This is a genomic window from Flavimaribacter sediminis (assembly GCF_019492055.1).
In the GTDB taxonomy this organism is placed as follows: Bacteria; Pseudomonadota; Alphaproteobacteria; order Rhizobiales; family Rhizobiaceae; genus Flavimaribacter; species Flavimaribacter sediminis.
Genome location: NZ_JAICBX010000002.1, coordinates 681,986 through 739,656, shown reverse-complemented (window position 1 = coordinate 739,656; position 57,671 = coordinate 681,986). Strand labels below are relative to the sequence as shown.

Annotated in this window: 51 protein-coding genes (2 of these 51 running past the window's edge); 32 read left to right on the top strand and 19 right to left on the bottom strand. The window is 59.5% G+C overall.

Going from position 1 to position 57,671, the window contains the following annotated elements; genetic code table 11:
• The 11 genes from K1W69_RS11650 to K1W69_RS11600 all read right to left on the bottom strand — a co-directional run.
• On the bottom strand, positions 1–574 hold the 5' portion of the coding sequence (locus tag K1W69_RS11650) for a Crp/Fnr family transcriptional regulator (protein ID WP_220228518.1). Its footprint begins 101 nt before the window's first position; 574 of the gene's 675 nt are visible here — the first part of the coding sequence; its start codon is at positions 572–574; its stop codon lies beyond the left edge, outside the window.
• Positions 575–707: 133 nt separating this feature from the next.
• Entirely contained in the window at positions 708–1,556 is an 849-nt protein-coding gene (locus K1W69_RS11645; protein WP_220228517.1) for a sugar phosphate isomerase/epimerase family protein, read from the bottom strand.
• A gap of 14 nt (positions 1,557–1,570) precedes the next feature.
• The gene (locus tag K1W69_RS11640) at positions 1,571–3,196 is read right to left on the bottom strand and encodes an FGGY-family carbohydrate kinase (protein ID WP_220228516.1); all 1,626 of its coding nucleotides are present in this window, start codon (positions 3,194–3,196) and stop codon (positions 1,571–1,573) included.
• Positions 3,197–3,198: 2 nt separating this feature from the next.
• Positions 3,199–3,927 carry an SDR family oxidoreductase gene (locus tag K1W69_RS11635; RefSeq protein WP_220228515.1) on the bottom strand — a complete coding sequence of 243 codons (729 nt, stop codon included), beginning with the start codon at positions 3,925–3,927 and terminating at the stop codon, positions 3,199–3,201.
• A gap of 10 nt (positions 3,928–3,937) precedes the next feature.
• Complete coding sequence (locus K1W69_RS11630) at positions 3,938–4,711, bottom strand: SDR family NAD(P)-dependent oxidoreductase (protein WP_220228514.1); 774 nt, start codon at positions 4,709–4,711, stop codon at positions 3,938–3,940.
• 3 nt (positions 4,712–4,714) lie between these two features.
• Positions 4,715–5,281 carry an SIS domain-containing protein gene (locus tag K1W69_RS11625; RefSeq protein WP_220228513.1) on the bottom strand — a complete coding sequence of 189 codons (567 nt, stop codon included), beginning with the start codon at positions 5,279–5,281 and terminating at the stop codon, positions 4,715–4,717.
• A 3-nt stretch (positions 5,282–5,284) separates the two neighbouring features.
• On the bottom strand, positions 5,285–6,328 hold the full coding sequence (locus tag K1W69_RS11620; RefSeq protein WP_220228512.1) for an NAD(P)-dependent alcohol dehydrogenase: 1,044 nt from the start codon (positions 6,326–6,328) through the stop codon (positions 5,285–5,287).
• A gap of 19 nt (positions 6,329–6,347) precedes the next feature.
• Positions 6,348–7,337 carry a sugar-binding transcriptional regulator gene (locus K1W69_RS11615; RefSeq protein WP_220228511.1) on the bottom strand — a complete coding sequence of 330 codons (990 nt, stop codon included), beginning with the start codon at positions 7,335–7,337 and terminating at the stop codon, positions 6,348–6,350.
• 56 nt (positions 7,338–7,393) lie between these two features.
• On the bottom strand, positions 7,394–8,212 hold the full coding sequence (locus K1W69_RS11610; RefSeq protein WP_220228510.1) for a carbohydrate ABC transporter permease: 819 nt from the start codon (positions 8,210–8,212) through the stop codon (positions 7,394–7,396).
• Positions 8,213–8,215: 3 nt separating this feature from the next.
• Positions 8,216–9,082: a carbohydrate ABC transporter permease gene (locus K1W69_RS11605; protein ID WP_258571005.1), complete on the bottom strand. Its 867-nt coding sequence runs from the start codon at positions 9,080–9,082 to the stop codon at positions 8,216–8,218.
• Between the two features lie 74 nt (positions 9,083–9,156).
• Complete coding sequence (locus K1W69_RS11600) at positions 9,157–10,497, bottom strand: ABC transporter substrate-binding protein (protein ID WP_220228509.1); 1,341 nt, start codon at positions 10,495–10,497, stop codon at positions 9,157–9,159.
• A gap of 158 nt (positions 10,498–10,655) precedes the next feature.
• Here K1W69_RS11600 and K1W69_RS11595 point away from each other — a divergent pair, with 158 nt between their 5' ends.
• Both K1W69_RS11595 and K1W69_RS11590 read left to right on the top strand, forming a co-directional pair.
• Positions 10,656–11,672 (top strand): ABC transporter ATP-binding protein, encoded by a 1,017-nt coding sequence (locus tag K1W69_RS11595; protein ID WP_220228508.1) that lies wholly within the window; start codon positions 10,656–10,658, stop codon positions 11,670–11,672.
• 13 nt (positions 11,673–11,685) lie between these two features.
• Positions 11,686–12,420 (top strand): HAD family hydrolase, encoded by a 735-nt coding sequence (locus K1W69_RS11590; RefSeq protein ID WP_220228507.1) that lies wholly within the window; start codon positions 11,686–11,688, stop codon positions 12,418–12,420.
• A 63-nt stretch (positions 12,421–12,483) separates the two neighbouring features.
• On the opposite strand, the gene K1W69_RS11585 is transcribed toward K1W69_RS11590, so the two are convergent.
• Positions 12,484–13,407, bottom strand: coding sequence for a LysR family transcriptional regulator (locus K1W69_RS11585; protein ID WP_220228506.1), 924 nt, complete (start codon positions 13,405–13,407; stop codon positions 12,484–12,486).
• A gap of 89 nt (positions 13,408–13,496) precedes the next feature.
• Between K1W69_RS11585 and K1W69_RS11580 the strand changes: the two genes are divergently transcribed.
• The 8 genes from K1W69_RS11580 (at position 13,497) to K1W69_RS11545 (ending at position 22,879) form a co-directional block, all read left to right on the top strand.
• Positions 13,497–14,417, top strand: a complete 921-nt coding sequence (locus K1W69_RS11580; protein WP_220228505.1) for an SMP-30/gluconolactonase/LRE family protein — start codon at positions 13,497–13,499, stop codon at positions 14,415–14,417.
• A 76-nt stretch (positions 14,418–14,493) separates the two neighbouring features.
• Positions 14,494–15,534, top strand: coding sequence for a TRAP transporter substrate-binding protein (locus K1W69_RS11575; protein ID WP_220228504.1), 1,041 nt, complete (start codon positions 14,494–14,496; stop codon positions 15,532–15,534).
• A gap of 132 nt (positions 15,535–15,666) precedes the next feature.
• Entirely contained in the window at positions 15,667–16,182 is a 516-nt protein-coding gene (locus K1W69_RS11570) for a TRAP transporter small permease (protein ID WP_220228503.1), read from the top strand.
• Entirely contained in the window at positions 16,179–17,444 is a 1,266-nt protein-coding gene (locus K1W69_RS11565) for a TRAP transporter large permease (protein ID WP_220228502.1), read from the top strand. Before K1W69_RS11570 ends, K1W69_RS11565 begins: the two co-directional genes overlap by 4 nt.
• A 76-nt stretch (positions 17,445–17,520) precedes the next feature.
• The gene (locus K1W69_RS11560) at positions 17,521–19,212 is read left to right on the top strand and encodes a thiamine pyrophosphate-binding protein (protein WP_220228501.1); all 1,692 of its coding nucleotides are present in this window, start codon (positions 17,521–17,523) and stop codon (positions 19,210–19,212) included.
• A gap of 21 nt (positions 19,213–19,233) precedes the next feature.
• Complete coding sequence (locus tag K1W69_RS11555; RefSeq protein ID WP_220228500.1) at positions 19,234–19,998, top strand: SDR family NAD(P)-dependent oxidoreductase; 765 nt, start codon at positions 19,234–19,236, stop codon at positions 19,996–19,998.
• A complete protein-coding gene (locus K1W69_RS11550; protein WP_220228499.1) occupies positions 19,995–20,885 on the top strand; it encodes an NAD-dependent epimerase/dehydratase family protein in 891 nt (296 codons plus the stop codon). Before K1W69_RS11555 ends, K1W69_RS11550 begins: the two co-directional genes overlap by 4 nt.
• Positions 20,886–20,983: 98 nt before the next feature.
• Positions 20,984–22,879, top strand: coding sequence for a hypothetical protein (locus K1W69_RS11545; protein ID WP_220228498.1), 1,896 nt, complete (start codon positions 20,984–20,986; stop codon positions 22,877–22,879).
• Positions 22,880–23,202: 323 nt separating this feature from the next.
• Here K1W69_RS11545 and K1W69_RS11540 read toward each other — a convergent pair whose 3' ends face one another.
• Positions 23,203–24,468 carry an HlyD family type I secretion periplasmic adaptor subunit gene (locus K1W69_RS11540; RefSeq protein ID WP_258571004.1) on the bottom strand — a complete coding sequence of 422 codons (1,266 nt, stop codon included), beginning with the start codon at positions 24,466–24,468 and terminating at the stop codon, positions 23,203–23,205.
• Between the two features lie 70 nt (positions 24,469–24,538).
• Positions 24,539–26,287, bottom strand: coding sequence for a type I secretion system permease/ATPase (locus tag K1W69_RS11535; RefSeq protein WP_258571003.1), 1,749 nt, complete (start codon positions 26,285–26,287; stop codon positions 24,539–24,541).
• Between the two features lie 564 nt (positions 26,288–26,851).
• On the opposite strand from K1W69_RS11535, the gene K1W69_RS11530 reads away from it, so the two are divergent.
• From K1W69_RS11530 to K1W69_RS11515, 4 genes are read left to right on the top strand one after another with little or no spacing between them, the layout of a single operon-like run.
• Complete coding sequence (locus K1W69_RS11530; RefSeq protein WP_258571002.1) at positions 26,852–29,149, top strand: heavy metal translocating P-type ATPase; 2,298 nt, start codon at positions 26,852–26,854, stop codon at positions 29,147–29,149.
• Positions 29,150–29,202: 53 nt separating this feature from the next.
• A complete protein-coding gene (cueR, locus tag K1W69_RS11525) occupies positions 29,203–29,598 on the top strand; it encodes a Cu(I)-responsive transcriptional regulator (protein WP_220228495.1) in 396 nt (131 codons plus the stop codon).
• Complete coding sequence (locus K1W69_RS11520) at positions 29,595–30,011, top strand: c-type cytochrome (RefSeq protein WP_220228494.1); 417 nt, start codon at positions 29,595–29,597, stop codon at positions 30,009–30,011. Before cueR ends, K1W69_RS11520 begins: the two co-directional genes overlap by 4 nt.
• A gap of 22 nt (positions 30,012–30,033) precedes the next feature.
• Complete coding sequence (locus K1W69_RS11515) at positions 30,034–30,489, top strand: c-type cytochrome (protein ID WP_220228493.1); 456 nt, start codon at positions 30,034–30,036, stop codon at positions 30,487–30,489.
• A 72-nt stretch (positions 30,490–30,561) separates the two neighbouring features.
• Here K1W69_RS11515 and K1W69_RS11510 read toward each other — a convergent pair whose 3' ends face one another.
• Entirely contained in the window at positions 30,562–31,455 is an 894-nt protein-coding gene (locus tag K1W69_RS11510) for a polyphosphate kinase 2 family protein (RefSeq protein ID WP_220228492.1), read from the bottom strand.
• A 52-nt stretch (positions 31,456–31,507) separates the two neighbouring features.
• On the bottom strand, positions 31,508–32,470 hold the full coding sequence (locus tag K1W69_RS11505) for a LysR family transcriptional regulator (RefSeq protein ID WP_220228491.1): 963 nt from the start codon (positions 32,468–32,470) through the stop codon (positions 31,508–31,510).
• A 90-nt stretch (positions 32,471–32,560) separates the two neighbouring features.
• Between K1W69_RS11505 and K1W69_RS11500 the strand changes: the two genes are divergently transcribed.
• The 10 genes from K1W69_RS11500 (at position 32,561) to K1W69_RS11455 (ending at position 41,920) form a co-directional block, all read left to right on the top strand.
• Complete coding sequence (locus K1W69_RS11500) at positions 32,561–33,427, top strand: ABC transporter permease (RefSeq protein WP_220228490.1); 867 nt, start codon at positions 32,561–32,563, stop codon at positions 33,425–33,427.
• A complete protein-coding gene (locus K1W69_RS11495) occupies positions 33,427–34,212 on the top strand; it encodes an ABC transporter permease (protein WP_220228489.1) in 786 nt (261 codons plus the stop codon). The genes K1W69_RS11500 and K1W69_RS11495 overlap by 1 nt, the downstream gene beginning before the upstream one ends.
• A 39-nt stretch (positions 34,213–34,251) precedes the next feature.
• Positions 34,252–35,391 carry an extracellular solute-binding protein gene (locus K1W69_RS11490; protein WP_258571001.1) on the top strand — a complete coding sequence of 380 codons (1,140 nt, stop codon included), beginning with the start codon at positions 34,252–34,254 and terminating at the stop codon, positions 35,389–35,391.
• A gap of 75 nt (positions 35,392–35,466) precedes the next feature.
• Positions 35,467–36,549 carry an ABC transporter ATP-binding protein gene (locus K1W69_RS11485; protein WP_220228488.1) on the top strand — a complete coding sequence of 361 codons (1,083 nt, stop codon included), beginning with the start codon at positions 35,467–35,469 and terminating at the stop codon, positions 36,547–36,549.
• Positions 36,546–37,898 (top strand): aminotransferase family protein, encoded by a 1,353-nt coding sequence (locus K1W69_RS11480; RefSeq protein ID WP_220228487.1) that lies wholly within the window; start codon positions 36,546–36,548, stop codon positions 37,896–37,898. The genes K1W69_RS11485 and K1W69_RS11480 overlap by 4 nt, the downstream gene beginning before the upstream one ends.
• Before the next feature lie 15 nt (positions 37,899–37,913).
• Positions 37,914–38,840 (top strand): 3,5-dioxohexanoate:acetyl-CoA acetone transferase, encoded by a 927-nt coding sequence (gene kce / locus K1W69_RS11475; RefSeq protein ID WP_220228486.1) that lies wholly within the window; start codon positions 37,914–37,916, stop codon positions 38,838–38,840.
• Positions 38,841–38,842: 2 nt separating this feature from the next.
• Entirely contained in the window at positions 38,843–39,340 is a 498-nt protein-coding gene (locus tag K1W69_RS11470; protein ID WP_220228485.1) for a GNAT family N-acetyltransferase, read from the top strand.
• On the top strand, positions 39,324–40,346 hold the full coding sequence (locus K1W69_RS11465; protein ID WP_220228484.1) for a histone deacetylase family protein: 1,023 nt from the start codon (positions 39,324–39,326) through the stop codon (positions 40,344–40,346). Before K1W69_RS11470 ends, K1W69_RS11465 begins: the two co-directional genes overlap by 17 nt.
• 142 nt (positions 40,347–40,488) lie before the next feature.
• Positions 40,489–41,394 carry an SMP-30/gluconolactonase/LRE family protein gene (locus K1W69_RS11460; RefSeq protein WP_258571000.1) on the top strand — a complete coding sequence of 302 codons (906 nt, stop codon included), beginning with the start codon at positions 40,489–40,491 and terminating at the stop codon, positions 41,392–41,394.
• 109 nt (positions 41,395–41,503) lie between these two features.
• Positions 41,504–41,920 carry an acyl-CoA thioesterase gene (locus K1W69_RS11455; protein WP_220228482.1) on the top strand — a complete coding sequence of 139 codons (417 nt, stop codon included), beginning with the start codon at positions 41,504–41,506 and terminating at the stop codon, positions 41,918–41,920.
• 3 nt (positions 41,921–41,923) lie between these two features.
• Here the strand turns inward: K1W69_RS11455 and K1W69_RS11450 are convergent, their stop codons facing one another.
• Both K1W69_RS11450 and K1W69_RS11445 read right to left on the bottom strand, forming a co-directional pair.
• Positions 41,924–42,460 (bottom strand): OmpA family protein, encoded by a 537-nt coding sequence (locus tag K1W69_RS11450; protein WP_220228481.1) that lies wholly within the window; start codon positions 42,458–42,460, stop codon positions 41,924–41,926.
• Between the two features lie 40 nt (positions 42,461–42,500).
• Entirely contained in the window at positions 42,501–43,136 is a 636-nt protein-coding gene (locus tag K1W69_RS11445) for a L,D-transpeptidase (RefSeq protein ID WP_220228480.1), read from the bottom strand.
• Between the two features lie 1,632 nt (positions 43,137–44,768).
• Here K1W69_RS11445 and K1W69_RS11440 point away from each other — a divergent pair.
• The 8 genes from K1W69_RS11440 (at position 44,769) to K1W69_RS11405 (ending at position 56,453) form a co-directional block, all read left to right on the top strand.
• Entirely contained in the window at positions 44,769–49,136 is a 4,368-nt protein-coding gene (locus K1W69_RS11440; RefSeq protein WP_220228479.1) for an autotransporter domain-containing protein, read from the top strand.
• A 157-nt stretch (positions 49,137–49,293) separates the two neighbouring features.
• Positions 49,294–49,884 carry a cysteine hydrolase family protein gene (locus K1W69_RS11435; protein WP_220228478.1) on the top strand — a complete coding sequence of 197 codons (591 nt, stop codon included), beginning with the start codon at positions 49,294–49,296 and terminating at the stop codon, positions 49,882–49,884.
• 71 nt (positions 49,885–49,955) lie between these two features.
• Entirely contained in the window at positions 49,956–50,681 is a 726-nt protein-coding gene (locus K1W69_RS11430) for an SDR family NAD(P)-dependent oxidoreductase (protein WP_258570999.1), read from the top strand.
• Between the two features lie 16 nt (positions 50,682–50,697).
• Positions 50,698–52,113, top strand: coding sequence for a cryptochrome/photolyase family protein (locus K1W69_RS11425; protein ID WP_220228477.1), 1,416 nt, complete (start codon positions 50,698–50,700; stop codon positions 52,111–52,113).
• Between the two features lie 114 nt (positions 52,114–52,227).
• Positions 52,228–53,274, top strand: a complete 1,047-nt coding sequence (gene pyrC / locus K1W69_RS11420) for a dihydroorotase (protein WP_220228476.1) — start codon at positions 52,228–52,230, stop codon at positions 53,272–53,274.
• Between the two features lie 27 nt (positions 53,275–53,301).
• Positions 53,302–54,006, top strand: coding sequence for an orotate phosphoribosyltransferase (locus K1W69_RS11415; RefSeq protein ID WP_220228475.1), 705 nt, complete (start codon positions 53,302–53,304; stop codon positions 54,004–54,006).
• A 14-nt stretch (positions 54,007–54,020) separates the two neighbouring features.
• A complete protein-coding gene (locus K1W69_RS11410; RefSeq protein WP_220228474.1) occupies positions 54,021–55,277 on the top strand; it encodes a saccharopine dehydrogenase family protein in 1,257 nt (418 codons plus the stop codon).
• 3 nt (positions 55,278–55,280) lie between these two features.
• A complete protein-coding gene (locus K1W69_RS11405; protein WP_220228473.1) occupies positions 55,281–56,453 on the top strand; it encodes a carboxynorspermidine decarboxylase in 1,173 nt (390 codons plus the stop codon).
• A gap of 343 nt (positions 56,454–56,796) precedes the next feature.
• Here the strand turns inward: K1W69_RS11405 and K1W69_RS11400 are convergent, their stop codons facing one another.
• On the bottom strand, positions 56,797–57,671 hold the 3' portion of the coding sequence (locus tag K1W69_RS11400) for a LysR family transcriptional regulator (RefSeq protein ID WP_220228472.1). It continues 7 nt past the right edge of the window; the window shows 875 of its 882 coding nt (coding positions 8–882); the start codon falls outside the window, past its right edge — the gene reads right to left on this strand; its stop codon occupies positions 56,797–56,799.

Sequence of the window (57,671 nt, the reverse complement as noted above, 5' to 3'; positions counted from 1 at the left end):
ACTCCGACAATGTTCTGGAAACCACTTCCCGCGCCGTTCCGAGTTCTGTGGCGAGCACGGCGTGCGTGGCGTTGACAACATCATCAGGGTTCGCCAGTTCCAGCAGGCGGGAAGCCAGGCGCACATCCACGCGCTGGAATACGATGTCGTCGATGAGAGTGAAGAGATCGGTTATCCGTCTGGAGTACGCCGCGAAGACGAACTCTCGAAACGTCTTCGATTTCGCGACGAGTTCATCGAACGTCGCTCGCGGGATGGCGACGGCGGAAACGTCGGTTTCTGCTATTCCGTCTGCGGAATAATCTTCATGAGCCAGCATGCAGGCGGTGGTCAGCACGCAGCTTTCTCCCGCATGCACCCGGTAAAGGAAAACTTCGCGCCCGGTTTCAGATTTCTGCTGTACCCTGACGGTGCCTTCAAGCAACAGCAGCAGATTGTCGGATGACTGGCCCGGCGCGAATATCTGGGTTCCAGCCGGAACCGAGATGATCTGGCCACCCGATTCGAGCTCCGCGCGTATGTCGGCCGGCAACCGGCTCAGCCCCTCGAAACTGTCGATCCAAGTGTATTTCATCTTCTCTCTTGCCTCCCGCTGTCATGTGAATGCGGAGGGACCTGATAAGGTTGAAACGAATCGGTTCTACCGTCATCCGGCTCCCGGCGCCAACAGAACTCAGCTGGTGTCGCGCCTCGAACGCTTACGGATTTCAGATGAGCCGATATTGACGGGCCTTGTTGCGGAGGAAGGGCAGGCCACGATCCATCACTTCCTCGAAGCTGTTGGCCACCGGACGCCAGACGGACAGACCGTATGCCAGTTGCGGGGGCATGTTGATAAAGCTTTCCATCGCCATGCCACCCTTGTAACCGATCGCCGCCAGCGCGCCGAACACCGCGTCCCAGTCACAACATCCTTCTCCGGGCGTTCCACGGTCGCTTTCAGACAAGTGGATGTAACGAAGGTGGTCGCGGGCGTCGAGTATGCCGTTGGCGATCCCCTTTTCCTCGATATTCATATGGTAGGTGTCGAGGTGTATGAAGATGTTGTCGGCGCCGATCCTCTCGATCATGTCGCGCGCCTGCCATGCAGTGTTTATCAGGTGATTCTCGTACCTGTTGACCGGTTCAATTCCGAAGCCGATGCCGAGACGTCTGGCGTGTCCGGCGGCCGCCTCAAGCGCGCGCGCGACATTGTCATATTCTGGCTGTGTCGGAGGAAGACCGGTGCGTTCGCCGATACCGCCGAAGGTCACGCCGGACAGCGCTTCGGCTCCCATTGCCTTGGCGGTGTCCATTGCGTCTTTAAGATGCGCGATTGCGCCTTCGGGATTGACCGAACACCAGTTCTCCTTTGGCAAACCAAGCGAGCACACGGCTCGCAGATCGTGCTTTTCCAGCAGAGAACGTGTGTGTGCCGTGTCGACGACCGAAGTATCCAGAAGCGCGATCTCGATGAAATCCATCCCGTAGCGCGCAGCCGCCGGAATGGTGACTTCGGCCCCGTCTCGGTCCCAGTGCATTGTCCACATGCTTGTGTGAACGCCGAAACCCTGCATTTTCGCCTCCCGTACTAAATGGATGATAGACCCGCGCGCAAAGCGCGCTCTGCGTCCTGAAATGCGTCATAGGCTTTCAGACGCTCGGCATGGATTGCCGCAATTCGCCCGTCGGCTGGCTCGAACCGCGCTCCGACATGCGACATTGTGCGCATGCAGTCCTGCAGGGTCGGCTGATGACCGGAAGCAATTGCGCCAAGCATGGCGGCTCCGAGAAGCACGGGAGCAGGGGATGTCGTCGAAAGCACCGGCCGTCCGCAGGCGTCGGCCAGAAGCTGCTTGACCGTATCGCTTTCCGCAGCGCCTCCGCTGAGAACCACCGCGCCGGGCGTAACGCCATGCGCGCTCTGGGTATCAAGGATTTTGCGAAGCCCGTAACCGACGCCGAGAACAGCGGCCACATAAGACGCGATGAGATCGTCGAGCCCGTTTTCCAGCGTAAGTCCCGATATGACAGCTGTGGCGTGCGGATCGGCGTAAGGCGCGCGATTGCCCAGGAAATCGGGCACGACAATGCGGCTTCCTGCAAGTGTTACGGCTCCGCTTGCCTCAGGATGCCTGCGTTCGACCTCCGCCAGAAGATAGCCTTGCACGGTTTCGCCCGCCGCCTCGGCCAGGGCTTCGGCTTCGGCCCGCGCCGGGTGCGTCGCAATGAGATGAGCGATCGCTTCGCCCGCCGCCGACTGACCGCCTTCGCTCAGCCACAAGCCCGGAACCATGGCGGAGAAGTATGGTCCCCATACTCCGGGTACGAAATGCGCCTCACTTGAAGAGGACATCGTGCAGGCGGACGTGCCGAAAACATACGCCATCGTCCGTTCCGGGCCGGCGGCGTGATCCGCCCCGACAGTACCTACGCCTCCGGCGTGGGCGTCGATCAGGCCGGCTCCGACCGCTGTGCCGGCGAGCAGTCCAAGCGCGTCGGCTGCTTCTTGTGCCAGGCCGTTGCCGAGTGGCGCGCCGGGCGAGAGGATTGCCCGCCCGATTCGGGCGTAGTTTTCTGCGGGCAACTCGCCCAGGCCGATCTCTCTGAAATAGCTTGAATCCCATGCGCCTTCATGGGCGAGGTAGGTCCATTTGCAGGTGACCGTGCATGCCGAACGCGCCAGCGAGCCGGTCGCGGCCCAGGTCAGGAAATCCGGCAGATCGAAAAACTGACCGGCGCGATGGTATGTCTCCGGCATGTTTTCCTTGAGCCAAAGCAGCTTCGGCGTCTGCATTTCCGGCGAAATCCGCCCTCCGACATAATCGAGAACCCGGTGGCCTAGGACGTTGATCCGGTCCGCCTGTTCAACGGCGCGATGGTCCATCCACACGATGACGTTGCGAGCATCATCGCCGGACCGGCTGACGCTCAACGGCTTCATGTCCGCATCAAGCACGACCAGCGAGCAGGCGGCGTCGAATCCTATGCCCGCAACCCTGTCAGGGGCTATATCGGCTTCCTCCAGGACGGCGCGAACCGAGACGCAGACGGCCGACCAGATATCGTCCGAGGACTGCTCGGCGATGTCTCCGGTTTCACGCCAGATGCGGATGTCGTGCTTGTGGCTGGCGAGCAGCACGCCATCGGCGTCGAACATGCCCGCGCGCGCGCTTCCGGTTCCGACATCCACACCAATGAAAACCGGATCGGACATCGTCAGAGATCCACCGCATTCGGCAGAAGCACGAGATCGCGGATCGTCACGTTCTTCGGCCGTGTGAGCATGAACACGACGCAATCGGCGACTTCCTGCGGCTGCATCAGGCTTCCCTCCGCGAGCGCCTGATCCATTTTCGCCTTCGGCCAGTCGTCCAGCAGCGCTGTCACCACCGGACCGGGCAGGATTGCGCCGACACGCACGCCGTGCTTCGACATCTGACGGCGCACCGTATGCGTAAAAGCCTGCACGGCATGTTTGGAGGCGGTGTAGATCGGCTCCCAAACGACAGGAATGACGCCTGCGACGGAACTCGTCATGATGACGTCGCCGGCATTTTGCTGAACCATATGCGGCAGCACGGCGCGAACCGATCTGAAGGCGGCGTTGATATTGAGATTGAGGACCTGATCCCACTGATCCGGGTCGCCTTCGAGGATGTCGCCACCGACATAGGCGCCCGCATTGGCGTGGAAGATGTGGAGGCCGCCCGCTTCGTCGAGGATTTGCGGCAACATTTCCGAGATGCTGTCCGGGTTCATCAGATCGGTGACAACCGGAAAGGCGTTCTCGCCGAGGTCGGCGCAAACCTTGCGAAGCGCAATCTCGTCGCGGTCGACAAGCGCGACTTTCGCGCCTTCTGCCAGCAATTGGCGCGCGCATGCCAGACCGATGCCGGACGCTGCGCCGGTTATGGCGGCTGTCTTGCCCTTCAGACTGTTCGACACGATGTCCTCCTCATTTGCTTGAATAGCCGCCCTCGATCATCATGATCGCTCCGTTCACCAGATCCGAGGCGGATGACGCGAGATACAGCGCCATATCGGCGATCTCTACCGGTTCACCGAAGCGGCCGAGCGGAGTGCCGGCGATGAACGGGTCTTTCTTTTCCGGAGATGACCAGAGCTCCTTTCCCATCTCGGTCAGCACCACGGTCGGACAGATCGCATTGACCTGAATATTATGTGGGGCAGCCTCCGTCATCAGCGACTTCGTCAGCGCATTCAATCCTCCCTTCGAGGAGGCGTAAGCGGCATGATCTTCAAGCGCGATAACGCCTGTCTGGGACGAGATGTTGATAATCTTTCCGTGCTTGCGGGCCATCATCCCCGGCAGCAGCGACTTTGCGAGAATAAACGGCGCGGTCAGATTAACCGCGAGCGTTCGGTTCCAGTCTTCGAGCTGAAACTCGACGACCGGTCCGGTGATTGCAACACCGGCGGAATTGACCAGGATATCGATCCGGTCGCCGCTGGCCGCCAGCGCCCTGGCGGCGATGTCGGCGGTCTCTTCCGGGCTGGCGAGATCGCCGGTGATGGCGGTGAAACGTCGTCCCTTCGCCTCGACAATGCGCGAAAGATCGTCAAGTCGCTGCCTGGAACGCCCATGTCCGATGATATCGGCTCCCGCGTCGGCAAAGACCTCGGCGATCGCCCAGCCGATGCCAGAGGAGGCGCCGGTTACGAGCGCGGTGCGCCCGGCAAGACTGAATCGCTTGACCCACTCAGGCACGGTTTACTCCAGATTTGTGTGATTGGCGCGCATGGCGTCCGGCGAAATTTCCATCCGGTCGCGCAGATCGAGCACCAGTATTTCAAAGAACAGGAACATCAGCGCCTCGTAGAGCGACCCCATCGGCAGGATGGAGGTGGCGGCGTCGCCACGATCCGCGGCCATCGTTTGCGCCGGCAGGTGTATGACGAGGTCGGCCTTCTTCGGGACCACGCCATCTGGTTCGGCGGTCACACAGATCACTTTGGCGCCGGCCTCTTTTGCAACATCCATCAGGGCTTCCACGGTCGAGAAATGTCCGGGGCCAGCGCTTGCGACGAGAAGGTCTTGTGTGGTCATCGGCGGCGTCGTCATGTCGCCGACGACATGCGCGTCGAGGCCGAGATGGAAAAGCCGCATTGCGAGCGCCTTCATCATCAGTCCCTCTCGACCGACGCCATAACAGGCAATGCGTCTTGCTGCGGTCAGAGCTCTCGCCAGATCGTCGACCTGCTCCAGCACTTCTGCGCTCAAGCCCGGTCGCAGCTCGGCGAGCACGCGATCCACAAGGGTGTCTCTTTGCGGCGTCATAGCCTATCCTTCCCCGATCTTGATCTGAATCTTGACGTCTGTCGGACGGGCCTCGACGGCGCGATCGAATGCAGCAATGCTGTCCTTGAATGCATAGGTTTCCGATATCAGGGGTTTGAGATCCACCTTGCCTGACGCCAGCAGCTCGATCGCCCGGTCATACATGTTGGCGTATCGGAAAACAGTCTGCATTCGGATTTCCTTGGACTGGGCGAGCACGATATCCATGGGCACGGGATCGACCGGCATGCCCACCCAGACCACGCATCCAGCCGGCGCCACAGCCTCGAGCGCGGCCTGTACCGATTGCGCGGCGCCGGCGCATTCGAACACGACATCTGCGCCCCATCCGTTCGTCGCCGCCGCGATCACGTCCGAGGCGGAATCGCGCGCCGCATTGACGGGATGGATGTTGTCGTATTGCGCTGCGACCGCAAGCTTCTCGTCCACCAGGTCGGAAATATAGACCTTGGAGCAGCCGCCCGCCAGCGCTGCAAGCGCTGCCATGATCCCGATCGGGCCGGCGCCTGTCACGAGCGCAACGTCGCCCGGTTTGATGCGGGCGCGAGTGGCCGCCTGCATGCCAATAGCGAAAGGCTCCACCATTGCGCCCTCGGCGAAACTGATGTGGTCCGGCAGGCGATAGGTAAACGCAGCAGGATGGACGACGGAGTGCGTCAGGCAGCCATGCACCGGCGGGGTCGCCCAGAAGCGAACGCCGGGATCGACGTTGTAGACGCCCATCTTTGCTGCTTTCGAGGCCATGTTGGGAACGCCGGGCTCCATGCAGACCCGGTCTCCGACGGAAAGATGTCTGACCTGCCTGCCGACCTCGCTGACAACGCCGGCGGCTTCATGACCGAGCACCATGGGTTCGCGAACCACAAACGGGCCGATCTTGCCGTGGGTATAGTAATGCACATCGCTGCCGCAGATGCCGACTGTGTCGATTGCGATGCGGACATCGTCCGGACCCAACTCGTCGGGCAACGCGATCTCTCTGAGCGTCAGCTTGTCTTTTTCTTCCAGAACCAGGGCAATGGACATTGTTATCCCCTTTTACTCATCAATTTTCAGGTCGGCCGGGCGGTGTTGGCGCAGACAGCAATGCGTCCGCCGTGTCAGCGTCGGTAACAAGCGTATCGACGAAACCGCGCAGAAGGGCTGCGCGAATGATCGGAACCTTATGCATGCCGCCCGCCGCGAGAACGACGTTCGGGATTGCATGCAAGTCAGCCAAGGATACCCCGATAACCCGGCGGTTCAGTTCATGGTCGATCACCTGGCCTTCGGCGTCGAGCACATGACCGATGATATCTCCGACGCCGCCAAGGGCAATCAACTCTCGACTGTCGATGTCCCGGGGCAGCGCGTCGCGAACGAGTAGAGAGCTGGACAGATCTCCGGTGGCCAGGGCGATCGCGCCACACGAACGGATTTTCTCCAGCATTTCCACGATCACGTCCTGTTTCATGAACAGTTTCTGGCTCTCGGCGCTTCCGGCAAAGAGCGGCGCGGTAAAAAAACTGTGCTCCGCATTGCACAGGTCTGCCAGGCGGGTGGTGATCTCGTAGCCGTTGACGTCGGAGCCGCGGGTCACGCCTCCCATCACCGAGACGATCTCGAGATCCGGGCGGTCGACAGGCCGGATGAACCGGGTCGCCAGGTTCAGCGTGTTGCCCCAGGACATGCCGAACGCGGTTATGCTCCGATCGGAAAGGACCGTGCCCAGGTAACTGCCGAGTCCGGCGCTTACCAGGGTGGTTACAGCGTCGGGATCCTCGGGCGTCGGAACGACAACAGCGCGCGTCAAACCGAAAGCGCGCTCGAGTTGCCATTCCTGTTTGACCGCTGCGGTGAAGATCGAATCAATGCTGACGCGTAATATTCCGCGTTGCCGCACTTCGCTCAGGGCCCTGTTGACCCGCAAACGGGTTACGCCAAACCGCTCGGCGGCTTCGGCCTGGGTCAGGCCCTCGAACTCGCAGGCCCAGGCGAGACGAACCAGAAGCTGCTCTTCTTCATCGATCTGGTCAATCTTTATGCGTCGCGACATGGCGCCTCACCGGACGATTGGGTGGAAGCCGCCGAAACGGCGGACATCGTTACCTATCACTTCACCGCGCCCATGGTCAGGCCCCTGACAAGTTGTTTGGAGGCGATCAGCGCGAAGATCAACACCGGGATGACGATCAGCGTGGAGGTCGCCATGATCTTGCCGTAGGGGAGGTTGTATCCTTCCATGAAAGACACCGCCATTGCAGGCGCGGTTTTCGCCTCCGTTCGCGTCAGGATCAGGCCGAACATCAGTTCGTTCCAGGAAAAGATGAAGGAGAAGATCGCCGAGACCGCCACGCCGGGCATGGCGAGAGGCAGACAGATCTTGCGCATGATCGTGAACTGCGACGCCCCCTCCAGCCGCGCGGCCTCGTCGAGATCGTAGGGAATGCCGCGAAACTGATCGGTGACGATCCAGATGACGATCGGCAGATTGAACGTCAGATAAATCAGTATCAGCGTAATGTGCTTGTCGAGAAGGTTGAGGCTGCGGGCGATCAGAAAGAACGGTAGCGCCAGCACGATCGGCGAAACCATGCGGTTGGTGATGAACCAGAACCACAGATCCTTCTTGCCGCGAAACTCGAAACGCGCCAGAGCGAAGGCGGCGGGCACGCCGAGGAGAAGCGCCAGCGCCGTCGTGCAGACTGCGATGATCAGAGAATTGATCAGCGTTCTCAACACAGCGTCTTCGAACAGCGCTTCCCGGTAATTCTGCAGCGTCGGCTCGAACAGCCATACGGGCGGCGCCTCGAGCGCCACGATCTGCGTCTTCAGGGATGTCGTCACCATCCAGTAGAACGGGAAGACGCAGACGGCGATAATGACGAGGATCAGGACAATCTGCCAGAGAAGGGAGCGGGACGTGTTCATCGCTCAGACCTCCTTGTAGAAGACGCGGATGTAAATCTGCGCCAGAACGATGGTGATGATCAGCAGAATGATCGCCTGCGCCGACGCCAGTCCCTGATCGAAGCCGCGAAAGCCGACGCGCTGTATCATCAGCGATATGAATTCCGTGGACGATCCCGGACCGCCTCGGGTGAGAGTGAAGACCATGTCGAACAATTTCAAGGTGTCGGCTGTGCGCAGGATCAGCACCGCGACGAGTCCCGGCAGCAGAAATGGCAGTTGAACGTGACGCAACACGACCCACCAGCTCTTGGTCTCAAGACGCGCGGCTTCCTCCACCTCGCCCGGAACCATGGTCAGTCCGGCCAGAAGCACAAGCGCGACGAATGGCGTCCACTGCCAGACATCCCAGAAGATGATCATGGCGAATGCGTTGGTCGGGTCGCCGATCCAGTTGACATTGGCGCCGCCCATAAGCTGATTCACGACGCCGAATTTCTGATTGAACATGACCTGGCCCAGAAGGCCGACGACGGCGTAGGTCGTCGCCATGGGCAGGACGAGACTCAGACGCGCCAGCGTCTTGAGCAGGCCAAGTCCTGGTTTGTGCAAAATCAGCGCGATTCCCAGACCGAGCGCGATCTGCAACGGGAGCGCGGTGCAGAGAAGAAAGAACGTTCTGCCCATGGCCTGCCAGAAAACTTCGTCGGTCAGGACGCTCCAATAGTTTTCGAGGCCAATGAACTTAATTCTCTTGAGTTTTGTCAGATTAAAAAAATGAAGCGAAGTCCAGCCCGCATAGAGTAGCGGCGCGATTCCGACAATGGCGAGGCCGAACACGGCCGGACCGATAAAGGCGAAAATCGTGCGTCTGGAAACCTGTGCGCGCATGGTGCTCCTCCGGAAAAGTCGGTTGCGGAGACGACGCGATACGCCGTCTCCGCATTGCTTGGGAAGATGGCTTCCTACTGCGCCAGCGGCTTTTCGCCGGAGTAGTAGCCGGCGTCTTCAAGCACGGTCTCCATGCGGGAGCCGATTTCCTGAGCACCTTCCTCGGTTGTCACTTCGCCGAGCATCATCTTCGTGCCCCACTCCTGGACGATTTCGGTGATTTCCGGCCATTCGGCGAAACGCGGGCGGAACTCCGGCACGCCGTCCTGCCAGCTCTCTACCAGCGCCGGTACGAACTTGTACTTGTCGGCCAGCGCCGGATCTTCGTAGGCTGACTGGCGCGCCGGTACGCCGCCGCGCTCCAGGTACTCAAGGGCATTGGCCTTTGAAGTCGCCCACTGAATGAACAACCAGGCCGCAGCCTGTTCGGCTTCGTCCGCCTGGCTGGCGACAGCCAGAGAGAATCCGCCAAGCGCCGGTTTGCGGCCAGCCGGACCTTTAGGCTCGGGAGCGATTTCCACGCAATCAGCGACGCTGGACGTATCTGGCGACACCACGGTCGAGTAGAATGCGGACCATTCGGTGATCATCGCCACATCTCCCTGGGCGAAACCGTTGACCGCTTCGGCGTGGTCATAGGCGACGATGCCGTCAGGCATGTACTGCATCAGATCCTGACGGAATTTCAGACCCGTCTGGGACTCCTCTGAGTTGAGGTTAGACTTGAATTCCTCGTCGAGGAAGGAGCCGCCGAAGGGCCAGAGCACACGCGCGAAGCTGTCTGCGGACTGTGTTTCATTGCGCTTGGACTGCAGTGCGAAAGCATATTTGCCGTCTTTCGTCAGCGCCGGTCCATAGGTGTCCTTGAGTTCGGTCCAGGTTTCGGGCGGGCCGTCGAAACCAGCCTCTTCCAGCATGCAGCGGTTGTAGAACAGAAGGCCCGAATAGTTGTCGAAAGGAAGACCGTAGACGGTTCCATTCCAGCTTCCAAATGCGTCGAGCACCAGCGGGAAGAAGTCATCGAGGTCGAGGTCGGGGTCCGTGATGGCAGCGTTCGACGTGAAGTTTTCGATCGGAAGAATCCAGTCGTTTTCGGCGAAGTTGCCGATCCAGACGAGGTCGATCAACGCGATATCGAGATCGCCACCGGCCACGAAATCGCGCACTTGTTCTCCAAGCGCGTTCTCATAGGGATGCTTGATGACGTTGACCTTTATGCCGGTCTCGTTCTCGAATTCCGGAATCATCGCCTCGATCGCCTCGTAGCCCGGACGCAGCAGAAACACCACATCGATGGTGGTGCCGGCATACGGCTCGGCGGCTTTCTTGTAGCTCCAATCGGAATCGTCAGCGAACGCGCCGGTGGCCATAACGCTGGCCAGCGCGACAGAGCAGAGGAGTCTGTTCAGTTTCATGAGATAACCTCCCTAATATCAGCAAACCGATTGACAATCATTTGTCTCGGTGCGCATACAAATGTATCTTTTATACGAAAGTGTCAACGAAGTTTTTGCTCACAGGCCACGCTCCTGTCGCTGAAAACTTCACGGGCCGGAGATCGGAGGAGAACGCCATGGCGTCGATCGAGATCAAGAAAATCAACAAGTTTTACGGCAAGGTTCAGGCGCTCTTCGACGTCGATCTCGACATCGCCGATGGTGAATTCGTTGTGTTTGTTGGTCCGTCTGGATGCGGCAAGTCCACGCTGTTGCGCACGCTTGCCGGGCTTGAGGCAATCGATTCAGGTACGATCATCATCGGAGGCAAAGATGTTTCCAAAGCCGAGCCGGTCGATCGCGATGTCTCCATGGTATTCCAGTCCTATGCGCTTTATCCGCACATGTCGGTGCGCCAGAACATGGAATTCGGCATGAAGGTCAATGGAGTTGATCCCTCCAGACGCGCTGAACGCATAGCGGAAGCAGCCCGTATCCTGCAGCTGGAAGAGTATCTGGACCGAAAGCCGTCTCAGCTTTCAGGCGGCCAGCGGCAGCGCGTCGCGATAGGTCGGGCCATCGTGAAGCACCCCAAGGCGTTTCTTTTTGACGAGCCGCTGTCCAATCTTGACGCCAAGCTACGCGTCCAGATGCGTGTCGAGTTGGGCGCGCTCCACAGGCAGCTCGGCGCCACCATGATCTACGTCACCCACGACCAGGTCGAGGCTATGACCATGGCCGACAAGATTGTGGTGCTCAACGCGGGCCGCGTTGAACAGGTTGGAACGCCGATGGAGTTGTACCACAAGCCTGTCAGCAAGTTCGTCGCCGAATTCATCGGATCTCCGGCGATGAATGTCTTCGAACCGGATGGATTGAAGGGTCTGACGCTTGCGCCGGAAGCCCGTTTCATTGGCTGTCGACCCGAACATTTCGAGGTCGTCAATCGCGGACAGGGTAATCTCGACGCCAAGGTGAACGTCAAGGAGCAGCTTGGCGGAGAAAGCCTGCTCTATCTTTCCGCTTCGGACAATCTGACCTTCGTCGCGCGGGTCGACGGCGACGACGGGGTCCAGGTGGGCGATGAGGTGGGGCTGCAAATTCCCGAGCATCGGTTGCACCAGTTTGATGTAGACGGCCGGGCCTTGAGATAGGAACACATCGCCGATGGTGGATCCGACGGGGCTTTCCCGAAAGCTTGCACAGTCCGATGCAGAGACAGGCGTCGATCTCGTCATCTTCGATTTCGACGGCGTGGTTGCGAACAGCGAAGTCATTTCGTTGTCGTCGTTGCAGACGACCCTGCGAGAATTCGGCGTGCCGCTGGACATTGACCAGGTGAGGGGCCGTTACCTCGGCGCCGCGATCGACAAGATCGAGAGGGATGTCGCTGTGCAAAGTCCGCGCGGCACATCGGAAGGCTTCAGCCAGACCTGGCATGACATATTGTTCGAGCGTTTCCGCAGGGAACTGACGCCGGTTCCCGGTCTAGGCGATCTGCTTGACCGCATCGAAGGGCGTGGCCTTCCGTTCTGTATTGCGTCCAGCAGCACCTTTGAGCGTCTGGGCATTGCGCTCGAAGCCATGGGCCTGGCCAGTCGCTTCACGCATGTATTCAGCGCGCAGCAGGTTAAAAACGGTAAGCCGGCGCCAGATTTGTTTCTGCACGCCGCAGCGCAATTCGGCGTCTCACCGGACAGATGCCTTGTCGTCGAGGATTCCCCCCTGGGCATCAGAGCTGCGAAAGCAGCTGGAATGCATGCCATCGGGTTTCTCGGCGGCATGCACCTGAATGACATTCGCGACGATCATCGCCGGGTGCTCATGGAAGCGGCCGCTGACCGCATTGTCGAGAGTCTCGGTGAGATCATGTCCGAAGAAAACTCCACAGCGAATTCTTAGACTGCATTTTTCAAAGCGGATGAATGATATCGGGAAGAAAAATCAGGTAACGCCTGACATCCGTTACTTCACGAAAAGCCGATCTACATTTTCCGGTACGAAGAATTTTCGGCAATAACTCGAAAACGCCTGGGCTCTTCGGCTGAGACGTCCGCCGCGCCGCATGGCGAGTACGATATTCGGACTCAATTCCGATTCCACCAATGGACGGCAGACGACTTTCAGACCGCCATAGGTATTGTCGGTGAAGGGGCGCACATTCAGGATGCCGATACCGAGTCCCGCCGCCGCGGAACTGCGGATCATCTCGAAAGATTCCAGGCGCTGGATACGTCCGGGACTGACCCCGGCCCGCTCGAACAGCGAATTGATGTAGGTCCTTGATTGCGGAAGGTTCAGCAGGAGCAGAGTTTTCTCGGCGAGATCCTTGAGTGAAATCCTGTCGTTCGCGGCCAGCGGATCATCTTCGGCGATGACGACATGCGGCGGGGCATTCGCCAACACCTCGTAGTCGAATTCCTCCCAGATGCCGGCGTCGTATGTCAGCAATATTTCCACGACGCCGTCACGAAGACTTTGCTGGATGGCGATGATATCGCCCTCGGAAAGATGAACGATCAGTTTCGGATAGGCTTCATTCAGGTCGCGGATGACCTGTGGCGCGATGCTCGGCGATATCGAGGTGAACGATCCGACGCGCAATTCGCCCGACAATTCCTGGTCACTGCCGCTGACATCGCGGAAATAGGACTCCGCCTCGTCAAGCATCCGGATGGTTCGAGCGATCGCCCTTTCACCTGCCGTCGTCGTCGCCAATCCCTTGGATCGCTGGCGTACGAAGACCTGGATGCCGAACTCTCTTTCAAATTTTTCGATAGCCATGAGGATGGATGACGTCGAGATGTTCAGGGCGTTCGCCGCGCCGAGAATCGATCCTTCCTGCGAGGCGACGACCACATATTGGAGCTGTCGGAGTGTGATATTCATTATTTAGATTTAGCTGTGTTATAAAATACATTATCCAAAGTTAATTGATCTTGCTAGCCTGTTTTCCGGGAAGAGGAAGAAACCGGCTCATGAAGCAAGACCTGACGGCTGCTGCTGAAGAACATTCTCTGGAGATAGAGTGCATATGGCCCGGCCAGGCCACGCTTGGCGAGTGTCCGATTTGGGATGAACGCAGACAGTGCCTGTTCTGGATCGACAGTCTGGAGAAGAAAATCTGGCGATCTGACGTCGCCGGCGCCGGTGCGCAAGCTTACAAATTACCAGACCTGATCGGTTCGATCGGACTTTGCAGCGACGGAAGGTTTGTTTCGGGTCTTGCAAGTGGCTTCGCTTTCATCGACATCTCTTCCGATCCCGTCGGCGTCGAATGGATCGGAAATCCGGAACCCGAAAAGGCTGATACGCGGCTGAATGATGGCAAGGTTGACCGTCAGGGGCGTTTCTGGTGCGGAACGATGAACCAGGATTTTGCGACGCCCAACGCGTCGCTCTATCGGCTCGATCCGGATCTTGCCTGGCATCGCCTGGAAACTGGTTTTACCGTTTCCAACGGTATCGCCTTCAGCCTCGACGGCAAGACGCTTTATTTTTCGGACAGCCGTGTGGATCGTTCTTTTCAGTATTCGCTTGATCCCGTTACCGGCGAATTGTCGGACTGCCGGGGCTTTGTCGACACGACGGCCTATGAGGGCAGGATCGACGGGGCGACAGTCGACGCTGACGGAAACTACTGGGGCGCTCTTTTCGACGGTTCTGCGGTTGGCTGTTTTACAGCGGACGGAAAAATGATGCGCCACATCAAGCTGCCCGTAACCTGTCCGACAATGTGCGCCTTTGGCGGCCCGCAGATGGACGTGCTTTTCGTGACGTCCGCACGGTTCTCAATGAATGAGGCGCAGATTGCCGCCGAGACTTTGGCGGGAGGTCTGTTCGCCATTCGGGGACTTGGCGTCCGTGGAATTCCGGAACCGCGTTTCGACGCGACTTAGTAACGAAGGAATGGAGGCGGCGCCGTCCAAGCGCCGACACATGCGGCCGGGAGGCCGGAAACAGAAGGAGGAGATTATGAGTTTCAGATATTTGGGCGTCCTTGGGATAGCCTTGTCCGTGGTCGCATCGGCGTTCGTCGCCGCGACGTCGGTCAACGCAGCGCCGCGGGTTACAATCAAATATGCGCATTGTTGCCCGCCGGATCATACATACGGCGTATACGCCCATCAGTTCGCCGACAAGGTGAAGGAAAAGTCGAATGGCGAGATCGTCGTCGAGGTGCTCGATGGCGGCGTCATGGGAACGGAACAGGCGATCGCCCAAAAAGTGCAACTCGGCACGGTGCAGATGGGCGGCATCACCTCGAACAACGTCGCCCAGCTGGCGCCCTCGCTTAACGTCCTGGTGCTGCCGTACATGAACGACAGTCCTGACGACCTGACGGGCGATGGCGGATTGTTGCGCTCCGGAGCGTTCCGGGACGAACTCAACAAGCGGGTCCTGGGCGAGAGCGGCAGCCTGCGCGTCATTGGCGGTTTCACGAATTCGTTCCGTAGCCTGTTTGCGAAAGACAAGTGCATTTCGACGATCGACGATCTTCAGGGACTGAAGATCCGGGCTCCCAAGAACCCGGTCATGACCGCCATGTGGGAATCGTGGGACGTGTCCACCTACCCGATCGCCTGGGGCGAGACCTTCGGCGCAGTCGCCACCGGCGTTGTCGACTCCTTCGACAGCCCCACGGACGTGATCCTGAACATGGGTTTCCACGAGCACATCAAATATATTACCGAAGCGACCTATCTGCCGCTGGCGGCTGTCGTTGTCATCAATAACGACTTCTTCAACGGCCTCTCGGCGGATGACCAGAAGGTGATCCTGGAAGCGGCTGAAGAAGTCGACATTGCGCACGCCGAATATGTCAAGGAAAACGTCGCGCGTGTTCGGAAGGCTCTTACGGAAGATCACGGCGTGACTTTCTGCGAACTCGAAGATCCTGAAGTGTGGGCGGAGAAGGCCCGCGGCGCCTGGCCGCAGCTCTATGAGCTTGTCGGTGGAGGCAAGGACTGGGTCGACACGACGGTCCGCTATAAGGAAACCGGCAGCCTGGAATAGACTGTCGAACGACAAAGTCGGGCTCCGCCGCCGTAATTTGTTCGACGGCGGAGCCGGCAACACGCGCCTGCCTGCAGGCGATCCACACCAGATAACATCCGCAAACCAGGCGAGCAGGGGAGCAGATCATAGATGAACCGTATTCTGTCTGCCGCCGGACGATTCGAGCTCGTCGTATCAAATTTGAGCCTTGCGCTCCTTGTTGTCGTTCTCGCCGCCCAGATATTCTTCCGCTACGTGCTCCATGTCGGGTTGTCATGGAGTGAGGAGGTATCCAGATTCGCATTTGTCTGGTTCGTCTACATTTCGGCGAGCGTGGCCGCGCAACGCGGCGCTCATATCCGCGTCACCCTGTTCGCGCGCCTGTTGCCGGTTAATGAACGGCTGACGTTTCTGCTCGCCGACATCATCTGGATCATCTTCAACACCTTTGTCGTATGGGCCGGAATACTGCTCATACAGCGAACGCTGACCTATCCGGTTTACTCGACATCGCTGTTTCTGCCGCTGGCCTACATCTACACGGTCATTCCGCTCGCACATGCATTGATGATTGTGCGGATTGTCGAGCGCCAGTGGCGGTCATGGAAGCATGGCGTGCCGTTGATCGCGGGCGAAGATGCTGCGAACCGGGAGGCCGGGACATGATTTTTGTCATCGTCTTCGTCGTCTGCCTGGTTCTGGGCGTGCCGATTTTTGTCGTGCTCGGCGTTCCTTCACTTATCGAACTGTTGAATTCGCCGATACCGCTCGCCTCGCTCGCCCATAGCCTGTTTGACGGCGTCGACAAGTTTCCACTGCTGGCAATACCGAATTTCGTGCTTGCAGGCGCAATCATGTCCAGGGCTGGCATCACGCGCGACATCATTGACGTTATGCGCTCGGTGGTTGGAGAGGCCTATGGCGGCCTCGCCATCGTGACCATTCTGTCCTGTATGTTCTTCGCCGCCATCTCCGGATCCGGACCGGGCACCGTCGCTGCGATTGGAACCTTGCTCATCCCCGCCATGAAGGATGACGGCTATCCGAAAGACTTTGCCGCTGCGGTCGCCTCGTCAGGCGGCACCCTCGGAATCCTGTTGCCGCCCAGCAATCCGATGATCGTCTACGGGGTCCTCGCCTCGGTCTCCATCGGCGACCTGTTCCTGGCGGGATTGCTTCCCGGCATCCTGATGGGCGCGCTGCTGATCGGCGCGACCTGGTTTCTGTCTCGCAGGAATGGCTACAGGGGAGAAAGCCGGCCGTTCAAGGCGAAGGAATTCGCATCGAATTTGTACAAGGCCAAATTCTCGCTCGCCACGCCTTTCATCGTTCTTGGCGGCATCTATGGCGGCGTCTTCACGCCGGTGGAGGCTTCGGTGATCGCGGTCGTCTACGCGCTTCTGGTCGGCATGGTCATCAAGCGGACCATTCGGCTGGCCGATGTCTGGGAGACGCTGAGCGAAGCGACGACCATTTGTGGCGGGCTTATCCTGATCATGGGGACCGCCATCTTCTTCGGCGAGTTCCTGACGCTCAACCTGATCCCCCAGAAGATCGCCGCTTCGCTTCTGACCGTGACCAGCGATCCGATAATCATGCTGCTGATCATCTGCGCAATCCTGATCGTGCTCGGCACGTTCATGGAGACGCTTTCGACCGTCATCATCCTGACGCCGATCCTGCTGCCGCTGATCAAGCAACTCGGCATTGACCCGATCCATTTCGGTATTCTGCTGGTGGTCACAAGCGAGATCGGTTTTCTGACCCCGCCGCTCGGCGTCAATCTCTTCGTTGCCTGCGGCATATCCGGTCTGTCGATCGAGGCTGTTTCGCGACGCGTCATACCGTTCATAGCAACCATTATCGTAGGGCTGCTTATCCTGCTGTTCTTCCCGCAGATCAGCCTGTTCCTGCCCTCATTGAATTAGATGCCCGGCGAAATCCCAGACGCGCGGCGCCACCCGCGTGTAGACGCACGCCAAAAACAGGACTGAAAGGAAAAAGATGCTCACCAACGAAGGTATCATCAACACGTTTCTCGAAAGCGGCGTCAATCGCGGTTTTACCCTGCCCGGGCTCGGGATAACATGGTCGTTGCCGGCTTTCCATGAAAAGCAGGATGAGTTTGACGTAGTGCTCGCCCGTTCGGAACAGAGTGCCTCCGTCATGGCTCAGGTTGCAGGCAAAATGACAGGAAAACCGGGACTTTTGATGGCTCAGGGACCATTCGCCACGACCACCGGCGCCTTCGGGATTCTGGAAGCCTATTTCTCGTCGTCGCCCATGGTGATCCTCACCGACACGTCCTGCTACGACGGCTTCGGTCAGTATGGCGTCTACCAGACCATGACCGGCGACTACGGGGCGGCCGATGCCTTTGCCGTGCTCAAAACCATGACGAAATATGCGACCTATGCAACGACGCCGGCCGAGGCGGTCTATGGGGCGCAGCTGGCGGTCAAACACGCCTCGACGCCGCGTCAGGGGCCGGCCGCCATCGTCATGCGCTCAAACATCATCAAGCAGGAGATCCCGCATGAAACACGGGCCCGGCTCTACCCGACGCAAGGTTATCTCGGATATACGCCGCCGCGCGTCGATCGCGATGCGGTGAGCGAGATCGCGGCGCTGATTGAAAAAGCAGAACAGCCGGTGATGATCATCGGCAACGGCGTCTATGGCTCCAAATGCGGACCAGCCCTGCAGGCCTACGCCGAACAGAACGGAATCGCCATCGCCTCCAGCTATCACGGCAAGGGAACAATCGACGAGGCGAGCGAAATCGCCGTCGGCATGATGGGAACCTGGGGGTCGGCGGCGGCCAACCGTATGGTGCAGGCGGCGGATCTTGTCCTCGTGATGGGCTGCAGTCTCGGACCGGAATATACGCGGTTTCGCGACGAGAAGATGATCAGGCCCGGCGAACAGACGATCGTTCAGGTCGACCAGGATCCGTTGCACGCCGGCTGGGTGGTGCCGGTCGATCATGCGATAACCGGCGATGTAGCCGAGGTCGCCGGTCTGTTGGCTGCGGCCGCGCCGCATGACGCCACTCTCGTGTCACGACGCAAGGCGTCGATCTCCCGTATCAAACAGGACAACGACTACGGCGTGTTGCCGGAGTTTCCGACTCGTCCGGGAACCCTGCACTACGCCGATATCATGCGCGGCCTGCAGTCTTTTCTGACGGATGACGATCTGTTGACGCTCGACGCGGGAACCAACCGGATCTGGGCGACATGCCGGCTTCCGCTTCGCTCGCCGTATCAGCTCGTGGCGCCCGGCGGCGTCGGCGGAATGGGCTGGAGCACGCCTGCAGCTACAGCCGCGAAGATCGTCGCCCCGGAGAAGCGCGTCACAGGCCTGATCGGCGATGGCGGTTTCGTAATGACCATGGATGCGATCGCAACGGCGGCGGAACGCGGGCTGGATGTGGTTTATGTGGTGGCCAACAACGCCGGCCTGGGAATGGTCCGTGACAATCTCGGAAACCAGCGTATCGGCGTGGATTTTGCCGATCACGACTTTACGAAGGTGGCCGAGGGGCTGGGCGGCAGCGGTTTGACGGTCACGGAGGCGGACCAGATGGCGGACGCGCTCGCGGAAGCACACCGGTTGGGAGGGCCGGTCGTTATCGACGTGAAGGTCGATCCGGCGGCGAGCCACCGGGATTGTTCCGACTACGAGTCTCTGTAAGGCAAAGGGAGGCATGGCGACATGAAACGGTTTGAAGGCAGAACAATACTGGTGTCGGCGGGCGCCGACGGGCTTGGTCTGGGAATTTGCGAACGATTTGCCGCCGAAGGCGGCACTGTGGTCGCGCTTGACAAGAGCAAAGAGGCCATAGAAGCGGCGCAGGAACGCAATGAGGCCGAATTCATCCGGTTCGAGCAGGTGGACCTGCTGGACCAAAAATCCGTCGTCGAATGCTTTACCCGGCTCGAAGCCGATCTGAAATTCGATACGCTGGTCAACAATGCAGGCGGCTCGCTGCATACGCCGCGCGCGTTTCTGGAAGAGAGCGACGAGGACTGGGACAGACTTCTGGCGCTCAATGTCACTGCGGCTGTACGCCTGACGCGTCTGGTTTTGCCTCACATGCTCGAGGCGGGGTTCGGCAGAATCGTAAATCTTGGCTCGAAGGCGGGGCGCTACGGCAGCCTGTTTACCGGCGCCAATTACGTCGCGGCCAAAGGAGCGGTTCAGTCTATGACCCTGCAACTCGCGCAGGAGTTCGGTCCGATGGGCGTCACCTGCAATGCGGTTTGTCCCGGAGCGATCCTCACACCGCGGGTGGAGCGGCTCCTGTCAGAACGCATGACGCCCGAGGAGAGAGAAGCCGCCGTCCTCGGCATTCCCGTGGGCCGGAATGGCCGCGTCGAGGATGTTACGGCCGCCGTCGCCTTTCTGGCGTCAGAGGAAGCAAGCTTCATCACGGGGCAATTGCTTGACGTCAACGGCGGGCAGGGAATGGCGTCATGAAGACGCCAGGCATTGGCCCTGTTCTGGTGACCGGAGGGAACGGATTTCTCGGAAGGGCAATCTCTGGTCGGATGGTCGACGCAGGGGAAACGGTGGTCTCGCTTGATCTTGCCCCGACTATTGATCCGGTCTCGGGCGTGATTTCGGAAACCGGAAACATCTTGGATATCGAGGCCATCCACGCGATGGCGAAACGCCATGGAGTGCGCGCCATTGTTCATCTTGCCGCGATGGTGATCCCGGCGTGCCGCGCCGATCCTGCAAAGGGCGCGGAAGTCAATGTGATCGGCCATATCAACATGCTGGAGGTCGCGCGCCGGCTCGGCGTGCGGCGTTTCGTTTATACGAGTTCCGTCGCCGCGAAGCCGCGCGAACCTTTCAATACGCCCGTAAATCTTTACGGCGCCTACAAGCGATGCTGCGAAGATATATCCAGGATCTGGTATCTCGACCACCAGACGCCGTCGATAGGCATCAGGCCCAATGTTGTTTACGGTCCGGGCCGGGAAATTGGCGAGACAGCGGCGATTACGCTAGCGGTCAAAGCCGCGGCGCAGGGCGCGAGCTTTCAGATGCCCTTTGCCGGCGCGATGTGTTTCCAGTACGTCGACGAGGTCGTCGACGTGATGGGGCGGTGCCTGGCGCTGGAGCCGGACAGCGCCTATGTATCGGATCTGACGACCGGAACGCAGACGATTGACGACGTCATCGCCGCCATCAAGAAGGTCTCGCCGGAGGCAAAGATCACTCCATCGGAGCAAATCAGACCGGCACCCCCGCAACTCGATAACGCGGTGTTGAGAACGCTGATCGGCGAGTGGCCTAGCGTCTCGCTGGAAGAAGGCGTCCGCCGGACCCACGCGCACTACGTCCGGAGCCGGGATTGAGCGAATAATTCGGGTGATACGGCGTCTGAACTACAAATCGCCATTATTGCATGTTTTGTGACGGGCTTCGGGGGCGACATTTAACCCCGAGGACGATTATGAACGGAACATTTGAGGATTTTCTGGACGCCCTTCTCGCATTTGAATCTGGCTGGGACAGGGAAAGATATAACGAAGGAATTATTCAGGACGGGCAGCTCGATCAGTGGGCTGGCGGCAGCGTAGAGGATTTTTATCCGCAGTATTCGAGCTGGTCGGATCTGACCGACGAGGAATGGGAAACCATGGCCTACCGGTCGATGAATGTATTCGGGTTCGTCGGATATCAGTTCGGAGAGGCCCTGCTGATCGACCTCGGCTATTACGACGACGACGTTTATTACCTCAACGGCGCCGACACCAATACTTGGGACGGCGAATGGACGGGCAAGAACGGCGCCTACTCGCTTGAAGACTTCATGACGCAGGAAGTTCAGGATCAGGCGATCCTGGATGCGTTCGGCCACAATCTCGAAATCATCGAGGAAGGGCTCGAAGCTGCGGGCAAGAGCCTGGACGAGTTCCTCGGCACAACGAGAACCTATACCGTGGACGGCGAGGAAGTGACCGTTGAGCTGACGTTGACCGGCATTCTGGCCGGCGCGCACCTGAACGGCGCGCCCGCCATGATCGAACTGCTGCTGAACGAAACCGTCGCCAATGACGAATTCGGGACATCGACCCTGCAATATATTGCGCAGTTTGGCGGCTATAATTCGCCGGAATACGAAGAGCTTATCAATCAGTGGATCGAAAACCTTACCGGCGACGAAGGGCTCGGCTCTAACAGGGGCTCTGCGAACGTCGACGCCGACACGGCTGACGTCGTCATCACCTGGACCTGGGGTCAGGATGAAGTTGTCACCGATTTCGATCCCGATACGAGCACGATATGGGTCGATTGGCTGACTGCAGACGATCTCGAAATCTATGAAGAGAACGGTAGCGCCGTTATCGCCGTGCCGTCAAACAACCAGACGACGACGCTGCAAGGCGTTTCTCTCGACGATCTCACACTGGCGAATTTCACCATCATGGACGAATCGGCGGCTGAGGAAATTCTTTCTCTCATCGGCTCGGAAGAAGCAAATGATGATGACGATGACGGCGCTTCTGACGATACCGGAGATGACGGCGCGTCAGATGATGGTGACGGCGCATCTGACGATGACGGAGCGACGGACGACGATGGCGGCGGCTCCAACGATTCATCCGATGAGTACACCGGACCGACCAGCGAACACGGCACGGCCGACGTCACCAAGGAGACAGCCACTGTGGTCGTAACCTGGGCGTGGGGTAATGACACTGTCGTGACCGACTTCGATCCGGCGACCGACACCATATTCGTCGACTGGTTCAGCAAGGACGCTATCGAAGTCAGCGAAGTGGATGGCAGCGTGGTCTTTTCCATGCCAGGCAACAACCAGACAATCACGCTGGAAGGCGTTTCGCTGTCTGATCTGTCCGAAGACAACTTCACGATCAAGGATACCGCTACGGCGGCCGAAATCCTGAATCTCGTCGGAGCAGCGTCAAGCGATGACGACGATGACGAAGATACAGGTACGGGAGATGACACCGGCGCAGGAGACGATTCAGGCGACCAGGACGACGGCGCGTCCGATGACGGTTCGGCCGATATCCCGGATGACGGCGTGGATGTGCACCAGGTCACCTGGAACTGGGCGGCGACCGAGGTGATTTCGAATTTCGATATTTCGGAAGACGTGCTGGATTTCGGTTCCCTGCCGGCCGCGCTTGTCTCGATAACCGAGTCCGATGAGGACCTTGTCATCGAAGTGCTCGGCAATGGCGGCCACACCTACGTTCTGGAAAACATCCAGGCGGAAGATCTGTCACTCGCCAATCTTGAATCGCCTGACTGGAACGAGTCTGTTCTCGACCAGGTCGTTGATCAGCTCGAAGCGCTGGGCAACGACAACCTGGCGTAATGAACAATGGCGCGACGCGGAGTTCCCCTCCGCGTCGCGCCCTATGATATCGACTGCATTTTCTTGTTTTGAAACCGCGCGGTCTCGGGTTTCGCGTTATTCTCGGGTCACCTGAGCGGCGTTGGGCTTGGCCACACAGGCGATAATCGTATGAGACCCGGTCGCCATATGCCTCCATCGGCGCCCCGGGTTTTCTCTTCCCGCCCCTTCACCCTTTCCAGTTCCGCCTCGCCGATTGTCAGAGGCGCCTTGTAACGGCGTCCTCAAGCCATCGTTCCGGAGCTGGCCTGCGGCTGTCGTCTTCCCGAATACACGGCGCGGTCTCAGGTTTCGCGCCACGCATGGGTGATCTGATCGACGATGGGTTTGGTCAGATAGGCGAGAACTGTGCGGGAGCCGGTCGCCATGAACGCCTCCACTGGCATGCCGGGTATCAGTTCCTGCCCGTTCAACTTTTCAAGTTCTTCCTCGCCGATGGTCAGACGCACCTTGTAATAGCTCGTCTTCAGCACATCGTCCCAGGTCTGGTCGGCGGCGATACGCGCGACCTGCGCGGCAAGTTGCGGCGTCGTGCGGTGGTCGAGACCCGGAAAACGGATCCAGGCTTCCTGTGCGCGATGCAGCTGGTCGACATCGGCGGGATCGACGCGCGCTTCGACGACCAGGAGATCCTCACGGGGAACGATCTGCATGATGGTTTCGCCCTGTCGGATGACGCCGCCGATCGTGTGCGCAGCCAGTTCATGGATATAACCAGCCCGGGGCGCGCGGATCTCCAGCCGGTCGAGCTGATCTTCCAGCGCGACTTTTTCTTCCTTCAGTTCGGCCATTCTGGCGCGCACGTCCTGTAGTTCGCGCAGAACTTCTGTCTGATTGTCAGCGTCAAGCTGCAGCATCTGCATGCGCCGTTCACTGATCGCTTCCCGCAGGCCGGCGATCTGCTGAAGCAATTCGCCATGCTCTCCGGTCAGCCGCGTCTTCTCGCGCTCCAGGGTCGTTACCCTTGTTTTCGTCACAAGCTGCTTCTCGAGCAATGTGTTCAACCCGGCGAGTTCTTCGTCCAGGAGGGCGATCTCATCCTGCTTGGCTTGCTGTTGCGCATCCAGTCCGCCGATCTGTTTCTCAAGCTGTGTGATCTGGTCTTCGAGTTGCAGCTTGCGCTGTTTCATGCTGCCGTTGCGGGCATGCAGCAAAAGCTTCTGGCTTGTCAGGATGTCGCTGGCCGACGCTTCCAGGGAGGCGTTGTCTTCAGCGTCCGAGGGAAACCGGATGGACGCATCGCCGTCGCGTTCGGCGACCAGGCGGGCAGCGCGGGCATTCAGATCCTGCAATTCGTTCGCGATTATCGCATGCTTAGATCGCGCCGCCGTATCGTCGAGTACGATCAGCGGGTCTCCGGCTTCGACAGCGTCGCCGTCATTGACCAGAATCTTGTGAACGATCCCGCCTTCGCGATGCTGAACGGACTTGATTGCGCTTTCCACGACGATTGACCCGGGCGCGACAACCGCCCCGGATATTTTTGTAAATACGGCCCAGCCGCCAATGCCAACGGTCAGGAGCGCGATCGCAAAGGACGCAATCGCCATGTGCCACCGTATACTGCGGAGAATTCCGCCATTTGTCTTTTCGGAAGAATGATTTTGATTGTTCATTGTCTCAGGCCGCCGCTGTTTTCTTTGAATCGACTGGCGTCAATGTCTGGCGCATGATCTCGTCGCGCGGGCCGAAGGCGACCGCGCGGCCGTCCTTCAGGCAGAGCGCCTTGTTGACAGCGCCTATGGCGCGGGGCCTATGCGCGACGAGCAAGACGATCTTGCCGCGGGCGCGCATGGTCATGATCGCTTTTGCAAGCGCCGCCTCGCCCTCCGCGTCAAGGTTGGAGTTCGGTTCGTCCAGAATGATGATGAACGGTTTTCCGTAAAGGGCTCTCGCCAGGGCGATACGTTGCCGTTGCCCTCCCGACAATGCAACGCCTTCCGAGCCGATAGGGGTGTTGTATCCCTTTGGCAAGGCGGTGATGAGGTCGTGCACATTGGCCAGCAGCGCGGCCTCTATAATGTCTTTCGAGGTGGCTTGCGGGTCGAAACGGGCAATGTTCTGGGCGACCGTGCCTTCGAACAGTTGCAAATCCTGAGGCAGGTAACCGATGAATTCGCTTCTGGCGGCCGGGCTCCACTGGTCAAGGTCTGCGCCGTCGAAGCGGATCGAACCCTTGATCATCGTCGCGGCGCCGATAATGGCGCGGATAAGCGTCGACTTTCCCGATCCCGACGCGCCGAGGATTGCGATGCCGTCGCCAGCCTGCACGTCGAATGAGACATTGCGAATCACCGGATTGGCGGCTCCGGCGGGGCTGCAGTAAACGCTCTCGACAACAAGCGTCTTGTGGGGCGCGGGCAGCTCATGTTCGGTGTCTCCGAAGAGCGGCAGGGCCATCATGCCGCGCAGGCGTTCGAGGCTCTGTCTGGCGGCGACGAAGCCACGCCAGTGAACCATTGACTGCTCGACAGGCGACAGCGCGCGCATGGTGATGATTGAACAGGCGATCATCACGCCGGGTGAAATCTCCTGCTGAATTGCAAGCAGGGCGCCAACCGCGAGCATGCCTGACTGGAGGATAAGCCGCACTGTCTTGATGGAGTGGGTGAAAAGGCCGTTGCGATCGGCGGCGTGGCGTTGGTCGGTCAGGAAGCGGCTGTTCTCGGCGTCCCACCGTTTCGACAGGGCTTCGGACATGCCCATCGCGAACACGGCCTCGGCGTTCCTGCGGCCCTCCTCTACCCGGGAGGTCCGCCGGGCGCGCAGATGCGCGGCCGCTTTCGATGGATTGCGGCAGGCCAGCTCGTTGAGTCCGACGAGGATTGCGATGATCAGCACGCCGGCAAGCGCAACAAAACCCAGCAGGCTGTGAAACAGAAACACGAGCGCCAGATAAAAGGGCAACCATGGAAGATCGTAGATCGCCGCCGGCCCGTTGCCGGACATGAACTGCGTGATGGTTTCGAGATCCTGGACCGGCCTCAGATTTCGTCCCTTGGCGCCCAGTCTGGCGGGGAGAGCTGTCGAAATGGCCAAGGCGCGCGCGGACAGGGTTTCGTCCACATGCTGGCCGACCCGGTAGAGCACCCTGCTGCGCAGAGCGTCGAGAACGCCGAAGAACAGATAGAGGGTGAGCGCGAGCAGGCCTATGCCGACGAGGGTCGGAACGGAATTGCTGACAAGAACCCGGTCATAGACCTGCAGCATGAACAACGGACCGGTGAGCATGAGCAGGTTTATCACCAGACTGACGCCGCCAAGCCCCCACAGCAGGGGACGAAGCGAGGCAAAGAGCGCGCCGAACGGCGACCCGGGATTGGGTTCTCCGACAGGAGCCGTTTCAGTAACGGACATATCCAAATTCATGATGAAATTCCGTCTTCAAGTATCAATAAGCCGGCTGCGGCCGTTCAGGCGACGCCGGGAGAAATGTCAGTGATTCAGGTTGTTGCCCGCTGGACAGCTGAAATCTAGTCGTTCAATTGAAAAGAAAGTTCGGTCAGACTGGTATTGTGAATACTTGCTTTGAAATTGCGCCGATAGGCAGAGTTGAAGCTTTAACACTAATAAATAGTCAAAGGGAACGCCCATGTATTCATCCTGGTTGCGCGTCACCCCTGACAAAGTCTGACTACGTCGAAAATTGGCCGAAAATATGTTTGGGCGCGCGCGGCTTGAGCTTTTCCGGAAAGACGCCGTCGCAATGACGGAGGTCAGCTTGCGCTTGTTTCGAAGTGCCTCAATCGACGATGTCCAGGCGTTTTCGGGCGACGGCCGATATGATCCTTGACCTTCCAGTCGCTGGAAGCTTTATCTGAAGATGGGACAAAAAGGACGCCGCCAATGAACAACTCCACGACAGAAAGCAAATCAGGACACGAAGGCTGCCATCATGACCACGAGTCTCATCAGGGCTCCGGGTCAGAAGGAATGGCTATCGATCCCGTTTGCGGGATGAAGGTCGATCTTTCTGTTGGCAAACCAAGCCTCGTCTACAAGGATAAGGACTATCATTTCTGCTCGCGGAAATGTCACGACAAGTTCGAAGCAGACCCATGGTTCTACGTGTCCGGCAATTCCGCGAAAGTTGCAAAAAAGACATCGTCCGATGCGCTTTACACCTGTCCCATGCACCCGGAGATTGTTCAGGAAGGTCCCGGCAGCTGCCCGATCTGCGGCATGGCGCTGGAGCCGGTGAGCGGCGTTTCGAACGAGCCGAATCACGAGCTTGTGGATTTCACCCGTCGACTTTGGGTCAGCGCTGGAGCAGCCATTCCCCTGTTGATCCTGACGATGGGCCCGATGCTCGGGCTGCCCTTCAGACAGTGGATCGGAGAACAGACCGCGATCTATCTGGAATTCATCCTCGCAACGCCTGTTGTTTTGTGGGCGGCGCTGCCCTTCTTCCAGCGCGGGATCAACTCTGTCCGCACCTGGAACCTGAACATGTGGACGCTGATCATGCTTGGCGTCGCGGCCGCCTATCTCTACAGCGTCGTAGCGACCTTTTTGCCCGGGCTCTTTCCTGCCGATCTGGCGTCGAAAGAGGGGCATATTCCTGTCTATTACGAAGCTGCGGTCGTCATCATAGCGCTGGTCTTCGTCGGTCAGGTCCTGGAACTGAGGGCTCGCGAACGCACCGGGGACGCGATCCGCGCACTTCTCGACCTCGCGCCGAAGACCGCTCGCAGAATTACGCCCGAGGGCGATGAATACGAAGCGCCCCTTGAAAACATCATGGAAGGCGATCGGCTGCGGGTTCGTCCGGGCGAAAGCGTTCCTGTCGATTCGATCGTCATCGAAGGCGGGTCCTCCGTTGACGAAAGCATGCTGACCGGTGAACCGGTCCCGGTGGAAAAGAGCGAAGGCGATTCGGTCACCGGCGGCACCATCAACAAGAATGGAACTCTTGTCATCGAGGCCCGGAAAGTTGGTGACGAGACCATGCTGGCGCAGATCGTTAATATGGTCTCCTCAGCACAGCGCTCCCGCGCGCCGATACAGGGCCTGGCCGACAAGGTGGCTTCCTGGTTTGTCCCGACCGTGGTGGCCGCCGCCGTCATCGCCTTCGTCGTCTGGTTTCTGGTCGGACCCGATCCCGCGTTCGTGTTCGCCATCGTATCGGCCGTATCCGTGTTGATCATCGCATGCCCCTGTGCGCTCGGACTGGCCACGCCCATGTCGATCATGACTGCGACCGGTCGCGGCGCGCAGGCCGGTGTCCTTATCAAGGACGCCGAGGCCCTAGAACGGATGGCGAAGGTCGATACGCTTGTCGTCGACAAGACGGGCACGTTGACAGAGGGGCGACCGACCCTGACCGGGATCGTCGTATTCGGCGACGCGCAGGAAGACGCCTTGCTCGCATTCGCCGCAGCGATCGAGAAAGGCTCGGAGCATCCGCTTGCCGAAGCGATCGTGGCGGCGGCCGAAGAACGCGGCCTTACGCTCTCCACCGCCAATAATTTCGAGTCGGTCACCGGAAAGGGCGTTCGAGCGTCGATTGAAGGAAAGAAAGTGGCTCTCGGCAACGCCGCGATGATGGAGGCGGAAGCGATCTCCGTGGCCGACGCCGACGAAGAAGCCGACGCCCAGCGCAGCGGAGGAAAAACAGTGATGTATCTCGCTGTTGACCGGACGCTGGCTGCTCTCATCGCCGTCGCCGATCCGATCAAGCAGACGACAGCGTCTGCGATCGCCGCTCTTCACGAGGCGGGTCTGCGGGTGATCATGGCGACCGGCGACAATGAACGCACCGCCAGGGCCGTTGCGGAAAAACTGCATATCGACGAAGTTCGCGCCGGCGTCTCGCCTGAGGACAAGAAGAATTTGGTCGATGAACTGCACCGCGCTGGCCACAAGGTCGCAATGGCTGGCGACGGCGTGAACGACGCTCCGGCGCTTGCCGCCGCCGATGTCGGCGTCGCCATGGGAACGGGAGCAGATGTCGCCGTTGAAAGCGCCGGCGTGACGCTCGTGAAGGGTGACCTGACAGGCGTGTTGCGCGCCCGGCTGCTGGCGCTCGCCACATTGAGGAACATCAAGCAGAATCTGCTCTTTGCCTTCGGTTACAATGCGCTCGGCATTCCGATCGCCGCCGGCGTCCTCTACCCGATCACAGGAACCCTGCTGTCGCCGATGATCGCCGCCGCGGCCATGAGCCTGTCATCGGTGTCGGTGATTACCAATGCGCTGCGGCTGCGCCGGGTCAATCTGGACAGGGCTTGACCTTCCAGCTGCTGAAACCTTTATCCATGGAAAGCTAGCATTGGAGCAAGCCAATGAATATCAGCGCCGCATCGGAACGATCAAATCTGCCTGCGAAGACGATCCGCTACTACGAAGAGATTGCCCTTATCAAACCGTCACGGCTCGACAACGGCTACCGGGAATACTCAGACAACGATCTTCATCGTTTGCGTTTTCTGCAACGGGCGCGCAGTCTCGGCTTCACAATCGATGAATGCCGCTCGCTGCTGTCGCTCTACGACGACAACAACCGGGCGAGCGCTGACGTGAAGTCGATCGCTATCGGCAAAATACAGGAAATCGATCGCAAGATTGCTGAACTTCGATCGCTGCGAGCGACGTTGGCTTCGCTCGCCGACCATTGTCACGGCGACGCCCGGCCGGACTGTCCGATTATCGACGACCTCGCGGGGCGCAGGGATCAATGAAAAGACCGGTAATTCTGGTTGGACTGGCCATATTGGTCGTCGCCGTCGTCGTTTGGCGCAACTATCCGGCCCCATCGAACAACGCCGCCTCCGGAAAGCCGCTGGCGCAGGTGAATGTTCCAACGCTTACGGGCGAAGCAAAGGTTGGTGAAGCGGCTTTCGACGACAACTGCGCCTCCTGCCATGGGCCGGACGCCGCAGGGCAGGACGGCGTCGCGCCGCCATTGGTCCATATCATCTATGAGCCGGGTCATCATGGCGACCAGGCTTTCTATCTGGCCGCCCGACAGGGGGTGCGCAGCCATCACTGGCCCTTCGGCGACATGCCTCCGGTGGAGGGAGTCTCAGATCAGGATATCAGCCGGATCGTGGCTTATGTTCGCGCGTTGCAGCGCGCCAACGGCATCAACTGACTGCCAGTTGACGGAGAAAAGCATGAATTTCACAAAGACTGTCGCAGCAGCGGCGATAATCCTGGCCACAGCTGCCGGTGCTTTCGCCCACAGCGGGGCCAAAGGAGTGGTGAAAGAACGTATGGAGCTCATGAAGGATATCGCCAGGCAGATGAAAATCGTGGGCGGAATGGTCAAGGGTGAAGCGCAATTTGACGCCGGAGCAATGTCACGCGCGGCGTTGGCGATCGCCAGCCACGCCGACGAGATTCCGCAGTATTTCCCGGAAGGATCGCTGGAGGCGCCCAGCGAGGCTCTGCCTGTTATCTGGAAGGACTGGGATACGTTCCTCGAATTGACCGACGATTTTCAGGAAAAAGCGATCGCCTTGTCAAAGTCAGCCGCAAGCGCGACGGACGTCGCCGCTATTCGTCCGCAATTTCTCGAACTTGGCAAGACGTGCTCGACTTGCCATCGAGAGTTCCGGAAGGCTGATTAAGCCGCCCGGCAGTCGGGATTCTGCATACGGCATCTATACAGCAAAGCGCTTCGGACAGTCTGAAAAGCCAGCTTAATCTTCGTGGCCCAGCTCCTTCTTCAGGAGCTTGCGGTCTTCCTGCATCCGCTGGATGGCCTCGTCGCTTACCTCCGGAAATTTCGGGTCGATCCGTTCGAGGGCCTCGACGATGGTGGCCGCTATCACCATTCGGGCGAACCATTTGCTGTCGGAGGGCACGACGTACCAGGGCGCATGCTCGCGCGCCGTGTTCTGGATCATGTCCTCATAGGCGTGCATGTAGTCGTCCCAGCGTTCGCGCTCGGAAATGTCGCTGGCCGAGAATTTCCAGTTCTTGTCCGGCTCCTCGATCCGGTCGAGGAAGCGCCTTGCCTGCTCGTCGCGGGAAACGTGCAGGAAGAATTTCAAAATGACCGTGCCGTTGTTCGCGAGATGCCGCTCGAAGGCGCGGATGTCCTTGAACCTCGTCTTCCACACATCGTCGCCGACCAGTTGATCCGGGATATTCTGGCCTTCCAGGATTTCCGGATGGACCCGCACCACCAGAACCTCCTCGTAATGCGAGCGGTTGAAGATGCCGATCCTGCCGCGTTCCGGCAGCACGCGGGCGTGACGCCAGAGGAAATCATGCTTCAGTTCGTTCGAGCTCGGCGCCTTGAAAGACCGCACTTCGCAGCCCTGGGGGTTGATCCCGCTCATGACATGTTCGATCGCGCTGTCCTTTCCGGCGGCGTCCATGGCCTGCAGCACGATCAGGAGCGCCCATTTGCCTTCTGCATAGAGCTTTTCCTGAAGATCCTTCATCTCCTTGATGTCGGCCGCGATCTGTTCCTTCGCCTCTGCCTTCTCGATGTCGAGACCGCAGGTGTCCGATGGATCGATCCGGTCGAGCCGGAAATCCTTCCCGTCCTTGATGCGGTAGAGTTTTGCGAGGTCTGCTGCCTTCATGAGCGGTCATCCTGTTTCATGTTTCACAACCCTTACCACGCGGACCACGCCGTCAGGAATAGGTGCGCTTTTCCAGGGGCGTCTCGTCGATCTTCGCCAGCAATGCCTCTCTAAGCAGGAGTTCGGCGCGATTGAACCTTGCGCTCGGATTCCAGGCGACATGTACATCGATCGCCGGCACCTGATCGTAGGGCGGCAACTGCCACAGTAGCCCATCCTCGACATCTCGGCGCATCACATGGACCGGAAGCGGACCGATTCCAAGTCCGGCGATGATCATGCGGCGGACCTCCTCCAGATGGGCGGAAGTGCCGACGATCCGGTCTTCCAGATTGGCCTGGGCGCGCATCAGGGCGACCGGGCGCAGCGCGTCGTCCATCTGGTCGGTCACGAAGCTGACCGAAGACTGCCCGGCAAGGTCCGCCATCGTCAGGTTTTTGCGCCCGAAGAGCGGATGGGAGGGGCCGCAGAAAAGGCCAAAATATTCGCGGTAAAGCCGTCGATATTCCAGCCTGTGGCTGCGTTGATGCACGAGGCAGACTGCCATGGAGGCGCGCCGCGATGTGACTTCGGCAAGCGCATGCTTGCTGGCTGCGACCTCGATCGAGATCGTTGCCGCCGGATGGGACTTGTGGAACTCCGTCAAAGCGTCGTCGAAAAGCGGCGAGACCACATGGCTTGCCATGGCGATTCGAACATGTCCCCGCACCTCGTCGGTCACATCCCGGACCAGTGTTCCCAGTCGTATGATGGCGCCCTGGATGTCGATCGCCTCACGGTACAGCAACTGGCCGGCTTCCGTCAGCCGGAAATGACCGGGAGAGCGATCGATCAGCCGCCGGTCCAGTCGTTCCTCAAGGCGCTTGAGGGCGCTCGACACCGTCGGCTGCTTCAGCATCAGCCGGTCGGCGGCCGCCGTCACGCTGCCGGCTTCGGCGAGCACGATGAAGGTCCGAAGCAGGTTCCAGTCGAGCTGACGCGCCAGTTTCTCGAAATCGCCTTCCGACGCCATCATAAATTCAATCTATAATTCTGATTGGTATTATCTATTTGACCTATTGTTGCCTGCTCGTCACGATCAATGCAATCAAAAAAGGGGAACCGCATGACCGTCGAGGCGCGTGAAGCCCGACAACCATGGATCTTGTTGTCGCCAGCGCTGCTGGTGGTGACGCTTCTCCTGTTCGTGCCCCTCCTGTTCATCATTGTCTATTCGTTCTGGCTGAGGACAGCGACAGGCGCCGACGAGGTCGGCTTCTTTCTCGACAACTGGCGGGAGGCGCTCGGCGATCCGTTCTATCGCGACATCCTGCTCAATACGCTGAAGATCGCCGCCGTCACCACCGTCGTTTGCGCGGTCGCCGGATACCCGGCCGCCTATTTCATTGCGCGTTCGAAGGGTAACAAGGCGCTTCTGCTGCTCCTGCTGATGTTGCCTTTCTGGGTGAGCTACATCATCCGCACCATGTCATGGATCAACATTCTGGGCGTATCCGGCGCGCTCAACACATTCCTGATCTGGACCGGCCTGATCAACGAGCCGATCCAGATGCTTTACAACGAGGCCACCGTCATCCTTGGACTCGTACATTTCCTGATGCCGTTCATGATCCTGAACGTCTTCGTCAGTCTCGACGGGATAGATCGGAATCTGGAAGACGCCGCCAGTTCTCTTGGGGCGACCCGGATCCAGGGTTTCCGTGAGGTGACCCTGCCGCTCTCTCTCCCGGGTCTGGCGGCCGGCGGCCTTCTGTGCTTTGTCCTGGCGGCCGGCACCTACATCACGCCGCTGGTTCTCGGCGGTCCGACCGACGCAATGTTCGCCAATCTGGTGTTCGAGGCGATCATCACCCAGCTCAACTGGCCGCTGGGTTCGGCGCTGTCGCTGATGCTGCTCGTTATCCTCGGCGCCCTCGTGCTGCTCTACAATCATTTCCTCGGCATGGCCCAGTTGATGAAGGGGCTCGGCTGATGGGTTGGATGTTGATCCGGGTGTGGGCCATTCTGGTCTATATTTTCATGTTCCTTCCCGTAGCTGTGGTCGTGCTTCTCAGCTTCAACGCCAGCCAGTTCGGAAGCTTTCCGATGACCGGTTTCTCCTTTCGCTGGTTCATCGAGCTCGCGAACAACGAGGCGATCCTGCGGGCCTTCCGAACCTCGATCATCCTTGGCGGCCTGACGGCGCTTGTCTCCACCACGCTTGGCGTGCTCGCAAGCCTTGCGCTGATCCGCTACAAGGTGCCGGGACAAAACCTGATCAGCACGGTCCTGATCGCGCCTATTCTGGTGCCGGAGGTGGTTCTGGCCGTGGCGCTGCTGCTGTTCCTCAACTTCCTGTCGCTCAACAAGAGCTTCGCCCTCCTGCTCTTCGGCCATGTCATCTTCACGCTGCCGTTCGTCATCCTTGTGGTCCAGGCGCGTCTGGTCGGCATCCGGCGAGACATCGAGGAAGCGGCTCTCAGTCTCGGCGCGAACCCGGTCCAGACCTTCTTCCAGATCACACTGCCGCTATTGATGCCGGCGGTGCTTGCAGGCGGGCTCTTCGCCTTCACAATCAGTTTCGACGATATTACCGGCACCCTGTTCTGGAAGCCCGGAGGCGTCGAAACCGTACCCACGCAAATATTCGCGATGCTGCGCAATTCGATTTCTCCGGAGATCAACGCGCTCGGCACCGTGATGATCTTGCTCACCGTCGGACTGCCGGTTCTGGGGCTGGCGATCGCCCGGTGGGCCTCGATGAAAAGCGGCGGCTGAACCCAGGAAGTAATTCGACCGTCAACCATGGAGATGGAAATGGAAAGCACCAAGAGATACGAACGACTTCGCGAACGCTATATGAACGGCGACCTCGACCGGCGAACTTTTCTCGGCCTGATCGGCGCTGCGAGTCTTGCATACGGGGTTTCTTCGCCCTTCGTCCGGGAAGCCAGCGCAGCGGTGGAAGAGGTCCGGTTTGACGGCTGGGGCGGCGTGGTCTCCGAGGCGTTTCGCAAATACGCCTTCGATCCCTTTACGGCTGAAACAGGCGTTAAGGTCGTCGACGGCACCTTTGGCGGTTCAGATGAATATCTCTCGCGCGTCAAGGCCAGCCAGCCGGGCGAGTTCAACATCGCTCACCTTTCCGGGGTGTTCGACTACGCCCGCTACGCCCAACTAGGCCTCGCCTCAGACCTCAACACAGACAACATTCCCAATCTGCAATATGTCATTCCGAAGCTGACCGAAGTCTTCAGCAAGGTCACGGACGGAACGCTGTCCTGTGTTCCTTACGACTACGGCACCACCGGACTTGCCTATAACCGCAAGCACATCTCCGACGACGAGATGAAGGAAAAGGGCGCGAAGATCCTGCTCGACGAAAAGCTCAAGGGCAAGATCAGCGGCTGGAGCGCCTGGCGCACCCGTATCTGGTACGCCTCGCTGCAGACGGATCAGGATCCGAACGGCGCCACCGACATGGACGCGATCTGGGAGGCCATTCGCGAGAACCGCGATCTGTTGCTGAAATACTGGAGCTCCGGCGCCGAACTGATGAGTCTGCTCGCAGAGGAGGAGGTCTATGTCACCGAGGGTTGGTCCGGTCGTATCTACGCGCTTCAGGAACAGGGCCACGACATCGGCTACATGGATCCACCGAACGGTTTCGGCTGGCAGGAATGCCTGTTCGTGATCAAGGGATCGCCGATGCCGGAATGTGAGGAGCTCCTCAACTTCATGCTGGCGCCTGAAACGTCAATCGCGGTGGCCGAGGGCCAGAACTATCCGCCGGCGCTGGATCCGACCAAGGTCGACCTCGGCAAGAAGATACCGACGCTGCCGGCTTTCGATCCGACCGGCACGCTGTCGGGCCTGACCTTCGCCGATCCCGCCTACTGGAATGGCCATGAGCAGGAATGGTCGAAGCAATTCGGACGTATCCAGAAAGGCTACTGACCCGAAACACCCGTCCGGCGCCCATCAATATGGGCGTCGGTCGTCCTTCTCATCAACAACGCAGGATGCTGGACGTTGAGTGCCGTCTCCCTTACCGACATCGTCAAGCAATTTGGCGATTTCACCGCTGTTCACCGCATGTCCCTCGACATCGCCGAGGGCGGTTTCGTCACGCTCCTCGGGCCTTCCGGCTGCGGCAAGACCACGACGCTCAGGATGATCGCCGGGCTGCTTGATCCGACCGAGGGCGAGATCGCCATCAAGGGCAAGCGGGTCAACGAGGTGCCGATCCACAGGCGCAATCTCGGCCTGGTCTTTCAGAACTATGCCCTGTTTCCCCACAAGTCGGTGGCCGATAACATCGCTTTCGGCCTGAAATACCGCAATGTCCCCCGTGCGGACCGGGCGGCAAAGGTCAAGGAAGCGCTGGATCTCGTGCAGCTTCCGCATGTCGCCGACCGCTATCCGCGCGAACTTTCCGGCGGTCAGCAGCAACGTATCGCGCTTGCCCGGGCCATCGTGATCGAACCGGACGTGCTGCTGCTGGACGAACCGCTGTCGGCGCTCGACGCCAATCTGCGCGAGGACATGCGTGTGGAGCTGAAACGCATCCAGCATCGCATCGGCGTGACCACGGTTTTCGTCACCCACGACCAGTCGGAGGCGCTCGCCATGTCCGACGAGATCATCGTTATGTCGGCCGGCCGGGTAGAGCAGGCGGGTCCGCCCGAAGCCGTCTACAATACCCCGGCCAGCGAATTCGTCGCCCGCTTCCTCGGCGCATCGAACGTGATCGAGGCGCAATGCACCGGGCTCGACGGCCAGGAGATAGCCGTCGAAAACGCCGATCTCGGAAAGCTTGTCATTCCCGCCGACAGGGGGCCGCTCGTGAAGGCGAAAGGCCCGGTCAAGCTCGTCATTCGAGCCGAGAAGCTGGCGCTTGCCGAGCCGGGCGCTGCAGACAGCGCTACAAACTTTGCGGCGAAGGTCGAGGCGGTCGACTACCAGGGCCAGGCGGCCCGTTACTTCATCCGCGTTGGCGACCTGCAACTTCAGGCAATCAACATGATCGACACCAGCCCCCATGCCGAGGGCGCGGATGTGTCGGTCGGTGTCCGTCCGCGCGATTGCACCGTTTTACCAGGGAGCGGTGAATGAGCGAGCATCGCAAGAGCCATCTTTTCTACCAGACGCGCCACCGCCGGCCGGTCCTCGACCAGGCGCGGGGCGTCTATATGTGGGATGTCGAGGGAAAGCGCTATCTCGACGGCTCTTCCGGCGCGATGGTCTGCAATATCGGCCATTCCAACCCGCGAGTGCTGGAAGCCATGCGCCGGCAGATGGAGAAGTCGACTTTCGGTTATCGACTGCATTTCGAAACGGAAGCAGCCGAACAGCTTGCCGCCAAGACGGCGGAACTCGCGCCCGACGGGATGGAGCGGGCCTTTTTCACATCCGGCGGATCGGAAGCCGTCGAAAGCGCCATCAAGCTTGCGCGCCAATACGCCGTGGCGCGCGGCGACAGCATGCGCTGGAAGGTCATCTCCCGATTTCCCAGCTATCACGGCGCGACGCTCGGTGCGCTGGCCGTCACCGGATACTCGCCGATGACCGTGCCTTTCGAGGCGATGATGCGGCCGATGCCAAAGATACCTGCTCCGCGAGCCTATCTTGACGGGCTCGACCCGGAGGATATCGCGACTGGCCGGCACTATGCCGCGATGCTCGAACAGAAGATCCTTGAAGAGGGACCCGAAACGATTCTCGCCTTCCTGGTCGAACCGATCGGCGGCGCGTCGACCGGCGCACTGGTTCCGCCGGCCGGCTACATGCAGGCGGTCCGCGAAATCTGCGACCGCTATGGCGTGCTGCTCATCCATGACGAGGTGATGTCGGGCGGCGGCCGCACCGGCAAATTCTTCGCCGCCGAACACTGGAATGTCGCGCCCGATATCCTCGTCGTGTCCAAGGGGTTCGCGGCCGGTTATGCGCCACTCGGCGCCATGGCTGCCAGGGACGAAATCGTCGACGCCGTGCTCGACGCCGGCGGCTTTATCCACGGGTACACCTATGCCGGCAATCCGCTTGCCTGCGCCGCTGGTCTTGCGGTTATCGAGGAGATCGAGAGCGAGGACCTGATGGCCAACGCCACACGGATGGGCAACCTGCTGAAACAACGGCTCGAGGGGCTGAAGCAACGCTTCGATTTCGTCGGCGATGTCCGTGGCGTGGGATTGCTTCTCGCCTTCGAGCTGGTTTCCGACCGCGTGACGATGAAACCGTTGCAGCGTGAACTGATGGCCTATGACCGGCTGGTCGAAATGGCCTATCAGCGGGGACTGATTATCTATTCGCGCCGGACGCGCGGCGGTTACGACGGGGATCACTTCATGGTCTGTCCACCGGTGATCGCCACCGAGACCCATGTCGAGGAAATCATGGAAAATTTGACGGCCGCGCTGGAGGAGTTTTCGGCGCTCGTGTCGGTAGAAAGGCGGATCGCCTGAGTTGGCCCGAGCAAGATGAGCAAAATCATCATTACATGCGCCGTCACCGGCTCCATTCATACACCGTCCATGTCGCCCTATCTGCCGGTAACGGCCGACGAGATCAGCGAACAGTCGGTCGATGCAGCCGAAGCCGGGGCTTCAATCCTGCATTTGCATGCGCGTGATCCCGAAACCGGCCGACCATCGGCCGAGGCCGGGCATTTCATGGGGTTTCTGCCGCGCATCAAGCAGGCTTGCGACGCCGTCGTCAATCTGACCACCGGCGGCAGCGCCCTGATGACGCTGGACGACCGGTTGGCCGCGCCCAAGGCCGCAGAACCTGAAATGTGTTCCCTTAATATGGGGAGCATGAACTTTGCGCTCTATCCGGCGGTCGCCCGGATCGATGATTGGAAGTATGACTGGGAGAAGCCGTTTCTGGAAGGATCGGACGATCTGGTCTTCAAGAACACGCCACGCGACATCGCCCACGTGCTGACCGAAATGGGGACACGACGCGGCGCCCGCTTCGAATTCGAATGCTATGACGTCAGCCATCTCTACATGCTGCGCCATTTCGCCGATCGCGGCCTGATCGAAGCGCCCTATTTCATCCAGTTCGTCTTCGGCGTCCTCGGCGGCATAGGCGCGGATACGGACAATCTGAGCCACATGAAGCATATTGCGGACAAGCTCTTCGGCGACGATTATGCATTTTCCGTGCTGGCGGCGGGACGTCACCAGATTCCATTGACGACGATGGCCGCTGTCATGGGCGGCCATGTCCGCGTTGGCCTTGAGGACAGCCTGATGATATCCCGGGGAAGGCTTGCAAAATCCAATGCAGAACAGGTCGAGAAGATCCGTCGGATCGTGGAGGAACTGGGCCGCGACGTAGCGACGCCTGCTGACGCCCGCTCCATGCTGGGTCTCAAAGGAGCCGACAGGACGGCGTTCTGACAATGACCTGTGACAAAATCAGACCGGCGACGATCGCGGATATCGAGGCTCTCGACGCAGCGCTTCGGGATCTTTCGGCGCATATGGGCGATAGCCACAAGGCGACCGCCGACGATCTGAGTCGCGCCGGCTTCGGCGATCATCCGAGCTTCCGGGCGCTTGTCGCCGAACGGGACCAGACGGTTTCGGGCGTCGCCCTCTATTCGCCCGTTTTTTCCACCGTGCGCGGCGCATCCGGGATCTATGTTTCGGATCTCTGGGTCAGCGATGCCGTTCGGGGCTCCGGTCTCGGCCGGCGCCTGCTGGCGGCCGCCCTCGACGATGCAAGAAAGCGCTGGGGCGCGACCTACATCAGACTGACCGTCTATCACGACAACACGGGTGCGCGCGCCTTCTACGAGAAGCTCGGATTTATGGAAAACGACGAGGAACATTATCTGATCCTCTCCGGAGAGCAATTGCAGGAACTTTCAGGGATAGACGATGAAGGCGATAGTTGATCCGCGCCAGGCGCGACACGATCCGAAACATTTCATGGCCAACGGCGCCATATTGCAGAATCCCGAACAGCCGCGCCGGGTCGAGGTGCTGCAGGCCGGGGCCGAAGCCGCCGGGTGTGTGTTCGAGGCGCCTGATGATCATGGCCCGGGTCCGATTGCAGCCGTGCATTCGCCTGAATATCTGGTCTTTCTGCAGACGATCCACGAACGCTGGATGCGGATCGAGGGTGCTTCCGAAGAGGTGATCCCCAATATCCACCCGGATAACCGCACCGCCAGTTACCCCCGGTCGGCGGTCGGGCAGGCCGGATTCCATCAGGCTGATACATCCTGTCCGATTTCTGCCGACACCTGGGCGTCGGCCTATTGGTCGGCGCAGACGGCCATTTCCGGGGCGGCGGCGATCCTGGACGGAGAACGCGCCGCCTATGCACTGAGCCGTCCGCCCGGCCATCATGCCTTCGGCGACCTGGCGGGCGGATTCTGCTTTTTGAACAACAGCGCAATCGCCGCCCGCTATCTGGCTGGCAAAGGTCTGCGGCCGGCGATCCTCGACGTCGACGTCCACCACGGGAACGGAACACAGGGCATTTTTTATCGGCAAAGCGATGTCCTGACAGTTTCAATCCATGCTGATCCCGTTCGCTTCTATCCGTTCTTCTGGGGTCATGCCCACGAACGCGGCGAAGGCGAGGGGCTGGGTTGCAATCTCAACCTGCCGCTGCCGCGCGGAACCGGCGACGGCGACTACATGAGAGCCTTGAAGACCGGGCTCGAAAGGATTGCCGCATTCGGCGCCGATGTCATCGTCGTTGCGCTCGGCCTCGACGCCTATGAAGATGATCCGCTTAAGGGGCTGGCTGTCACGACCGGCGGTTTTGCGGTTATAGGCGGGGCCATTGCGTCATTTGGCGCGCCGGTCCTCTTCGTCCAGGAGGGCGGTTATCTCTGCGACGGATTGGGCGCCAATCTTGCGAGCTTGCTTGAAGGTTTCCAGGCTGTCTGAGCGCGAAGCAACAAGCGAATATGGGCCGAAAACCGGATACCAATAGCCAAGGTCGCGCTGCGGCGCGCAATCCCTTGTCTTCTGGACTGCGATGTCAATTACGGGTAGCTTGCGCGCGGGCCGAAACTCCGGGGGGAACACATTGTCTGCATCCGATTATATAATCCTTGATGAGCGTTTCGCCGGCCTCATCCACGTCAACGCCGCTCCGGAAGTTCTCTGGGATGGTGGACGCTGGACGGAAGGCCCGGTCTATTTTCACGCCGGCCGCTACGTCATCTGGTCCGACATCCCCAATGACCGGATCCTGCGCTGGGACGAGATGAACGGCGCGGTCGCTGCCTTCGAACAGCCTTGCCGCAACCAGAACGGCCACACGCTCGATCGCGAGGGCCGGATGATTGCCTGCGAGCACAGGTCGCGTTGCATCAGTCGCTACGAGCATGATGGAACCCGCACGGTGCTTGCAGACGCCCATGAAGGCAAGCCGCTCAATTCGCCGAACGATGTTGTGGTCAAATCGGACGGGTCGATCTGGTTTTCCGATCCCTCCTACGGGATCGACAGCGATTATGAGGGCGACGCCGCCCCTGCCGAACAGGACGGCCGCCATGTCTACCGCATCGATCCGGCGGGCGAGATCACGCGTGTGATCTCGGACATGAAGCAACCGAACGGTCTTGCATTTTCGCCTGACGAGAGCCTGCTTTACGTCGCCGACACGGGTGGGACGCATTTTCCTGACTGCGCGCCGGTTATCAGGGCTTATCCGGTCTCACCGGACGGGCGTTCGGTTGGCGCGGGAACCGACTTTGCGACCTGTAGCGAAGGCTTTTTCGATGGCTTCCGGGTGGATACGGGCGGCAATATCTGGTCGTCCGCCGGTGACGGCGTGCATTGCTTCGCGCCGGATGGCGCGTTACTCGGGAAGATCCTGATTGACCAGGTTGTTTCGAATCTCTGTTTTGGCGGTCCGAAGCGCAACCGTCTGTTCATCTGCGCGACGACGACCCTTCGCGCGATCTATGTCAACGCCACGGGGTGCTGAAAAAGAACTTGCCGCAGCGAAATTGGCGTGAAACGCGGCTCGCTCGAACCTGTATAATGTCCCGAATCGGACAGGCGCCGCCAAGGTGCGGCGAGACAGGGATCAAGCGATGCTTTCCAATACATTGACGCGGCGGATCGAATGGGGTGACTGCGATCCGGCCGGGATCGTCTTCAACCCGAACTTCTTCTCGTTTTTCGATCACAGCGTCACGATGCTCTACGAGGCGGCGGGGCTGCCAAAGCAGGAGATGGTGGCGCGCTATGGCATCGCCGGATGTCCGCTGGTCGCCACAAATGCGCAGTTCAAGGCGCCTTGCCGCTATGGCGACGAGATCGAAATCGTCAGCAGCATCGCCGAGATTCGCAAATCCAGTTTCGATATCGTTCACGCGCTGACCAAAGACGGCGCCTTGTGCGTCGAGGTACGGGAAACGCGCGTCTGGACGCGGAAGGATCCCGAGACGGGCGAACTTCAATCCACGCCCATTCCAACGGATGTCGTCGCCCGCTTCCGCGGGAAGTGAATCTTATCCGCCGGTATATTGCGGCGCTGCGGCGTCGAATTCCTTGCGCAGGTTGACGTTCACGCGCCGGTTCTGGGCCTTGCAGGCGAGATCGGAGCAATTGCGCACCAGGCGCTCCTTGCCATAGCCCTTGGCCCACATCCGGCGCCGGTCGACGCCCTTTGAGGCCAGATAGTCCATCACCGCGTTCGCCCGCTTGTCGGACAGCGCCACATTGGCTGCGTCGGAACCAGGGTCATCGGCGAAACCCTGCAGCTTGATCAGCCATTTTGGATGGCGCACCAGCCACTGGGCTTGCAGGTCCATCGTTTCCAGCGCCACATCGTCAAACTTGGCGGATCCGGAAGCAAAATAGATGCGTCGCCCGACGGTCATCACGAAATTCTCTTCGCTGTCGGATTTCGCATTCGCAAAGCCGACGGCCGGATCGTCCGTGCTGCCGCTCAGCGGGTCGCCGAGGCTTGCAGTTGTGCAGCCGGAGGCGCCGAGGCCGCCGACCAGCAGGGCGCATGCGATCAATGCGTGAAAGATGGACTTCATGGGTATCGAAACCTGCCTTTAAGTATCGGATGGCGGCGCGTCAGGCGCGATCGGATATATGTTCCAGCACCAGGACGGAGGTGCCGACCGGCACGCGCCTGTAGAGATCGATGATATCCTCGTTGAACATGCGAATGCAGCCGGACGAAACGTCCGATCCGATCGACCAGGGTTCGGCCGTGCCGTGCAGGCGGTAGCCGGTGTCGCCCTTGTCATTGTGCAGGTAGAGACCCCGCGCGCCCATTGGATTTCTGGGGCCGCCTTCCATCATCTGCGGCAGCCCCGGCTGGCGCGCGTGCATTTCCTTTGGCGGCGTCCAGGTGGGCCAGCGCTGCTTGCGAGCGACATTGGCGCGGCCGAACCACTGAAATCCTTCGCGGCCCACCCCGACGCCGTAGCGGATCGCGGTGTTGTTTTCCCAGATCCAGTACATGTAGTGGTTGTTTGTATCGATCACGACGGTGCCCTGCGGCTCGTCGGAGAAATACTTCACCATCTGGCGTTTCCAGCGGTCATCGATGGAATCGAAGTTTGTGTTCGGATATGTGTATCCGCCATCCGTCGTCGAGCCCTTGAAGTAGCGCGACGCGTTCGACTGGGCCGCTGCGCTGCGAATGCCGGGGTGTGCGAGCGCCGCCGCAGCGAGCGCGCTGCCAAGAAAAATGCGCCTGTTCATGTAAATCCTCCTGTGCCGGAGAAATATTCCGGCGGAATTCATCCTACGGGTTCATGATTGCTAGTGATTGCCCAAATTTGGGAAAAGGTCAATGAATCGGCATGGTTTCCTGTCGAAATCGCTCTTGGCCGGGCCGGTTGCGGCGCTGATTCGCACCCATTTCGGGTCGTGTGCGCCACGGCTGATTCGCGCGCGCTGAACAGCGCTGTTCACGGTTTCGTGATGACGGAAACGCACACATTCCGATTCATGCGTCAGGTCTGAACTGAATCTCTGATTGTAAAAAATTCTTACACACTGAATCATGATTAAACGTGTCCTTAACCATAGTCTTTAAGGACTAACTCTTCAATTTATTGATGTGCATAAGTATAAGTTTGTGTATATATCTCGCATATAATTACGAGAAATTTATAAAATATTCCAAAATCCGATGGGGAATATTTTGAAATGACAAATTTAAAAGCAAAAACGAATAATGTATTGCGAAATTGAAATCGGCCAGGATGGCGAAAAAACAACCCAAACTTGCGTTCCAAGGGTGATCTCTACTGTGGCTCGGGTAAATATGTAAACGTTAAAACTGTCTTGGAATCAGTAGTTTGGTGGAGTTTACCTCCCTTTCAGACCGTTCAAGAATTCGTCAGTAAGTAGATACTGTTGCAGATTCACAACTTACATCGAAAATGCAGAAAATTTCGCGTCATTTTAGTTGTTGCAAGAACTGGCGAGTGTTAATCCTTCCTTGTTATCGGGTGATATGAGTTTGAATCAGCGTAGTCTCATCGGGAGAATGCGCTTTACCGGGGGAGCAAGAAATTGCTGAGTCACACTAATACGTCTTCCAATCTGAAAACTTTGCGCCGCAGGCTTGTCGCAGGCGTATCCGCTGTAGGACTTACAGCGCTCGCAGTTCCCGTCGGTGGAATACTGATGTCCAGTCAGGCTCTCGCGAATGAGGAATGTAACCCTGTAGGGCCGCTCAACCCCTTTACTGTGGGATGCGGATCGGGGCCATATAATGACGGTATTACCTATAGCAACGGTAACACCGGCTCCAATCCAGGAATATTCGTATTCACCAACTCACAGGTCAATGGCGGTGGATTTACTCTGTTTGGTAGTGAGCCAGGCGTATCACTTTCGACTGACGCCAATGGTCAGTACCTCGTCATTGAAGTGAATCAAGTCGAACCCGGCGCGGCTCCTAATATCGTCGGGGGATCAGCTGGTGGTTCTGCAAGTGGCTTCCTTGCGCAGACGACTGGGGACAATGCCGACATAACCATGACCCTGAATGCGGGTAGTATTACCGGCGGGAGTGCCGGAATCGATGCTGCAGGCCTTCGCCTGAGCACGGATGGTGACGGCTCCCAGATCGATTTCACTCAGAATGCCGGCTCCGTTACAGGAGGGAGTGCTCTCGGAAATGCTCCAGGTCTGCAGCTTCTCACGGGTGATGTTAATTCACCGGTCAACTTCACGATGAATGCCGGAACCATTACTGGAGGTAATGCCGGTCTTATTGGTGATGGAGTATTCATCTCAACCAGTGACTCGAATTCACCGATCACAGTGCTGACCGCTGAAGGTACGACCATCACTGGCGGAACCGGTGCTTCCGCAAACGGTATGTCTCTTTTGACTTTCGGTGGTTCCAATATTGATGCTGAGATCAACGGAAACATCATAGCAACGGACACGAACGGTGGTGGCGATGGTATTGCGGCAGGTCTGCTGGCAGTCGCAACCGGCGGCGACGCCAATGTTGACCTGATGGTTGGACCGAACTCTTCCGTTAGCGGCAGTGCGGCTGGCGTCGTAGGTATTGCCGGGGTCAACGGAACGTCCAACGTCGATGTTTACGGAAATGTCAACCAGACAAGCACGAGCGTGAGCTTTTTGCCGACGCTCGACATACCGGTGGGTGTAGCAGCGGTTACAGCGGGTACGGGTGACGCCACGGTCACGACATACGACGGCAGCCTGGTGACCCAGGATGGCGCTGGCGGCGTCGGCGTCGCTGCAGCCGCCTTTGGTTCAGGCAGTGCAACAGCCACTGTCGGCGACGATGTCGAATCCGACGGTCTTGTCGGAGTTCTCGCTTTGTCCGGTACGGGGTCCGCCTCGGCAAACCTGTTCGGCGGCAATGTGCTTGGCTCCTCGACTCCGGCGCCGGTTATCGGTGTGGGCGCTGTCGTTCTCGGCGGTACAGAGGACGCCAACGTAACAGTCGGTGACGGCGTTGCTCAGGATTCCAGCGTCGATGCAACCGGCGTTGCCCTTCTGGGTCTGAACCTCGGAACCGGCGACGTTAATATCAGCTCCGAAACGCCAGATCCGGACGGTGACGATAATGTTATCTCCTCGGACGGCATCGGTGTTCTGGGTCTCGCGCTCGGCGGCGGAGACACCAATATCGATACTGGTCTCGTCAACGCTGACGATGCGGGTGTTGTTGGTGTTGGCAACAACGTCACCATCAATACTGGTGAAACCAATTCCGGCGGTCTCGGCGTTGCCGGTCTCGGCGGCGGAACCGTCAACATCACAACCGGCGACACGACCTCCAACACCAACCTCGGCGGCGGTCTTGGAGGCAGCGGCGTTGTGGGCGCGTCTTTCGGCGGCGACGTGAATGTCACCACGGAAGGCAAGACCACGGTAGCCTCGACGTCGGCTGCTGACGCAGGCCTGATCGGTGTGGGCGCACTGTCCATCGGCGGCAACGCCACAGTCACGGTCAACGGCGCCATCGATCCGCCGATCATCGGCGCTCTCTCGGTCGCAATCGGACCAGGCACCGCAACGACTACGGTCAACGCCATGACCCAGGCTTGGGTTCTCGGCGCTGGTGCAGTCCAGCTCGGCGGTGGATCCGGCGACGCGATTGTTGAAACCAACGCTGCTATCGAATCCGACGTCATAGGCGTTGGCGCCCTCAATGCCGGCGGTGACGGCGACATCGATATCGATGTCAACGAGTCCGTGTCAGGTTTCAGCGGGGCTAATGTAGGCTTCAACGCGATCCAGGCGGTCAGTCTGCTCAACAGTGGCGACGTCTTCGTCAACACAGGCCTCAACGGTACTCTGGCAGCGGACAATGACGGCATTCAGGTGTCCAAGCTGTTCGGCGACGGCAACGTCGAAGTTGGTGCGGAAGCCGCCATCAATGCAGGCGACGAGGGCATTGAAGTTCTCAGCCTTCTCAATGACGGCAACATCGTCATCGGCACCGGAACAGCCGCTCCGATAACGGCAGGCGATGACGGTATCAGCGCTCTGAAGTACTTCGGCGACGGTAATATCTCGGTCGAGGCCGGTTCTGGTATCATCGCAGGGGATGACGGCATCGAGACGGTTGCCATCGTTTCCGAGGGCAATATTTCCATCACCACCCTGGCGGATGCTACGATTTCTGCAGGCGATAACGGCATTGGCGTGCTGAAGCTCTTGGGTGACGGCAATGTCATGGTCGAAGCCGGTGCTGATATCACCGCAGGAGATGACGGCATCCAGACGATCACAGCCTTCTCGGAAGGCGACGTATCCATCACCACCCTGGCGGATGCCGCGATTTCTGCAGGCGATGACGGTATCTTCGTCGACAAGAGCTTCGGTGACGGCAATGTCACGGTTGAAGCCGGTGCGGGTATTACAGCAACCGGTGATGATGGCATCGAGGCCGTTGTCTTTGGTTCCGACGGTAACGTGAACATCGCGACCAGCGACGGCGGCACGACCGGCGACGGTTCGGACGGTGGCGTGATCACTGCCGGCGACGACGGTATCAGTGTGACCAAGATCTTCGGCGCCGGCAATATCGGTGTCGACGTGAATGCCGACATAAACGCCGCTGATGAGGGCATCGATATCTTCCGCACACTGAGCGGCGGCGCCGGATCGACTATCGACGTCTCGGTAGACGGCACGTCGACCGTGGTCGCCGGTGACAACGGTATCGAGATTGACACCCCCTTTGCCCTGAACGACATCAACGTGTCGGTCGGCACCGGATCGGAAGTCATTGCCGATGACGGCAGCGCCGTGACGATCACAAGCTTCTCGGTTCTCGGCGACAACGATATCACCGTTACCTCCGACGGGCTGCTGCGCGGGGAAGGCACCTTCTTCGAGCCGGTTGTCTTCGTCGGCACCGATGGCACGGCGATCGTGAACAACGCCAGCAACGGCATGATCATGAGCGATACCGGTGCGTGGGACGACAATGCGATTTCCGTCCTGGCCGGAAACGACATCCAAGTCTACAACTCTGGTGATGTCTACGGTAATATCAACGCGACCAGCTTCAACAGCTTTGCGTTCGTCGAAAACTCCGGATATTGGGCCACATCGGGCTTTAACAACGTTTGGGCTCAACAATCCGCCTACATACAAAATAGCGGTGTGATCGAAACCGACGGTATTACGTTGTTCTCCTTTTCAAGCGTTAGTGGTCAGACTTTTGTCGACAACGATGGAGAAATTTACGTTAACGGCTTCACGAGCTTCGGCGGTCCGATCTTCGGCATTGACGAGTTTGCCAATGACGGACTTCTCAGCATGGTCAACGGAACGTCCGACTACGGTCTGGCCACAATCCCGGTCTACAATTCCGGTGTCGGTGACGTCACGGTCGTAGCCGGTAACTTCGTCGGAAATCCGGATAGCCGATTGGCTGTTGACGCTGAACTCGGCGGTGTCGGGACCTCTTCCTCCGACCTGCTGGTCATCACCGGTGACGTCGACGGCCAGACAGAAGTCTACGTCAACAATGTCGGCGGCTTCGGCGCCTACAACCCGGTCGGTATTCCGGTTGTCGGGGTCCTGTCCGGAAACACCGATCTCGGCGATTTCGTGTTGGCAAACGGTCCGATCGACACAGGTCTCTTCAGCTACGACCTGTTCCTCGACGCGCCGTCGGATCCCGCACAGTGGACGCCAGGCTTTGCTCCGGCCACCAAGGGCTGGGTGCTTGCTTCCTACGCAGACTCCAGCGCCTACATGTTCGCCCAGGCGGCCAGCATCGCCCAGAACATGTGGCACACGACGGCCGATGGCTACATCGACCGCTCCAGCGACCTGCGTGAGATCTACGGCTCCACGGGTACGGGCGTCTCGACGGCCAATGCCGACTTCATCGAGGCAGCGCCTCCACCCGCAGCGCCTGCGGTCAACAACAACGGCAACGGCGTGTGGATGCGTGGTATCGGTCAGTATGCCGAGAGCGAAGGCAGCCAGTCGTTCGAAGCCTTCCCGGGTCAGTTTGTATCCTTCAACACGGACTACAACGAGACGCTCTGGGGCATTGAGGGCGGCGTCGATCACGCCTTCCACATGAACAACGGCAGCACGCTGGTGCTTGGTCTGATGGGCGGATACGTCACCAACTCGGTTGAGTTCTCCGGTCTTGGCGATGAAGCCACCATCGACGGCGGCATGGCGGGCATCTACGCAACCTGGGTCAATGGCCCCGGCTACATCGACGCCCTGTTCAAGGCGGACTTCCTGACGGCCGACTTCTCGGTCGGTGGCGCCCCGGCTTCGACGGACATCCTTAACCTCGGTGGTCGCATCGAAGGCGGATACCGCTTCACCAACGCCGGCGGCTACTACATCGAGCCGGTCGCAAGCATCGCTTACGTCAGTTCCGACCTCGACGACCTGAACGTGCTCGGTACGCCGGTGTCGATCAACAGCGACGATAGCCTGCGTGGCAAGATCGGTGGTCGGGTTGGCGCCAGCATGATGGTCGGTAACGGAAAGATGGATCCCTACATCAATGCCTATGTCGGCGGCGAGTTCCTGGGTGACAATTCTGCGGTCATCTCCGGCCTGACGCTTCAGGACGACATCTCCGGCGTGTTCGGAGAAGTCGGAGCCGGCTTCAACTGGTACGACGCAGCCAACAGCTGGTCGGTGTACGGTCAGGCGAACTACATCTTCGCCGACGACTACTGGGCCGCAAACGGTACGATGGGTGTTCGTTACTCCTGGTAGCAGTCATGCCACGCCGGACCCCGGTCCGGGACTTTCAAGGGCGCTCTCCGGAGCGCCCTTTTCTTGTTAAGCGCACGTGATAGTTTATCAAGCCGGGGCTGGCGGCTTTCGCTCGTCTGCTTTTCGTGGAATGACGTGAGGAACAGCGGAGGAAAAAATGACGCCAACGACATTGCTGGAACTGGCCGGCGCGGATCTTCAGCCACCGAGCCTGGATCGGGCGAGCCTCGTTTTGATCGACATGCAAAACGAGTACGTGGAAGGCCCGATCGCAGTCACCGGATGCGCAGACGCTGTGAAAGCGGCGGCTGTGCTTCTGGAACGAATGCGTGAGGCTGGTCGACCGATCATTCATGTCGCGCATAAAGGGCGGCCCGGAAGTCTTTTTGATCGCGACGCCCATCGCGGTCGGTTCATCGAGGCGCTTGATCCGCATGACGGCGAAGCCGTTGTTGAGAAGGGCTTGCCCAATGCTTTCGCAGGGACCACGCTTGCCGAAGAACTCCAGGATGCACAGAATACAGAACTGATACTGGTCGGCTTCATGACACACATGTGTGTAAGCTCCACAGCGCGCGTCGCGCTCGATCTGGGCTACCGCGTGACGATTGACGCCCGCGCTTGCGCCACGCGCGATCTGCCTGACGGAAGAAACGGCGTGATCGACGCGCAGACGGTGCACGACGTCGCGCTTGCCGAACTCGCGGATCGCTTCGCCATTGTCGCGCGCGACCACGATTGGCGCTGATCCAGCGGCGTTGATCCGACGTAGACAGTTCGGAGAGCAGCTCTGGCGTCTTGAAGGATCAGGTTATCGCGTTGCAAGGTACAATCGGAAAGGCCGTCGTCTTCGGCGCGTCAGGAGCGATCGGCTCTGCCTTCGTGGAGACCATCGCGGATCGTTGTCCTGATTGCGATATAGTTGCTGTTTCGCGCAGGGGTGATGATGTACGCCCCCCTGTGCGCGTCCTGATTTATGATCCCGACGACGCAATTTCCCTGAGGGAAACGTGCCGCGCCGTTGTAGAGCCGAGCCCACCGGATCTGGTTGTCATTGCGACGGGGATACTGCACGACGAAGGAATTGCGCCGGAGAAGAGCCTGCGCGAACTCGACGCCGCGCAGCTTCAGCGACTGTTCGCCGTGAATACTGTGCTGCCTGCCATGATTGTCAGTCATCTCTCGCCATTGATGTATCGTCAGCGTCCTTACACGATTGCCGCCCTTTCCGCACGGGTCGGGAGCATCTCCGATAACAGGCTCGGCGGTTGGTACGCCTACCGGGCCTCCAAGGCCGCGTTAAACATGATCATTCGCACCGCCAGCATCGAACTTGCCCGGCGTAATCCGCAATCCGTTATCGTCGGTCTGCATCCGGGAACCGTTGACAGCGCATTGTCGCGGCCTTTCCAGAAGTCGGTTCCTGAATTCAAGCTGTTTTCACCGGAATTTGCGGCGGGGAAATTGCTTGACGTGATCGCAGGACTGGAACCGTCGAACAGCGGCGGTTGTTTCGACTGGGCCGGCAAGGAAATTCCGGCGTGACGACGGAAAGGACACAATGGTCGATACGGTAATATTGTGGTTCCGGCAGGACCTGCGGCTGGCCGACAATCCGGCGCTCTGCGCAGCAGCTGAGCGCGGGTCCGTTATTCCGGTTTATGTGCTGGATCTGGATTCTGCCGGAGACTGGAAGCCGGGCGCCGCGAGCCTCTGCTGGCTGCACCATTCGCTGAAGGCGCTCAATGACAGTCTGCGGAACAAGTTGCGTCTGTACAGGGGCGACGCGGCGAAGATCATCCCTGAACTCGCCCGCAAGCACAACGCCGTCTCCGTGCACTGGAACCGGTGCTACGAGCCGTGGCGCATCGCGCGAGACAAGGCCATCAAGGCGGATCTGCAGGATGCGGGCGTCAATGCCTCAAGCGACAACGGATCGCTGCTGTGGGAGCCCTGGGAGGTTCTCAAGGACGACGGCGATCCCTATCGCGTCTTCACGCCGTTTTACAAAAAGGGGTGCCTGGCGGCTGCCGCGCCGCGAAAGCCGCTCGACAGGCCGGACCTGACGCTGGCGCAGGTGGACGACGACGGGATGGCCGTCACGCTGGATGAACTCGGCCTTCTGCCTGGGCGTGACTGGGGCGAGGCGATGATGGAACACTGGGACGTCGGCGAGGAGGCGGCGGAGCAGCGCCTGGAAGATTTCCTTGAAGACGGTCTGAAGGGCTACAAGTCAGGACGAAACTTTCCGGATCGGGACAATGTCTCGCGCCTTTCCCCCCACCTGCATTACGGCGAAATTTCTCCCAACACCGCCTGGTACGCCGTCAGCAATAGTGGCGAGGGCGCCGATGTGGATAATTTTCTCAGCGAACTTGCCTGGCGGGAGTTCTCCTATTCGCTGCTGTACCATTTCCCCGAACTGCCGGTGAAAAACCTGCAGGAAAAGTTCGATGATTTCCCGTGGGACAAGGACGCGAAGCGCCTGCGCGCCTGGCGACGCGGACAAACCGGCGTTCCGATTGTCGACGCCGGCATGCGCGAATTGTGGCAGACCGGCTACATGCACAATCGCGTCCGCATGGTCGTGGGGTCCTTTCTGGTCAAGAACCTGCTCCTGCACTGGCGCGAGGGCGAAGCCTGGTTCTGGGATTGTCTGGTGGATGCGGATCTCGCCAACAATTCGGCGAGCTGGCAGTGGGTGGCCGGATGCGGCGCGGACGCCGCGCCTTATTTCCGTGTCTTCAATCCGGTGCTGCAGGGCCAGAAATTCGATGGCAAGGGCGAGTACACGCGCCGTTGGGTTCCCGAACTCAAGGACATGCCGGACAAGTGGCTATTCAACCCATGGGAAGCGCCAGCCGACGTTCTGGAGAAAGCCGGCGTGAAGCTGGGCGATGCCTATCCCGAACCGATCGTCGATCTGAAGGGCTCGCGCGAGCGCGCCCTGGAGGCGTTCAAGCAGACGAAAGGCTGAGGCGCAGGCCCCAACGCAGGTTTTCACAGAAACATTCCGGCATGAGACTACGCTGCACTGGCCCTTGCGCGGGAATCCCTGTAATTACGCCCGGCGACACCGACGAGGCAGCCCATGCAGCAGATCGAGATCCGTCGTCCCGACGACTGGCACCTTCACCTTCGCGACGGAGCGATGTTGCAGGGCGTCCTGCCGCACACCAGCGCGCATTTCGGCCGCGCAATCATCATGCCCAATCTTGTGCCACCCGTCGCTGACAGCGCGGCCGCAGAGGCTTATCGCGCCCGCATCATGGACGCTCTGCCGGCAGGTCACCGATTTGCCCCGCTGATGACGCTCTATCTGACCGAGACGACCGACGCCGAGGATGTCGTATCCGCCCACGCGTCGGGCCTCATCACCGCGGTGAAGCTCTATCCGGCGGGCGCGACCACCAATTCCCAGAGCGGCGTGCGTGATATCGAGAAGGTCTATCCGGTGCTCGAGCGTATGGCCGAAGCCGGCGTGCCGCTTTGCTGCCACGGCGAGGTGACCGATCCTGCGGTCGATATTTTCGATCGTGAAGCCGTTTTCCTCGAACGGGTGCTTGATCCACTGCGGCGGCGCATTCCAGGTCTGAGGATCGTGCTGGAGCATGTGACAACCATCCAGGGCGTCGACTATGTGCGCGACGCGGCTGACGGCGTCGCCGGCACCATCACAACGCATCATCTGATTATCAACCGCAACGACATTCTCGTCGGCGGCATCCGGCCGCATTACTACTGCTTGCCGGTCGCCAAGCGCGAAGAGCATCGCCTCGCGCTTCGCGCGGCGGCTGTCTCGGGCAATCCACGCTTCTTCCTTGGCACCGATTCCGCGCCGCATGTTGACCCGGCCAAGGAATGCGGCTGCGGTTGCGCAGGTGTCTTTTCGGCGACCAACACGCTGTCCTGCCTCGCCCATGTCTTCGAAGAGGAAGAGGCGCTTGACCGGCTTGAGGCTTTCGTCTCGCTCAACGGTCCGGCCTTTTATCGTCTGCCTCCGAATGAGGAGAGGATCAGGCTCATCCGGCGCGACGCGCCTGTCGCCTACGCGGAAAAAATCGAGACCGGCGCAGGGCCGGTCACAGTGTTCGACCCGAAAACACCACTTTACTGGGACGTGGAGCTACGCCCCTGACAATCTGGTTTTGAGAGGATTGCCCGCATGTTTTCCAATGCATTTCCCGAGGCCGAGCAGGTCTCGAAACTTGTCGCCCAGATGCTCATCGAGATCAAGGCGGTGCATTTTCGCGCTGATGAACCCTACACTTTCACCTCCGGCCTCGCGAGCCCAGTCTATATCGACTGTCGCAAACTGATCTCCTATCCGCGCATCCGCTCTGCGATCATGGATTTCTCCGTCGCCACCATCCTGCGTGACGCGGGTTTCGAGCAATTCGACAGCGTTGCAGGCGGCGAAACCGCCGGCATACCCTTCGCCGCCTGGATTTCCGAACGCATGGGCCTGCCCATGCAATATGTGCGCAAAAAGCCTAAGGGCTTCGGGCGCGACGCGCGCATCGAGGGCAGCATGCCGGAAGGCAGCCGCGTCATCCTGGTCGAGGACCTGACGACCGACGGCGGAAGCAAGATCAAGTTCGCGGACGCGATCCGCGAGGCGGGCGCGACCATCGAGCACACCTTCGCCATTTTTTATTACGATATCTTTCCGGAGGCGCCGCAACGGCTGAAGGACCACGGCATGACGCTGCACTACCTGGCCACCTGGTGGGACGTGCTGGCGCTTTCGCGCGAGAAGGGCTATTTCGACGAGAAAACGCTCACCGAAGTCGAGGCCTTTCTCAACGGACCGCTTGCCTGGTCTGCGAAGAATGGCGGAATAACCGAACTGCCGACGGACAAGGACTGAACGGAGACGATTGAATGGCGAAACCGAACCTGCTGATTATCGGAGCAGGCGGCGTAGGTCAGGTGACCGTCAACAAGGCGGCCCAGTTCCGCAACGATTTCGGAACCATCACGCTCGCCGCCAGAAACGCCGAAAAGCTCGAACGCATAGCCGGCGAAGTCCAGGAGCGCTGGTCTCGGCCCGGCGAAAAGCAACTGGTCGCGACACGGACTGTTGACGCGCGCAGCGTCGAGGCGGTCGCCGGGTTGATCCGCGAGCTCGACGCCGGCCTTGTGCTCAATGTCGCATCGCCCTATTGCAACGCCGCAATCCTCGACGCCTGCATCGCCACCGGCGTGGACTATCTCGACACGGCTCTCGGTGAGGAAGAATTCGTCGAGAATATCCCACCCAACTGGTACGAGCGTATCGAGTGGCCGCGTCGCGAAAAATTTGCAGCGCGGGGCGCAAGCGCGCTTCTCGGCATGGGATTTGATCCCGGCGTTGTCAACATCTTCTGCGCCCATGCGCGCAAGCACTGTTTCGACTCAATCGCCTCCATCGACATCATCGACGTGAACGCCGGCAGCCATGGCCTTTACTTCGCCACCAATTTCGACGCCGACGTGAACCTGCGCGAGATCAAGGAAGACGTGATCACCTGGGAGAACGGCCGCTGGGAGACGATTCCGCACCATTCCGCGTCGATGGACGTCGCCTTGCCTGAGGTCGGCGCCCATCGCGTCTATTCCATGGGCCATGACGAATTGCAGTCGCTGGCCGTCAACTTCCCGGACACGCCGCATATCGGCTTCTGGATGGGCTTTGGCGAGCATTATCTCAAGGTCTTCGACGTGCTCGACAATCTCGGCCTGACCTCCTCGATCCCGATCGAGGTCGACGGCGTGAAAGTCGCGCCCAACCGTGTGATCAAGGCCTTGTTGCCGGATCCGGCTTCGCTTGCGGCCGGCTATACCGGCAAGATCTGCATCGGAGCCGATATCCGCGGCATGAAGGACGGCAAGGAGCGCCGGATCTTCATCTGGTCGAACTGTGATCACGAAGAAAACTTCCGCGAGGTGGGCGGCCAGTCAATTTCCTATTCGACGGGCATTCCGGTCATTACGGCTGCGCGTTTGATGGCCAGCGGCGTGTGGAAACCGAAGACCATGGTCAATGTCGAGGAACTCGATCCCGACCCCTTCCTGAAGCTGATGCCGGAAGTGGGCATCGACTGGGAAATTCAGGACTTGCCGCTTGACGGAAGCTGGCCCTGGCCGGCAGAGGTGTAATCCTTGGCGCCGCACAATTTCGCGAAGCTCGATACGGCGTGCGTTCCCACGCCTTGCCATGTGCTCGACCTTGCGCGGCTCGAGCACAATCTGCAGATCCTGAAGCGGGTTGGCGACGAGGCGGGCGTCAGCGTGCTTCTGGCCCTGAAGGCGTTTTCGTGCTTCGCCGTCTCCGATCTGGTCATGAAATACCTCTCCGGGACAGCTGCAAGCGGCCTCTACGAGGCGCGTCTTGGGCGCACGCGCTTCGGCGGGGACGTGCATGCCTATGCGCCGGGCCTCAAGGACGCGGATATCGACGAGCTTCTGGATTGCAGCGACCATCTGATCCTGAACTCGCTCCAACAGTGGGGACGCTTTCGCAGCCGTATCGAGGCGCATGGCGGCGTGGAGACGGGTCTTCGCGTCAATCCGATGCACAGCGAAGTGGAAAACCCGCTTTATGACCCTTGCGCGTCCTGGTCGCGGCTGGGCGCCCCCGCCAATCAGGTAACGGCGGCCGATCTTGAGGGGCTCTCCGGCATCCATGTCCACGCCCTTTGCGACCATCCCTATGACGCTTTCGACCGCATGTTGTCCGCCGTCGAAGCCAGATGCGCGCACCTTTTTGGCTCGGTAGAGTGGATCAATCTTGGCGGCGGACTCCTGATCACCGACGACGGCTTTCCGCTTGAACGGTTCATCGAAAGGCTTGCTGGTTTTCGCGAACGAACGGGCCTCAAGGTCTATATCGAGCCGGGCACGGCCGTGGCGCTGCATGCAGGCGCGCTGGTCTCGCAGGTGCTCGACCGTTTCGATTACGGCGCGCCGCTGGCGGTCATGGATACATCCGCCACCTGCCACATGCCCGATGTCATAGAAGCGCCGTTTACGCCAGACTTGCTGGGCGCAACCGCGCTTCCGCGCAATACAGCCATGGATGCGGTGGACGCGCATGTCATCCGTCTTGGTGGTCCGACCTGCCTGGCCGGAGACATCATCGGGACTTACCGTTTCGAAATGCCGCCGCAGGTCGGCGATCGCCTGGTTTTCCTTGATCTCGCCTATTACACCATGGTCAAGGCGACTACGTTCAACGGCATGCCGCTGCCGTCGCTTGCGCTCTGGGACAGCCGCACAGACGCGCTGGAGGTCGTCAAGAGTTTCGGATATGCGGATTTCGAGGGACGGCTGTAGAGCCTTAGAGGTTCAAAAATGCTGCGCTTCCACTAAACACCCCTTTATTGGTAAATGCAGCGTTAGACTTGTATATGGAAGCACGCGTGGTGCAGCAATTTTTGCAAATCTCGGGAGCGAAAATGCTGCGCCTCGACGCTATTTATGCTGCATTCTTTTCTTGAGTGCAGCATATCTATTAAATATAATAAAAACAGCAATTTGCGATGTATTATGTTGCAGCGCAGCATAGAAAATGCTGCGGCAATTACGGATTTATGCTGCAGTGATAGGCTGCGCAAAATGTTGCAGTCAGCCTGGCGACGAAAGGTGCAGCAAAAAATATGCTGCATTGCACAAAAGATCAGATGAATTGCTGCTTTTCCCGCTCGGTTTCCGAAGCGATGAAATCGACGACGGTCTTGATCCGGCGGATATTGCGCAGCGTTTCGTGATAGACGATCCAGTAGCTGCGGTCGACGCGCAGGTCCGGCAACACGGGCGCCAGATCATCGTAGGGACGGGCGATAAACCGGTGAAGGATGCCGATCCCTGCGCCTGAGCGCACCGCTTCCATCTGGCCGAGAACGGCGGATATCTCGAAATCGGATTCCCAGTTGCGCACGAAGTCAGCGCGATAGTGGAGCTGAGGCGAAAAGATCAGGTCCTCGACATATCCGACAAGGCGGTGAGTTTTCAGATCCGCCGCCGTCTTGGGTGCGCCGAATTCGTCCAGATAGGTCTTCGACGCGTAGAGGCCGAGCGCGTAGTCTACAAGTTTGCGGGCGACAAGCCGCCCGGTCTGCGGGCGCTCCACGGTAATGGAAATGTCGGCTTCGCGGCGTGACAGCGAGAAACTCTGTGGCACAGGTACCAGCTGGATCTTCAAACCCGGATATTGCCGTGTGAGGGTACCGAGCCGGGGCGCCAGAAAGGATATGCCGAAGCCGTCTGTCGCGCCGATGCGCACAGTGCCGGACACTTCCGTGTCAGTGCGTCCTACCGCTGCGCGCGCCGCCAGCATTTCCGCCTCCATGCGTTCGGCGGCGTGCATAAAGGTCTCGCCCTCCTGGGTCAGGTCGCAGCCATTGGTGCGGCGAATGAGCAGTTTCGATTGCAGATTGCTTTCAAGAGCCGTGATCCGCCGGCTCACCGTGGCGTGGTTCAGCTCCAGACGCCGCGAGGCCGCCAAAATCTGCCCGGTTCGCGCCACCGCCAGAAAGATACGGACGTCATCCC

Excerpts from the sequence above, each read along its gene's own strand:
- K1W69_RS11645 (WP_220228517.1), bottom strand. The coding sequence starts at position 1,556 with ATGCAGGGTTTCGGCGTTCACACAAGCATGTGGACAATGCACTGGGAC.
- K1W69_RS11640 (WP_220228516.1), bottom strand. The coding sequence starts at position 3,196 with ATGTCCGATCCGGTTTTCATTGGTGTGGATGTCGGAACCGGAAGCGCG.
- K1W69_RS11625 (WP_220228513.1), bottom strand. The coding sequence starts at position 5,281 with ATGACGCCGCAAAGAGACACCCTTGTGGATCGCGTGCTCGCCGAGCTG.
- K1W69_RS11620 (WP_220228512.1), bottom strand. The coding sequence starts at position 6,328 with ATGTCCATTGCCCTGGTTCTGGAAGAAAAAGACAAGCTGACGCTCAGA.
- K1W69_RS11615 (WP_220228511.1), bottom strand. The coding sequence starts at position 7,337 with ATGTCGCGACGCATAAAGATTGACCAGATCGATGAAGAAGAGCAGCTT.
- K1W69_RS11610 (WP_220228510.1), bottom strand. The coding sequence starts at position 8,212 with ATGAACACGTCCCGCTCCCTTCTCTGGCAGATTGTCCTGATCCTCGTC.
- K1W69_RS11605 (WP_258571005.1), bottom strand. The coding sequence starts at position 9,082 with ATGCGCGCACAGGTTTCCAGACGCACGATTTTCGCCTTTATCGGTCCG.
- K1W69_RS11600 (WP_220228509.1), bottom strand. The coding sequence starts at position 10,497 with ATGAAACTGAACAGACTCCTCTGCTCTGTCGCGCTGGCCAGCGTTATG.
- K1W69_RS11595 (WP_220228508.1), top strand. The coding sequence starts at position 10,656 with ATGGCGTCGATCGAGATCAAGAAAATCAACAAGTTTTACGGCAAGGTT.
- K1W69_RS11590 (WP_220228507.1), top strand. The coding sequence starts at position 11,686 with ATGGTGGATCCGACGGGGCTTTCCCGAAAGCTTGCACAGTCCGATGCA.
- K1W69_RS11585 (WP_220228506.1), bottom strand. The coding sequence starts at position 13,407 with ATGAATATCACACTCCGACAGCTCCAATATGTGGTCGTCGCCTCGCAG.
- K1W69_RS11580 (WP_220228505.1), top strand. The coding sequence starts at position 13,497 with ATGAAGCAAGACCTGACGGCTGCTGCTGAAGAACATTCTCTGGAGATA.
- K1W69_RS11575 (WP_220228504.1), top strand. The coding sequence starts at position 14,494 with ATGAGTTTCAGATATTTGGGCGTCCTTGGGATAGCCTTGTCCGTGGTC.
- K1W69_RS11570 (WP_220228503.1), top strand. The coding sequence starts at position 15,667 with ATGAACCGTATTCTGTCTGCCGCCGGACGATTCGAGCTCGTCGTATCA.
- K1W69_RS11565 (WP_220228502.1), top strand. The coding sequence starts at position 16,179 with ATGATTTTTGTCATCGTCTTCGTCGTCTGCCTGGTTCTGGGCGTGCCG.
- K1W69_RS11560 (WP_220228501.1), top strand. The coding sequence starts at position 17,521 with ATGCTCACCAACGAAGGTATCATCAACACGTTTCTCGAAAGCGGCGTC.
- K1W69_RS11555 (WP_220228500.1), top strand. The coding sequence starts at position 19,234 with ATGAAACGGTTTGAAGGCAGAACAATACTGGTGTCGGCGGGCGCCGAC.
- K1W69_RS11550 (WP_220228499.1), top strand. The coding sequence starts at position 19,995 with ATGAAGACGCCAGGCATTGGCCCTGTTCTGGTGACCGGAGGGAACGGA.
- K1W69_RS11545 (WP_220228498.1), top strand. The coding sequence starts at position 20,984 with ATGAACGGAACATTTGAGGATTTTCTGGACGCCCTTCTCGCATTTGAA.
- K1W69_RS11540 (WP_258571004.1), bottom strand. The coding sequence starts at position 24,468 with ATGGCGATTGCGTCCTTTGCGATCGCGCTCCTGACCGTTGGCATTGGC.
- K1W69_RS11535 (WP_258571003.1), bottom strand. The coding sequence starts at position 26,287 with ATGAATTTGGATATGTCCGTTACTGAAACGGCTCCTGTCGGAGAACCC.
- K1W69_RS11530 (WP_258571002.1), top strand. The coding sequence starts at position 26,852 with ATGGCTATCGATCCCGTTTGCGGGATGAAGGTCGATCTTTCTGTTGGC.
- cueR (WP_220228495.1), top strand. The coding sequence starts at position 29,203 with ATGAATATCAGCGCCGCATCGGAACGATCAAATCTGCCTGCGAAGACG.
- K1W69_RS11520 (WP_220228494.1), top strand. The coding sequence starts at position 29,595 with ATGAAAAGACCGGTAATTCTGGTTGGACTGGCCATATTGGTCGTCGCC.
- K1W69_RS11515 (WP_220228493.1), top strand. The coding sequence starts at position 30,034 with ATGAATTTCACAAAGACTGTCGCAGCAGCGGCGATAATCCTGGCCACA.
- K1W69_RS11510 (WP_220228492.1), bottom strand. The coding sequence starts at position 31,455 with ATGAAGGCAGCAGACCTCGCAAAACTCTACCGCATCAAGGACGGGAAG.
- K1W69_RS11505 (WP_220228491.1), bottom strand. The coding sequence starts at position 32,470 with ATGATGGCGTCGGAAGGCGATTTCGAGAAACTGGCGCGTCAGCTCGAC.
- K1W69_RS11500 (WP_220228490.1), top strand. The coding sequence starts at position 32,561 with ATGACCGTCGAGGCGCGTGAAGCCCGACAACCATGGATCTTGTTGTCG.
- K1W69_RS11495 (WP_220228489.1), top strand. The coding sequence starts at position 33,427 with ATGGGTTGGATGTTGATCCGGGTGTGGGCCATTCTGGTCTATATTTTC.
- K1W69_RS11490 (WP_258571001.1), top strand. The coding sequence starts at position 34,252 with ATGGAAAGCACCAAGAGATACGAACGACTTCGCGAACGCTATATGAAC.
- K1W69_RS11480 (WP_220228487.1), top strand. The coding sequence starts at position 36,546 with ATGAGCGAGCATCGCAAGAGCCATCTTTTCTACCAGACGCGCCACCGC.
- kce (WP_220228486.1), top strand. The coding sequence starts at position 37,914 with ATGAGCAAAATCATCATTACATGCGCCGTCACCGGCTCCATTCATACA.
- K1W69_RS11470 (WP_220228485.1), top strand. The coding sequence starts at position 38,843 with ATGACCTGTGACAAAATCAGACCGGCGACGATCGCGGATATCGAGGCT.
- K1W69_RS11465 (WP_220228484.1), top strand. The coding sequence starts at position 39,324 with ATGAAGGCGATAGTTGATCCGCGCCAGGCGCGACACGATCCGAAACAT.
- K1W69_RS11455 (WP_220228482.1), top strand. The coding sequence starts at position 41,504 with ATGCTTTCCAATACATTGACGCGGCGGATCGAATGGGGTGACTGCGAT.
- K1W69_RS11450 (WP_220228481.1), bottom strand. The coding sequence starts at position 42,460 with ATGAAGTCCATCTTTCACGCATTGATCGCATGCGCCCTGCTGGTCGGC.
- K1W69_RS11445 (WP_220228480.1), bottom strand. The coding sequence starts at position 43,136 with ATGAACAGGCGCATTTTTCTTGGCAGCGCGCTCGCTGCGGCGGCGCTC.
- K1W69_RS11440 (WP_220228479.1), top strand. The coding sequence starts at position 44,769 with ATGTCTCTTTTGACTTTCGGTGGTTCCAATATTGATGCTGAGATCAAC.
- K1W69_RS11435 (WP_220228478.1), top strand. The coding sequence starts at position 49,294 with ATGACGCCAACGACATTGCTGGAACTGGCCGGCGCGGATCTTCAGCCA.
- K1W69_RS11425 (WP_220228477.1), top strand. The coding sequence starts at position 50,698 with ATGGTCGATACGGTAATATTGTGGTTCCGGCAGGACCTGCGGCTGGCC.
- pyrC (WP_220228476.1), top strand. The coding sequence starts at position 52,228 with ATGCAGCAGATCGAGATCCGTCGTCCCGACGACTGGCACCTTCACCTT.
- K1W69_RS11415 (WP_220228475.1), top strand. The coding sequence starts at position 53,302 with ATGTTTTCCAATGCATTTCCCGAGGCCGAGCAGGTCTCGAAACTTGTC.
- K1W69_RS11410 (WP_220228474.1), top strand. The coding sequence starts at position 54,021 with ATGGCGAAACCGAACCTGCTGATTATCGGAGCAGGCGGCGTAGGTCAG.